At 66.0% G+C, this 56,769-nt stretch carries 49 protein-coding genes, 3 tRNA genes and 2 pseudogenes (1 of these 54 only partly in view); 25 read left to right on the top strand and 29 right to left on the bottom strand.

Features of this window, described 5'->3' with window-relative positions; all coding sequences use genetic code 11:
- Nucleotides 1-387: the end of a sialidase gene (locus E6J58_08375; GenBank protein ID TMB38856.1), read on the top strand. It extends 2,688 nt beyond the left edge of the window; only the last 387 of its 3,075 coding nucleotides appear in the window; the start codon falls outside the window, past its left edge; it ends in the stop codon at nt 385-387.
- The gene (locus E6J58_08370) at nt 296-1,462 is read left to right on the top strand and encodes a DUF3592 domain-containing protein (GenBank protein TMB38843.1); all 1,167 of its coding nucleotides are present in this window, start codon (nt 296-298) and stop codon (nt 1,460-1,462) included. Before E6J58_08375 ends, E6J58_08370 begins: the two co-directional genes overlap by 92 nt.
- A gap of 21 nt (nt 1,463-1,483) precedes the next feature.
- Here the strand turns inward: E6J58_08370 and E6J58_08365 are convergent, their stop codons facing one another.
- Nucleotides 1,484-2,146: an HAD family hydrolase gene (locus E6J58_08365; GenBank protein TMB38842.1), complete on the bottom strand. Its 663-nt coding sequence runs from the start codon at nt 2,144-2,146 to the stop codon at nt 1,484-1,486.
- Nucleotides 2,147-2,180: 34 nt separating this feature from the next.
- On the opposite strand from E6J58_08365, the gene E6J58_08360 reads away from it, so the two are divergent.
- From E6J58_08360 to E6J58_08345, 4 genes are read left to right on the top strand one after another with little or no spacing between them, the layout of a single operon-like run.
- Nucleotides 2,181-2,732 (top strand): hypothetical protein, encoded by a 552-nt coding sequence (locus E6J58_08360; GenBank protein TMB38841.1) that lies wholly within the window; start codon nt 2,181-2,183, stop codon nt 2,730-2,732.
- 60 nt (nt 2,733-2,792) lie between these two features.
- Nucleotides 2,793-3,740: a MarR family transcriptional regulator gene (locus tag E6J58_08355; protein TMB38840.1), complete on the top strand. Its 948-nt coding sequence runs from the start codon at nt 2,793-2,795 to the stop codon at nt 3,738-3,740.
- A 24-nt stretch (nt 3,741-3,764) separates the two neighbouring features.
- Nucleotides 3,765-4,127, top strand: a complete 363-nt coding sequence (locus E6J58_08350; protein TMB38839.1) for a GFA family protein — start codon at nt 3,765-3,767, stop codon at nt 4,125-4,127.
- 26 nt (nt 4,128-4,153) lie between these two features.
- Nucleotides 4,154-4,573, top strand: coding sequence for a hypothetical protein (locus tag E6J58_08345; protein TMB38838.1), 420 nt, complete (start codon nt 4,154-4,156; stop codon nt 4,571-4,573).
- Between the two features lie 7 nt (nt 4,574-4,580).
- On the opposite strand, the gene E6J58_08340 is transcribed toward E6J58_08345, so the two are convergent.
- The gene (locus E6J58_08340) at nt 4,581-5,225 is read right to left on the bottom strand and encodes a hypothetical protein (GenBank protein TMB38837.1); all 645 of its coding nucleotides are present in this window, start codon (nt 5,223-5,225) and stop codon (nt 4,581-4,583) included.
- Between the two features lie 102 nt (nt 5,226-5,327).
- On the opposite strand from E6J58_08340, the gene E6J58_08335 reads away from it, so the two are divergent.
- The 6 genes and pseudogenes from E6J58_08335 to E6J58_08310 all read left to right on the top strand — a co-directional run bounded on the left by E6J58_08335 (nt 5,328) and on the right by E6J58_08310 (nt 12,516).
- Nucleotides 5,328-7,970, top strand: a complete 2,643-nt coding sequence (locus E6J58_08335; protein ID TMB38836.1) for a fumarate reductase/succinate dehydrogenase flavoprotein subunit — start codon at nt 5,328-5,330, stop codon at nt 7,968-7,970.
- Nucleotides 7,967-8,704 (top strand): succinate dehydrogenase/fumarate reductase iron-sulfur subunit, encoded by a 738-nt coding sequence (locus E6J58_08330; protein ID TMB38835.1) that lies wholly within the window; start codon nt 7,967-7,969, stop codon nt 8,702-8,704. The genes E6J58_08335 and E6J58_08330 overlap by 4 nt, the downstream gene beginning before the upstream one ends.
- Nucleotides 8,705-8,719: 15 nt before the next feature.
- Complete coding sequence (locus E6J58_08325) at nt 8,720-9,235, top strand: hypothetical protein (GenBank protein TMB38834.1); 516 nt, start codon at nt 8,720-8,722, stop codon at nt 9,233-9,235.
- A 73-nt stretch (nt 9,236-9,308) separates the two neighbouring features.
- Nucleotides 9,309-10,841: pseudogene (locus E6J58_08320) on the top strand (Re/Si-specific NAD(P)(+) transhydrogenase subunit alpha).
- Between the two features lie 10 nt (nt 10,842-10,851).
- Complete coding sequence (locus E6J58_08315; GenBank protein ID TMB38833.1) at nt 10,852-11,139, top strand: NAD(P) transhydrogenase subunit alpha; 288 nt, start codon at nt 10,852-10,854, stop codon at nt 11,137-11,139.
- Entirely contained in the window at nt 11,140-12,516 is a 1,377-nt protein-coding gene (locus E6J58_08310; GenBank protein TMB38832.1) for an NAD(P)(+) transhydrogenase (Re/Si-specific) subunit beta, read from the top strand.
- A 10-nt stretch (nt 12,517-12,526) separates the two neighbouring features.
- Here E6J58_08310 and E6J58_08305 read toward each other — a convergent pair whose 3' ends face one another.
- The 3 genes from E6J58_08305 to E6J58_08295 are packed head-to-tail and all read right to left on the bottom strand — an operon-like array spanning nt 12,527 to nt 15,455.
- The gene (locus tag E6J58_08305) at nt 12,527-13,114 is read right to left on the bottom strand and encodes a hypothetical protein (GenBank protein ID TMB38831.1); all 588 of its coding nucleotides are present in this window, start codon (nt 13,112-13,114) and stop codon (nt 12,527-12,529) included.
- A 7-nt stretch (nt 13,115-13,121) separates the two neighbouring features.
- Entirely contained in the window at nt 13,122-14,516 is a 1,395-nt protein-coding gene (locus E6J58_08300; protein TMB38830.1) for an aspartate aminotransferase family protein, read from the bottom strand.
- Nucleotides 14,517-14,573: 57 nt separating this feature from the next.
- The gene (locus E6J58_08295) at nt 14,574-15,455 is read right to left on the bottom strand and encodes a sigma-70 family RNA polymerase sigma factor (GenBank protein ID TMB38829.1); all 882 of its coding nucleotides are present in this window, start codon (nt 15,453-15,455) and stop codon (nt 14,574-14,576) included.
- Between the two features lie 72 nt (nt 15,456-15,527).
- Here E6J58_08295 and E6J58_08290 point away from each other — a divergent pair, with 72 nt between their 5' ends.
- On the top strand, nt 15,528-15,986 hold the full coding sequence (locus tag E6J58_08290; protein ID TMB38828.1) for a carboxymuconolactone decarboxylase family protein: 459 nt from the start codon (nt 15,528-15,530) through the stop codon (nt 15,984-15,986).
- Between the two features lie 24 nt (nt 15,987-16,010).
- On the opposite strand, the gene E6J58_08285 is transcribed toward E6J58_08290, so the two are convergent.
- The gene (locus tag E6J58_08285) at nt 16,011-19,058 is read right to left on the bottom strand and encodes a hypothetical protein (protein ID TMB38827.1); all 3,048 of its coding nucleotides are present in this window, start codon (nt 19,056-19,058) and stop codon (nt 16,011-16,013) included.
- Between the two features lie 187 nt (nt 19,059-19,245).
- Here E6J58_08285 and E6J58_08280 point away from each other — a divergent pair, with 187 nt between their 5' ends.
- The 3 genes from E6J58_08280 (at nt 19,246) to E6J58_08270 (ending at nt 20,948) form a co-directional block, all read left to right on the top strand.
- Nucleotides 19,246-19,644 carry a hypothetical protein gene (locus tag E6J58_08280; GenBank protein ID TMB38826.1) on the top strand — a complete coding sequence of 133 codons (399 nt, stop codon included), beginning with the start codon at nt 19,246-19,248 and terminating at the stop codon, nt 19,642-19,644.
- Between the two features lie 51 nt (nt 19,645-19,695).
- Nucleotides 19,696-20,154: a DUF2214 family protein gene (locus E6J58_08275; protein TMB38825.1), complete on the top strand. Its 459-nt coding sequence runs from the start codon at nt 19,696-19,698 to the stop codon at nt 20,152-20,154.
- 125 nt (nt 20,155-20,279) lie between these two features.
- A complete protein-coding gene (locus E6J58_08270; GenBank protein ID TMB38855.1) occupies nt 20,280-20,948 on the top strand; it encodes an amidinotransferase in 669 nt (222 codons plus the stop codon).
- Between the two features lie 208 nt (nt 20,949-21,156).
- On the opposite strand, the gene E6J58_08265 is transcribed toward E6J58_08270, so the two are convergent.
- The gene (locus tag E6J58_08265) at nt 21,157-21,540 is read right to left on the bottom strand and encodes a hypothetical protein (GenBank protein TMB38824.1); all 384 of its coding nucleotides are present in this window, start codon (nt 21,538-21,540) and stop codon (nt 21,157-21,159) included.
- Between the two features lie 175 nt (nt 21,541-21,715).
- Between E6J58_08265 and E6J58_08260 the strand changes: the two genes are divergently transcribed.
- Both E6J58_08260 and E6J58_08255 read left to right on the top strand, forming a co-directional pair.
- Complete coding sequence (locus tag E6J58_08260; protein TMB38823.1) at nt 21,716-22,489, top strand: ABC transporter ATP-binding protein; 774 nt, start codon at nt 21,716-21,718, stop codon at nt 22,487-22,489.
- Nucleotides 22,486-23,292, top strand: a complete 807-nt coding sequence (locus E6J58_08255) for an ABC transporter permease (protein ID TMB38822.1) — start codon at nt 22,486-22,488, stop codon at nt 23,290-23,292. The genes E6J58_08260 and E6J58_08255 overlap by 4 nt, the downstream gene beginning before the upstream one ends.
- On the opposite strand, the gene E6J58_08250 is transcribed toward E6J58_08255, so the two are convergent.
- On the bottom strand, nt 23,261-24,655 hold the full coding sequence (locus E6J58_08250) for a DUF2029 domain-containing protein (protein ID TMB38821.1): 1,395 nt from the start codon (nt 24,653-24,655) through the stop codon (nt 23,261-23,263). The two genes, E6J58_08255 and E6J58_08250, sit on opposite strands and share 32 nt — an antisense overlap.
- A 143-nt stretch (nt 24,656-24,798) precedes the next feature.
- Between E6J58_08250 and E6J58_08245 the strand changes: the two genes are divergently transcribed.
- Nucleotides 24,799-25,569 carry a hypothetical protein gene (locus tag E6J58_08245; GenBank protein ID TMB38820.1) on the top strand — a complete coding sequence of 257 codons (771 nt, stop codon included), beginning with the start codon at nt 24,799-24,801 and terminating at the stop codon, nt 25,567-25,569.
- A gap of 2 nt (nt 25,570-25,571) precedes the next feature.
- Here E6J58_08245 and E6J58_08240 read toward each other — a convergent pair whose 3' ends face one another.
- The 3 genes from E6J58_08240 to E6J58_08230 all read right to left on the bottom strand — a co-directional run bounded on the left by E6J58_08240 (nt 25,572) and on the right by E6J58_08230 (nt 30,203).
- Entirely contained in the window at nt 25,572-27,101 is a 1,530-nt protein-coding gene (locus E6J58_08240; GenBank protein ID TMB38819.1) for a glycosyltransferase family 39 protein, read from the bottom strand.
- A gap of 190 nt (nt 27,102-27,291) precedes the next feature.
- Nucleotides 27,292-28,521 (bottom strand): hypothetical protein, encoded by a 1,230-nt coding sequence (locus E6J58_08235; protein TMB38818.1) that lies wholly within the window; start codon nt 28,519-28,521, stop codon nt 27,292-27,294.
- 683 nt (nt 28,522-29,204) lie between these two features.
- Nucleotides 29,205-30,203: an NADP-dependent oxidoreductase gene (locus E6J58_08230; GenBank protein ID TMB38817.1), complete on the bottom strand. Its 999-nt coding sequence runs from the start codon at nt 30,201-30,203 to the stop codon at nt 29,205-29,207.
- Nucleotides 30,204-30,464: 261 nt separating this feature from the next.
- Here E6J58_08230 and E6J58_08225 point away from each other — a divergent pair, with 261 nt between their 5' ends.
- Nucleotides 30,465-31,355 carry an MBL fold metallo-hydrolase gene (locus E6J58_08225; protein TMB38816.1) on the top strand — a complete coding sequence of 297 codons (891 nt, stop codon included), beginning with the start codon at nt 30,465-30,467 and terminating at the stop codon, nt 31,353-31,355.
- A 36-nt stretch (nt 31,356-31,391) separates the two neighbouring features.
- Nucleotides 31,392-31,724, top strand: coding sequence for a hypothetical protein (locus E6J58_08220; GenBank protein ID TMB38815.1), 333 nt, complete (start codon nt 31,392-31,394; stop codon nt 31,722-31,724).
- Nucleotides 31,725-31,755: 31 nt separating this feature from the next.
- On the opposite strand, the gene E6J58_08215 is transcribed toward E6J58_08220, so the two are convergent.
- From E6J58_08215 to E6J58_08205, 3 genes are all read right to left on the bottom strand, one after another.
- Complete coding sequence (locus tag E6J58_08215) at nt 31,756-32,025, bottom strand: hypothetical protein (GenBank protein TMB38814.1); 270 nt, start codon at nt 32,023-32,025, stop codon at nt 31,756-31,758.
- Nucleotides 32,026-32,482: 457 nt separating this feature from the next.
- Nucleotides 32,483-32,559 (bottom strand) — tRNA-Asp (locus E6J58_08210).
- 6 nt (nt 32,560-32,565) lie between these two features.
- Nucleotides 32,566-32,637, bottom strand: a tRNA-Val gene (locus E6J58_08205).
- 41 nt (nt 32,638-32,678) lie between these two features.
- Between E6J58_08205 and E6J58_08200 the strand changes: the two genes are divergently transcribed.
- Nucleotides 32,679-33,476 (top strand): hypothetical protein, encoded by a 798-nt coding sequence (locus tag E6J58_08200; protein TMB38813.1) that lies wholly within the window; start codon nt 32,679-32,681, stop codon nt 33,474-33,476.
- Here the strand turns inward: E6J58_08200 and E6J58_08195 are convergent.
- Nucleotides 33,467-33,868 carry a GFA family protein gene (locus E6J58_08195; protein ID TMB38812.1) on the bottom strand — a complete coding sequence of 134 codons (402 nt, stop codon included), beginning with the start codon at nt 33,866-33,868 and terminating at the stop codon, nt 33,467-33,469. The genes E6J58_08200 and E6J58_08195 overlap by 10 nt on opposite strands.
- 57 nt (nt 33,869-33,925) lie before the next feature.
- Here E6J58_08195 and E6J58_08190 point away from each other — a divergent pair, with 57 nt between their 5' ends.
- From E6J58_08190 to E6J58_08180, 3 genes are read left to right on the top strand one after another with little or no spacing between them, the layout of a single operon-like run.
- Nucleotides 33,926-34,732: a Na+-transporting NADH:ubiquinone oxidoreductase, subunit NqrB gene (locus E6J58_08190; protein TMB38811.1), complete on the top strand. Its 807-nt coding sequence runs from the start codon at nt 33,926-33,928 to the stop codon at nt 34,730-34,732.
- Nucleotides 34,696-36,012, top strand: a complete 1,317-nt coding sequence (locus E6J58_08185) for a DUF2330 domain-containing protein (GenBank protein TMB38810.1) — start codon at nt 34,696-34,698, stop codon at nt 36,010-36,012. The genes E6J58_08190 and E6J58_08185 overlap by 37 nt, the downstream gene beginning before the upstream one ends.
- Nucleotides 36,013-36,026: 14 nt before the next feature.
- Nucleotides 36,027-36,743, top strand: coding sequence for an NAD-dependent epimerase/dehydratase family protein (locus E6J58_08180; GenBank protein ID TMB38809.1), 717 nt, complete (start codon nt 36,027-36,029; stop codon nt 36,741-36,743).
- On the opposite strand, the gene E6J58_08175 is transcribed toward E6J58_08180, so the two are convergent.
- The 14 genes and pseudogenes from E6J58_08175 to E6J58_08110 all read right to left on the bottom strand — a co-directional run bounded on the left by E6J58_08175 (nt 36,709) and on the right by E6J58_08110 (nt 56,744).
- Nucleotides 36,709-37,242: a DUF892 family protein gene (locus tag E6J58_08175; protein TMB38808.1), complete on the bottom strand. Its 534-nt coding sequence runs from the start codon at nt 37,240-37,242 to the stop codon at nt 36,709-36,711. The two genes, E6J58_08180 and E6J58_08175, sit on opposite strands and share 35 nt — an antisense overlap.
- An 89-nt stretch (nt 37,243-37,331) precedes the next feature.
- Nucleotides 37,332-39,764: an endopeptidase La gene (locus E6J58_08170; GenBank protein TMB38807.1), complete on the bottom strand. Its 2,433-nt coding sequence runs from the start codon at nt 39,762-39,764 to the stop codon at nt 37,332-37,334.
- Between the two features lie 140 nt (nt 39,765-39,904).
- A pseudogene (gene clpX, locus E6J58_08165) lies at nt 39,905-41,136 on the bottom strand (ATP-dependent Clp protease ATP-binding subunit ClpX).
- 29 nt (nt 41,137-41,165) lie between these two features.
- Nucleotides 41,166-41,771, bottom strand: a complete 606-nt coding sequence (clpP, locus tag E6J58_08160) for an ATP-dependent Clp endopeptidase proteolytic subunit ClpP (protein ID TMB38806.1) — start codon at nt 41,769-41,771, stop codon at nt 41,166-41,168.
- Nucleotides 41,772-41,785: 14 nt separating this feature from the next.
- Nucleotides 41,786-43,144 (bottom strand): trigger factor, encoded by a 1,359-nt coding sequence (gene tig / locus E6J58_08155; protein TMB38805.1) that lies wholly within the window; start codon nt 43,142-43,144, stop codon nt 41,786-41,788.
- Nucleotides 43,103-43,187 (bottom strand) — tRNA-Leu (locus E6J58_08150). Before E6J58_08150 ends, tig begins: the two co-directional genes overlap by 42 nt.
- 107 nt (nt 43,188-43,294) lie before the next feature.
- The gene (locus E6J58_08145; protein ID TMB38804.1) at nt 43,295-43,834 is read right to left on the bottom strand and encodes a hypothetical protein; all 540 of its coding nucleotides are present in this window, start codon (nt 43,832-43,834) and stop codon (nt 43,295-43,297) included.
- 20 nt (nt 43,835-43,854) lie between these two features.
- A complete protein-coding gene (locus E6J58_08140; protein TMB38803.1) occupies nt 43,855-45,381 on the bottom strand; it encodes a prepilin-type N-terminal cleavage/methylation domain-containing protein in 1,527 nt (508 codons plus the stop codon).
- Complete coding sequence (locus E6J58_08135) at nt 45,021-45,674, bottom strand: type II secretion system protein (protein ID TMB38802.1); 654 nt, start codon at nt 45,672-45,674, stop codon at nt 45,021-45,023. Before E6J58_08135 ends, E6J58_08140 begins: the two co-directional genes overlap by 361 nt.
- On the bottom strand, nt 45,664-46,890 hold the full coding sequence (locus tag E6J58_08130; GenBank protein ID TMB38801.1) for a hypothetical protein: 1,227 nt from the start codon (nt 46,888-46,890) through the stop codon (nt 45,664-45,666). Before E6J58_08130 ends, E6J58_08135 begins: the two co-directional genes overlap by 11 nt.
- A gap of 16 nt (nt 46,891-46,906) precedes the next feature.
- Complete coding sequence (locus E6J58_08125; protein TMB38800.1) at nt 46,907-50,263, bottom strand: hypothetical protein; 3,357 nt, start codon at nt 50,261-50,263, stop codon at nt 46,907-46,909.
- Nucleotides 50,264-50,535: 272 nt separating this feature from the next.
- Nucleotides 50,536-52,722, bottom strand: a complete 2,187-nt coding sequence (locus E6J58_08120) for a hypothetical protein (GenBank protein TMB38799.1) — start codon at nt 52,720-52,722, stop codon at nt 50,536-50,538.
- A gap of 915 nt (nt 52,723-53,637) precedes the next feature.
- Nucleotides 53,638-53,895, bottom strand: a complete 258-nt coding sequence (locus E6J58_08115; protein TMB38798.1) for a hypothetical protein — start codon at nt 53,893-53,895, stop codon at nt 53,638-53,640.
- Between the two features lie 1,727 nt (nt 53,896-55,622).
- A complete protein-coding gene (locus E6J58_08110) occupies nt 55,623-56,744 on the bottom strand; it encodes a sigma-54-dependent Fis family transcriptional regulator (GenBank protein TMB38797.1) in 1,122 nt (373 codons plus the stop codon).
- Nucleotides 56,745-56,769 lie beyond the last annotated feature (25 nt).

The raw sequence follows: 56,769 nt of genomic DNA, 5'->3' as shown, positions 1-56,769 counted from the left end.
ACGGCGGAACGGACGGGGAAGCTGGCGAAGGGTGACCCCCTGGTGCCGCGGCTTGCGGCCGTGCGTGAGAAGCTCGAAGAGGTGAGGAGGAAGATCGTCACCACCAAGGAGGGCGGGGCGATCACCGGCGAAGAGCGCATCCGCGAGCACACCGATTATCTGTACGGAGCGCTGCTGCGGTACGAAGGGAAGCCGGCGGAGTACCAGGAGGCGCGCATCGGCGCTTTGCGGCGGGAGCTGGACGACGTCCAACGCGACTTCGATCAGCTCGCGGCGACGGAGGTGAAGGCGCTGGATGCCGCTCTGCAGGAGCGCAGCCTGGCTCCGATCCCCACGACGGCGGCGGTGGAGACGCCGCGCCCGACGACTGCGGCGCGGGAGCAGTAAACGCGAGCTCCGATTTCTGGCTCGATCGGCCCTCGTGGCGGACAATGTCTCTCACCGCGACCGCGGGAGCGACATGGAGATCCTCTTTTTACTTGTCGGGCTGCTTTTCATCGCCTTCGGGTTGCTCGTCCTTGCCGCTGAAGTCCGCACACGGCGTGGCGCCTGCGAGGTGCGTGGCGAAGTGGTCGGATTTTCGACGGCGGAGGGTGGCGCGTCTGCTGCCAGGTATTTCCACGCGGTGGCGCAATACGTGGGGCTCGACGGCGCCACCCGGTACCTCGAAGGCTCCGTCGGCTCTTCGTCGCCGCTCGACTCCGTCGGCGACGCCGTCACCGTGCTCGCTCAGCCAGACGATCCGGAAAAGGCCGTCATCAAGTCGCCGCTCTCATACATTCTCGGAGCCGTCGTCGTTCTCATGGGGCTCGCGTCGTGCGTCATCTTCTTCGCCATCTTCCGGATCAGCACCTTCTCCGTTGCCGGAGCGGTGGTGGTCGTGAGCTGTGGCGCCTGGAAGCTCCACGGCGCGATCCGCGACAAGCCCCTGTCCCTCGCGGCCTGGAGGGATTACAAGGCCAGGCTCCTTCGCGCACGCATCTTTACGGACGCGACCAAGGGACAAATCCCGTGGGCGGACCCAGCCGCCTTGCGGACCGCCGTGGCGAACCAGAAAGCGGCGAACCGCTTTGCGATTCCATTTTTTCTTCTCTCCGGCGTGGGCCTGGTCCTTCTCGGGAGTCACCTCCGCAAGCAGACCGAGTCTTTCCTCGAGCGAGCCGTACCGGCCGCCGGCGTCGTGGTCGACATGGTCGCAAACGACTCGGGCGATACCACCACCTATGCGCCCATCGTGGCGTTCGAGGACCACGGGCGAACGTACAGGTTCAAGGATTCCGTCGCTTCCAATCCGCCGTCCCATCGAATGGGCGAGGCCGTTCGCGTGCTCTACGATCCCGGTCGTCCCGCGGATGCGCGCATCGATCGCGGTCGGTGGAACAAGGTCATCCCGATCCTGGTTGCCATCTCTGGCGGCCTGTTTTGCGCGCTGGGGATCTGGCTCGTCTGCCGGCGCTCCTGACGCGATTCCCGGAGTGGTGCATCAGGGCAGAACGCCGAGCTCATCCAGGCTGGCATCGAGCTCGGCGGCGTCGCGATAGACGCGGTAGGCGCCGGCCGCCAGCAGCTCGTCGGCGCCGTACCCGCCCGTCAGCAGACCCACGCTGAACATCCGCCCACGCCGTGCGGCGAGCAGATCCCAGACCGCGTCTCCGACGACGTAGCACTCCTCGGCCGGCACCGACAGCCGCTTCGCCGCCATCACGAACAGATCCGGTTCCGGCTTGGCCCGCGCGACGTCACCGCGGTCGACGACGACGGTCGTCTGCGGAACGGACAACGCTTCGAGGGATGCGTCGATCTCGGGATGGCGGCCAGAGGTCGCGATCGCGTGCGGAACGCCCACCTCGCGCAGCCGTTGCAGCAGTTGGGCGGCCCCGGGAAGCGGCCGCCGCGTCTGCGCGAGGGAGCGGAAGATCTCGCCATGGCGCGCCTGCAGCCGCTCCGCTTGCGCCGCCGAGAGCGGCCGGCCCACTTCGCGCGAGACGGCGCGCGTGAACAGGCCACCGCTCATTCCGATGCGCCGGTGGATCTTCCACCCGTCGATGGTCATCCCCGCTTCTTCCAGCGCCTGCTGCCAGGCGACCACGTGCGGATAGACCGTATCGACCAGGGTGCCGTCGAGATCGAAGATGAGTGCCCGCATGGCGCGGAGGCTACGATAGTTCCTAGGTTAGGGCATGCCGAACACAGCCTACGACCAGTTCAAGGAGCATGAGGGCAAGCGCTATACCGGCATGAAGATCGGCCGCGGTCACAAATGGAAGTACGAGGCCGGGGACTGGGCGGAGAAAAAGGTCACGCCCGACAAGTGGGAGTTCCAGTATTCGGTCGTCAAGCGGCGGAAGGGACGGGCGCCGGAAGGCTCGGGTGCGCCCCTCGGCACGGCTTACAACTGGTACATCCTCGCGCACCAGGTGGTCACCAAGCTCGACGCCAACAGCTATACGACCGAGATGGCGGGCATGAAGTACAAGCTTGCGCACAAGCGCGCCGACAAGACGACCTGGAGCGCGAGCGACCGCGCGCAGCGGAAGCGGTTGGTCCAGATCCTCCGCGAGATGATCGGCGAGCTCGAGCAACAGTCCGCGGAACCTGCTGCCCCGCAAAAACCGCAGCCAGTGAAGGCGAAATTGCCGCGCAAGGCCTCGCGTCATCGGGTCCGGCCCGCACGGCGACATCGGCGCGCAACGAGGCCTCTCGTCCGCCGTTCGGCGACGGCGTCGCGATAAGCTATTCTCCGGCAACCATCTGGTTGACAGAGTCAACTGATTGGCTCCACACTCCGGGCCATGGTCCGGCAGCTCCAGTCCAGTGCTCTCGACGATTGCGTGCAAGCCGTTCGTCGGTTCAACCGCTTCTACACGCGCAAGATTGGCGTCCTCCAGGAAGGCCTGCTGGAAAGCTCGCTCTCGCTCACCGAGGCGCGCGTGCTCTACGAACTCGCGCACCGCACAGATGCGACCGCCACCGACCTGCGCGGTGAGCTCGGTCTCGACGCCGGCTACGTGAGCCGGATCCTGCAGAGCTTCCAGAAGCGGGGCTGGATCCAGCGCAAGCCGTCGAAAGAGGACGGCCGCCGCCATCTGCTCTCCTTGACCCGCTCGGGTCGCACAGCGTTCGAGCCGCTGGATGCGCGGTCGAACGACGAGGTGCGCCGCCTGGTCGGCGCCATCGCCCCCTCCGACGCGACGCGGCTGCTCCAGGCCATGCGGACGATCGAGGGCGTGCTCGAGCCAAAGTCCAAGTCGCCTTCGCCGTACCTCCTGCGGACGCATCGCCCTGGCGACATGGGCTGGGTCGTATACCGTCATGGCGTCCTCTATTCGGAGGAATGGGGATACGACGAGCGCTTCGAAGCGCTGGTGGCGCAGATCGTCGGAGAGTTCGTGCAGCGATTCGATCTGGCCCGTGAGCGCTGCTGGATCGCCGAGAAAGACGGCGAGCGTGTTGGCTCCGTGTTCCTGGTGCGGAGCTCGAAGCGCATCGCCAAGCTGCGGCTGCTGCTGGTCGAGCCGCAGGCGCGCGGCCTGGGGATCGGAAAGCGCCTCGTCGACGAATGCATCCGTTTTGCGCGCCAATGCCGGTACGACAAGCTGGCGCTCTGGACGCAGAGCGAGCTGAAAGCGGCGCGCCGTATCTATGAGCAGGCCGGGTTCCATCTGGCGGGAACCGAGCGGCACCAGAGTTGGAGCCGCGACGACCTGGTCGCGGAAACGTGGGAGCTGAAGCTCGGTTGAGTCCCTGCGGGGTATAAGGAGCTCATGGTTACGGGAAGCTGTCACTGCGGAGGGACGAAGGTCGAAGTCAGCGTGGCGCCGTCGTCCGTCACGTCCTGCAACTGCACGTTCTGTTCGAAACGAGGGGCGCTCTGGGCGTACTACGACCTGGACCAGGTGAGACTCGTCGCGGACGAGCACAGGGCCAGGTACCAACGCCCCGGTCGTCCGGTCGCTCACCATCACTGCGCAGTGTGCGGGTGCAGCACATGGAGCGATTCCCCGGTCTGGGTCGACGGCAAGCCGCACCCGACGCAGCGGCGCCTGCTGGTCAACGCGCGATTGTTCGATGATTTCGATCTTGCGGCCGTACCGGTGCGGCATATCGACGGCCGTACCGGCTGGTGAGTTAGACTGGGGTCGAGGTATCCCGCATGTGCAGGTCCCACGCTCATGTCCGTCTGGCGTTCTTCGCGGTGCTCCTGGTCGCCTGCAAGACCGGAAGCCCGAACACGGCGATCGGCGCCGCCGTCACGACCGCCGCCGGGCTCAGCGCATCCGTAGCCAATCGCGCGGCAGGTGGGTGCTATGCAATCTGCACCGCCGGGACCGTCTGCAATACGAGGACCGGCCTCTGTGACCGTGAGGCGTGCGACGGAAGGTGCGGAGCCGGTGAGGTCTGCGAGGAAACCTTCAATGGAAGCAAGTGCGTCGCAGGCACGACGGGGGTCGTGACGAAGGCCGACCGTAGCGGAGTCGTCATTCCCGTCGCGCCGATCGTGCAAGCGCCGGACTCCAATCACGCCTCGCCTACCATCGTACCGGCGGCGGAGCAGCGCGATCCACCGAAGTGAGCGTGCGCTACAGCATCCAGCCGAGGCGCAGGTGGAGCGAAGGCAGGGGGTAGGTTGCGCCCAGATCCGCGAGGTTGTCCACCCGGTTCCGGACGTCCGCAGTGGCGCCGGGCGGCACCGTCACCGTGCGATCGGAGATGAGCTTCAACTGGATGCCGAGATCGAAGCCGATGACGAAGCCGGGATCGAACCGCCACATCCACCCCACACGCGGGGTCGCGTACCACGTCGTGAGGTCCACGGTTGCCGTCTGCGGCCCGAAGGCGGTGTTCTCGGTCACTGCACCCTTGAGCGCTTGATGCCCGAACGATGAACCGACGAAAAATCTGCCGCGGAACAGGAACACCCGCAGATCCAGATCGAACGCGTTGAATTGGTCGAGTCGGGCATCGGTGGACCCGCCCTTCGCGCCGGCCAGCTCGAGCAGCGGATTGGCGATGAACGCTGGAAAGTCGCTGTATCCAATCCCGACGGCGAAGAGATCGACGATGCGCACCAAGACTTCGGCGTCGATCGGTCTCGGCAGGCTGACGACTCCGAGCATCGCCGCGACGTGCACCGGACCCGAATCCTTCTCGTCGCGTCGATCCTGGGCGCTCGCGGAGAGGGGGAGACAGATGAGCAGCGCGGCCACTGCGACTCGATCGGGCATTGCGCCCTCAAAACATGCTCGTCGAGCGCGCGCGTCCGGCCTCGACTTCTGGTTGTTCGGGTGTTGACGCAGTTCGGTAAGCCTGGCCTTCCGGGATCCGGTATGCTCGGCGCACACTCGGAGATTGCGCATGGCGCCAGGGGAAGCGCTCACCCAGATCGGCTTCGGCCGCACCGCAAGGCGCGACCGGTGGTGGACGTCGCCGCTGCTCACCTTCCTCGGGCTCGGCTCGTTCGTCGTCTACACCACCTGGGCGGCGCTCCAGGGCAAGCACTACGCCTACGGCAACTACCTCTCGCCGTTCTATTCGCCGGTCCTGTTCGGCGACGCTCCCCACGCCTGGTTCGGACCCCAGCCGGGGTGGTGGCCAGGGTGGCTGCTCTTCACCCCCGCAATCCTCATTCTCTGGGCGCCCGGCGGGTTCCGACTCACCTGCTACTACTACCGCGGCGCGTACTACAAAGCGTTCTGGGCCGACCCGCCCTCGTGCGCGGTGAGCGAGCCCCGCGCGCGCTACCGCGGCGAGGCCTCATTGCCGCTCGTCCTGCAGAACGCGCACCGCTACTTCCTCTACCTGGCGTTGCCATTCCTGCTCATTCTCGCGCACGACGTCTGGAAGGCGATGTGGTTCGAGGGCCCGTCGGGACAACGCTTCGGAATCGGCCTTGGCACGCTGGTCCTCGCCGCCAACGTCGTTCTCCTCGGCGGGTACTCTCTCGGCTGCCACTCCCTGCGCCACGTGGTGGGCGGAGGTCTCGACCGGCTTTCCGGCTCGCCAGCGCGGCGCACCGCGTACGACTGCGTGAGCTGCCTCAACCGGGGGCACATGTCCTGGGCCTGGGCCAGCCTCTTCGGCGTGGCGCTCGCCGATCTCTATGTGCGGCTTTGCTCGATGGGGGTCCTCAGAGACTGGAGGATCCTCTGAGCGCGCAGGTACAGACCCACGAGCACGACGTTCTCGTGATCGGCGCGGGGGGCGCCGGCCTGCGAGCGGCCATCGAGGCTTCGGCCGCAAAGGTATCCGTCGGGCTGGTCTGCAAGTCGCTGCTCGGGAAGGCGCACACCGTGATGGCCGAGGGCGGCATCGCGGCGGCCCTCGCCAACGTCGACGAACGCGACAGCTGGAAGGTCCACTTCGCCGACACCATGCGCGGCGGGCAGTACGTCAACAACTGGCGCATCGCCGAGCTGCACGCCAAGGAATCTCACGACCGCGTGCGCGAGCCCGAGGCCTGGGGAGCGCTCTTCGATCGGACAAAGGACGGCCGCATCCTGCAGCGCAACTTCGGCGGACATCGCTATCCGCGGCTGGCTCACGTGGGCGATCGGACCGGCCTGGAGATGATTCGTACCTTGCAGGACCACGGCATCCACCAGGGGATCGACGTGCACATGGAGTGCACGGTCGTCACTCTGCTGCAGGACGGCGACCGCGTCTGCGGCGCCTTCGGGTATGACCGCGAGCGCGGCCTGCTCCACGTCTTTCGCGCCGGCGCCGTCGTTCTCGCCACCGGCGGAATCGGCAAGGCCTACAAGATCACCAGCAACAGCTGGGAATACACCGGCGATGGCCACGCGCTCGCGTACGATGCCGGCGCGGAGCTGATGGACATGGAATTCGTCCAGTTCCATCCCACCGGCATGGTCTGGCCGCCCAGCGTGCAGGGGATCCTGGTCACCGAGGGAGTGCGCGGCGAAGGCGGGGTTCTGCTGAACAAGGAGGGCCGCCGCTTCCTCTTCGACGACATCCCCGAGAACTACAGTAGCCAGACCGCCGCCGACGAGGACGAGGGCTGGCGGTACACGCAGGGCGACAAGAGCGCGCGAAGGCCCCCGGAGCTGCTCACACGCGATCACGTCGCCCGCTGCATCGTGCGCGAGATCCGCGAGGGTCGCGGGAGCCCGCACGGCGGCGTGTTTCTCGACATCAGCTGGATCAAGCGCCGGGTGCAGAACGCCGAGCAGGTGATCAAGAAGAAGCTGCCCAGCATGTACCACCAGTTCATGAAGCTGGCGGACATCGACATCACCAAGGAAGCGATGGAGGTGGGTCCGACCACGCACTACATCATGGGCGGAGTGCGCGTCGACGCCGAGACGCAGGCGTCCACCGTTCCGGGACTCTTCGCAGCTGGAGAATGCGCCGCCGGCCTGCACGGCGCGAATCGGCTGGGAGGAAACTCGCTCTCCGATCTGCTGGTCTTTGGTGAGCGCGCCGGAGCTCATGCGGCACGCTTCGCGAAGGATCATCGCACGGCGCGCATCGATCAGGCGCAGGTCGACGAGGCGGCGCGCCGCACCCTGGCGCCCTTCGAGCGCGAGGTGGTCGGCGACGGTGTGGGACCGTACCGCATCCAGCACGAGCTCCAGGAGATGATGCAGGAGCTGGTCGGTATCGTGCGCCGCGAGGAAGAGATGAGGCGGGCGTTGGAAGAGCTGGCAAAGCTGCGCGAGCGCGCCTCCCGCGTCCGCGTCGACGGAAACCGCGCCTACAATCCGGGCTGGCACACCGCGCTCGACTTGAGCGCGCTCCTCACCGTCTCCGAGGCCGTGGCTCGCTCGGCGCTGGAGCGGCGCGAGAGCCGCGGCGCTCACTTCCGCGACGACCTGCCCAAGCCCGATTCGGCTTTCGGCAAGCTAAACGTCGTGGTGAAGAAAGGTAGCGGCGGGGAAATGCGCGTCGAGAGAAGGCCAATTCCCGAAATGCCAGCGGAGCTGAAGCAGATCATCGAGCAGATGAAATGAAGGCCACCTTCTCCATCTGGCGCGGCGATGCGCAGGGCGGTGCCTTCCGCGACTACGCCACCGAAGTTTCCGAGGGCATGGTGGTACTCGACGCGGTCCACCGCATCCAGGCGGAGCAGGCCAACGATCTGGCGGTGCGCTGGAACTGCAAGGCGGGCAAGTGCGGCTCGTGCTCGGCGGAGATCGACGGACTTCCCCGCTTGATGTGCATGACGCGGCTCAGCGATCTGCCTCTCGAGCGAACGATCTCGATCGCGCCGATGAAGACGTTTCCGAAGATCAGGGACCTGGTCACCGACGTCTCGTGGAACTTCGACGTCAAGAAGCGGATCAAGAAGTTCAAGCCCCGGCCGCCCGACGCGCCCGACGGCACCTGGCGCATGGCCCAGGCCGATATCGAGCGTGTGCAGGAGTTCCGCAAGTGCATCGAGTGCTTCCTCTGCCAGGACGTCTGCCACGTGCTCCGCGAGCACCAGCTGAACCAACGGTTCATCGGGCCGCGCTTCTTCGCCTACGTGGCGGCGCTGGAGATGCACCCGCTCGACACCGAGGACCGCGTCGCGGAGTTGAAGGAAGCGGAGGGGATCGGGCTCTGCAACATCACCAAATGCTGTACCCGGGTCTGTCCGGAAGACATCAACATCACCGACAATGCCATCATCCCCCTCAAGGAGCGGGTCGTGGATCGGATGTACGATCCGCTCGTCAGGCTCTTCCGGCTCTTCCGCACCTGAGAAAAGGAGCGCGCCATGTTCGAGCTCAAGCCAATCAGCACAGCGGCAATTCCCCGGGCGGTTGCCAAGGCGGAGCGATACCGCCTGCTCAACGAGCCGCAGGAGGCGGAGAGCATCTGCCGCGACGTCCTGCGCGTGGACGAGGACAACCAGGAAGTCCTCACCATGCTGCTCCTCGCCCTGACCGACCAGTTCGGCAAAGGCATCGCCGGCGGCATCGAGCAGGCGAGCAAGGTGCTGGCGAAGCTGCGCGGGGAGTACGAGCGCGCTTACTACGCGGGGGTGATCCGCGAGAGGTGGGGCAAGGCGCAGTTGCGTTCCGGCGCCCACCACGGCCTGGCTTCCGGCTTCTTCACCGAGGCGATGCATTGGTACGAGAAGGCGATGGCCTCGAGCCCTGCTGGAAACGACGATGCCATCCTGCGCTGGAACGCCTGCGTCCGCTTCCTCGAGCAGAATCCGCAGCTAGGGATCGATACCGCGGAGGCTGCAGGCGAATCGGGTTTCCCGGACGGCGCCCCGGCGCGGTAACCGCCGGGGGGTAGCCGCTGCCGCGCCGGACGCGGCTTTGCGGCTATGGCTTTGGGTTGTACACTCTTGTGCCATGGCGAGCATCGAGCGCCACGTGACCCGCGAAGTTCTGGGTCTCGATGCCAGGGCCGCTTGCCGCGAGGCGGCGAAGCTGATGGCGCAAAAGCGCATCGGCGCCGTCGCGGTGTTGCAGGGCGGCAAGCCCGTCGGGCTCGTGAGCGAGCGCGACCTCGTCTACAGCGTGCTCGCGGAAGGCGGCCACTGCGACGGCTCCATCGCCGATGCGATGCGGCGCGATCTCCCCTCGGTCTCGCTCAGCACCTCGGAGAGCGAGTGCGCCGATCTGATGCGCGTCCACTTCACCCGGCACCTGCTCGTCGTCGACAAAGGCGAGATGGTGGGGATCATCTCCATGCGCGACGTCATCCAGCTGATGCTCGACGAGAAGCAGTGGCTGGTCGACGAGCTGCAGATCTACATCTCCGGCCGGTAATGGCCCATGAAAGTGGCAGTCCTCAAGGAGATCGTCGCCGGGGAGAAGCGGACTGCAGCGGTCCCGGCGACGGTCGAGAAGATGGTCGCCGCCGGGATCGAAGTAAAGATCCAGGCCGGAGCGGGTCTGTCTTCTGGTTTCTCCGACGGAGACTATCGGGCCGCGGGCGCCGCCATCTCGCCTGACGCGGACGGAGTGGACGTCGTCCTCAAGGTCCAGCGCCCTGTCGAGCAGGAGCTGGAGGGCATTCCCGAGCGCGCCGCACTGATCGCCTATACGCTGCAGTCCCGTGGGGATGCGGGGTACGTCGAGAAGCTGAAGCGGCGGCACATCAGCGCGCTTTCGCTCGATCTGTTGCCGCGGATCGCGCGGGCCCAGAACATGGATGTCCTCAGCTCGATGGCGAACATCGCCGGCTACAAGAGCGTGCTACTGGCGGCCAATGCGCTGGGGAAGTTCTTCCCCATGCTCATGACCGCCGCGGGGACCGTGCTGCCGGCGCGGGTCTTCGTCCTCGGCGCCGGAGTCGCAGGGCTGCAGGCGGTGGCTACTGCCCGGCGCCTGGGCGCCGTGGTGAGTGCCTTCGACATCCGCCCCACCGTCAAGGAGCAGGTCGAAAGCCTGGGCGCGCGATTCGTCGGCGCGGATCTCGACCAGCACGCCGAGGACGCGAAAGGCTACGCAAAGGAAGTCAGCGCCGATACCGCCCGCAAGGAAAAGGAGCTCCTGCTCGAGGAAATGAAGGCGACCGATGCCTGCATCACCACCGCGCTGGTCCCGGGCAAGCGCGCTCCCGTCCTGGTGACGGCACAGATGGTGGAAGCGATGCGGCCCGGGTCGGTCATCGTTGACGTTGCGGCCGAGCAGGGCGGCAACTGCGAGCTGACCGAGGCAGGGAAAGAGATCGTCCATCAGGGCGTGACCATCATCGGACCGATCAACATTCCCAGCGCGATGGCCTTCCAGGCATCTCAGCTCTACTCGCGCAACGTCCTCAATTTCCTCATGCACCTCTACGACAAGAAGGCGGGAAGGATGTCGCTCGATCCCGCCGACGAGATCGTCAAGTCCTGTCTCATCGCGCACGCCGGGGAGGTACTGCTGCCGGCGTAGGGGGGATTCCATGATCGACCTGGGGTTGATCGGCGACCTGTACGTCTTCGTGCTGGCCGGGTTCCTCGGCTACCAAGTCATCTCGCGGGTGTCGCCTCTGCTGCACACGCCGCTGATGTCGGCCACCAACGCGATCTCCGGGATCTCGCTGGTCGGATCGCTGGTCGTCGCCGGAGCCGGGTACAACGAGGTCAGCACGTTGCTCGGCTTCGTCGCCGTCACGGCATCCACCATCAACGTGGTGGGCGGATTCCTCATCACCGACCGGATTCTGAAGATGTTCCGCGCCGGCAAGTAGATGCAGCGCAACCTGCTCCAGCTCTTCTATCTGCTCTCCGCGATCCTCTTCGTGATGGGATTGCGCGGGCTGAGCCATCCGAAAACGGCGCGCCGCGGGATGTTCCTCGCCGAGTTCGGGATGCTGCTCGCCATCGTCGGAACCCTGCTTCACCACGAAATCATCGGCTACAAGTGGATCGCCGCCGGACTGGTGCTGGGAACGCTGATCGGCGTGCCGATGGCGATCTGGATCCCGATGACCGCCGTCCCCCAGCGCACGGCGCTTTCGCACTCCTTCGGGGCGCTGGCTGCTTCGTTGATCGGCATCTCCGAGTACTACCGGCACGGGGCGGCGCTGGGCACGGTGCGGGTCGGCGTGATCGGCGTGGAGGTGATGCTGGGTTCCTTGACGTTCACCGGTAGCTTGATGGCGGCGGGGAAACTGCAGGGGCTCATCCGCGGATACCCGATCACCTACAAGGGACAGAATTTCTTCAATCTCTCCATCCTGGCGGCGATGCTGGCCCTCATCGTCGCCCTGATGTTCATCCCGGCGTCGACGACCGCTTTCTATTCCCTGGTCGGGCTCGCCTTCTTCTTCGGCGTGATGCTGATCCTGCCCATCGGCGCCGCCGACATGCCGGTGGTGATCGCCCTCCTCAACTCCTACGCCGGGCTCACCGACGCCGCGATGGGATTCATGCTCGACAACAAGATCCAGATCATCACCGGGTCGCTGGACGGATCGTCCGGATTCATCCTCTCCATCCTGATGTGCCGGGCGATGAACCGGTCCATCACCAACGTCCTGTTCGGCGCCTTTGGCAAGGTCGTGGAGCAGCCAGCCGGCGCGCTCGAAGCAAAGAAGCCCATCCGCCAGTGCTCGATCGAGGAAGCGGCGGAAATCCTCGGCACGGCGCGAACGGCCGTCTTCGTCCCGGGATACGGCATGGCGGTCTCACAGGCCCAGCACAGGGTGCGCGAGGTGGCCGACGTGCTGAAGAACAAGGGCGTCACGGTCCGCTACGGCATCCACGCCGTCGCGGGCCGCATGCCAGGCCACATGAACGTGCTGCTCGCCGAGGCCAACGTGCCCTACGACGAGCTCTACGACATGGACCAGATCAATTCGCAATTTCCGGAGACCGACGTCGTGGTCGTCGTCGGCGCCAACGACGTCGTCAACCCCGCCGCCAAGCGGCTGCGCGGCAGTCCCATCTACGGGATGCCCATCCTGGAGGTCGAGAAGGCGAGGGTGGTCATCGTCTGCAAGCGTAGCCTGGCGGCGGGGTTCGCGGGGATCGACAACGAGCTCTACTACGGCGACAAGACGCTGATGCTCTTCGGCGACGCGAAGGAGACGATGGTCAAGCTGACCGCGGCGCTGAAGGAGTAGCACGTCACCCTCAACTCTGGTTCCCCGACCGCCCAAGCTTCGACCAGTCGATGCGCCAGGCCTTGCCCATGGGGATCCAGACCAGGGGCCGGCGGCTCTCCGGCGGTGTCGCCAGCGCGAGATGGTACAGGTCGTCGACCCGGGCGTGGAAACCGCGCGTATGCGGCGTGTCGGGAAAGCCCAATCCCTCCCGATCGAGGTGGTGGCAGAACTCGTGCAGCAGCGTGTGCAGGAGCCCGCGGTAGGATGTCACCTTGCCGAGCACGGCGGTGCGCATCCAGATCCGGATCCGTTTCTCCTCGAAGTCGTAATCGCCGAACAGCTCGGAGTGTCCGCCTTCCCAGACGCTCCGTGGCCTCGCCCCGAGAACGCGCAAAGTCGGCCGGCTGACCCCGTAGGTCCGAGCGAGCAGTTCAAGGACGGATTCGCCCTCGCCCTTGACGCCCCGTGCGTCGCCGGTGCCGACCGCTTTCGCGAAGAGCGCGGTGCATGTCTGCAGTTCCCTCGCGTCCGGGAGCGGCCCGAGCCTCGTGAGCGCGTCGCTCTCGTCGAATTGCTGACGCGCCCTGCGGCTTCGTGGAGGCCGGTCCGTGATCACGCCGCGGTCAAGCCCGATGGGCCGCCAGGATCGCCGCCGCCGATCGCTCGACGTCCTCCCGCGCCGTGCTCCAGTTGCACACCGAGATGCGCATCAGCGTCCGCCCGTGCCAGACCGTGCCCGAGAGCCAGCACGTGCCGTCGCTCTGCACGCGCGAGATGACCTGCCGGGTCCAGCCGTCGCCTTCCTCGACGGAGGAGCCGGGGTGCTCGAAGCGTACGAGAACTTGATTGAGCACCACTTCGTTCACCACGGTCACTCCAGGCGCCGCGGAGAGACGCTCGGCGAAGAGGCGGGCGTGCTCGCAGCAGCGCTCGACGAGAGCAGCGATGCCGGCGCGGCCGAGGGAGCGGAGCGCTGCATAGACGGTGAACCCTCGTGCCCGGCGGGAGAACTCCGGCGTCCATTCGTAGTTGTCGCGATCGGTGCTCGACCGCTGCAGATAGGCCGCGGTCCGCGCCATGGCTGCGCGGTGGGCGGCCGTGTCGCGCACGAAGGCGAGGCCGCTGTCGTACGGCACGTTCAGCCACTTGTGCGCGTCCGTGGCCCACGAGTCGGCCGCCGACACGCCCTCGAGCAGGTGGCGGAAGCGCGCGCTCGCCGCTGCCCAGAGGCCGAAAGCGCCGTCGACGTGCACCCAGGCGTTGCCGTGTGCGCGCGCCAGCCGCGTGATGTCGCGAAGCGGATCGAAGGAGCCGGTGTTCACGTTGCCTGCCTGGGCGCACACGATGACGGGAGCGCCCTCGGCACTTCGGAGCGCATCGCGCAGGGCGTCGGGCAGCATGCGGCCCTGACCGTCGCTCTTCAGTTCGGCGACGCTGGCATCGCCCAGGCCGAGGAGTCGCAGCGCGCCGTGGACGGTGACGTGCGCTTCGTCCCCGGCCAGGACAACGATGCGCGGCGCGCCGTTGAGTCCCTCCGCGGCGACGTCCCATCCGGAGCGCGCCAGCACCGCCTGCCGCGCGGCCGCGAGGCAAGTCGTGTTGGCCATCTGCCCACCCGTGACGAAGCCCATGCCCGTCCCCTCGGGCAAGCTGAACAATTCACGCAGCCAACCGAGCACCGTCTCCTCGACGACGGCCGCCGCAGGCGACAGCACGAAGAGGCCGGCGTTCTGGTCCCACGCGCTCGTCAGCCACTCGGCGGCCAGCGCCGCCGGCACGCTGCCGCCGATGACGAAGCCGAAGAAGCGGGGACCACCGGTGGCAACGATGCCCGGGTCGGCGTTGCGCGCCAGTGCCTCGACCACGCGCGCGGCCGGCTCGCCCTGATCGGGCAGCGGGCCAGCCAGCGCGGCACGCATCGCCGCCGCATCCGCAGAGGCGCCGACGGGCCGCTCCGGGAGCCCCTGCAGATAGCGAACTGCGGCGGCGTAAGCGGCATCCAGAGCTGAGCGATCCATTGTCCGCCCCTTTCAAGTTCGCACTGTTGTAAGCGGCCCGATGCCGGCGCGCCGCCATCACTCGAGGACCGCCAGGTCGAGCTCGCGGAAGCGCTCGGGATCGCCCACCACCTCGATCCGCGCAATCTTCCCGTTTGCGAACGTGAAACGGAGCACCCGGAACAGCCGTCCGCGCGGAGCGAGGACGACTCCCACCGCGCCGTTCACGAGCACCGGCCGTGTGAACCGCGCACCGCGAGCGAAGTTGACCGCGCCCCTCGCCCAGTTCCGCGCACCGCGGACTTCCCTCGGCCCGCCTGGAGCAACGGCGGCCGCGTCCGCCCGGACCACGAGGTCCGGGTCGAGCACCGCGAGAAGCGCGTCGAAATCGCCGCCCCGCAGAGCGGCGAGGAAGGCGTCCACGACTTCCCGCTGACGCGCGAGATCGGCGTCGGAAACCGCCGGTCCGCCCTGCACGCGGCGGCGAGCGCGGCTCGCAAGCTGCCTCGCCGCGGCCGGCGAGCGTCCGACGATGGGAGCGATCTCTTCGAAAGGGACTGCGAACATGTCGTGCATCACGAAGGCGAGACGCTCAGCAGGATTCAGCCTGTCGAGCACCACGAGCAGCGCGAGTCCCACCGAGTCGGCGAGGAGCGCTTCCTGCTCGGGATCGATCGGACCCTCGCGACCGACGGTCGGCTCGGGCGACTGCGGACCAACAGGATCCTCGGGCCGCGCCTTGCGAGAGCGCAGCATGTCGAGGCACACCCGCGCCACCACCGTCGTCAGCCATCCCTTGAGGTTCTCAACCTCGCTCGTGTCGGAACGGCTGAGGCGGAGCCAGGCCTCCTGGACGGCATCGTCGGCCTCGCTCAACGAGCCGAGCATCCGGTACGCCACCGCCCGCAGATGCGGCCGGCTTTCCTCGAACGGTCTTCCCAGAGTGTCGCGTTCGTCCACGTCACATCCTTTGCCCCTCATCCGTCATGGCATTGACGGATGCAACCCAACCGATGTGACAAGGAGACAGTGATGCAAGCACGGATGAAGAACCCGGCGATGATCGTTCCCAACGCGATGCAGGCTCTCCACGCCCTCGGAGCGTCTGCGGAAAAGGGCGGCGTGCCGTCGCGGACGCTCGGCCTCGTCCAACTGCGAGCGAGCCAGATCAATGGCTGCAGCCTCTGCGTCGACATGCACCCCCGTATGCTCAAGCAGGCCGGCGAAACGGACGAGCGCCTCTTCGCGCTGGCTGCATGGCGGGACGCGCCCTACTTCAGCGACGCCGAACGCGCCGCGCTCGCTCTCACCGAGGCCATCACCCGGCTCAGTGACCGGGCAGACCCCGTCCCCGACGAGATCTGGAAGGAGGCGACCCGGCACTACGACGAGCGGGCGCTGGCGGGGCTGATCCTCTCGATTGCCACCATCAACGTCTGGAACCGCCTCAACGTCAGCACCAGGCAGGTGGCGGGCTCGGGGCCGGGCTGAGCGCACGGCCGGCGCCGGGGAGGGTCAGCGGGCAGCTTGAGGCGAGTTCGACGGTGGCGTCTCGTATTGCGGCCGCGGAGGATCCCGTTCCACCTCCGACGCCGCCCGATGAGCCCAGACGAATTCGGGCTGTTCGGGGTTGCGGCACTCCAGAGCCACCCGGTACCAGGCCCGCGCGTTGCCCAGGTGGAATTTCCGGGCAGCGTGCACGCCAAAGTAGTACGGCGCCTCGCACGGCCGTGAACCCTCTGTCGCCGCGTCCGCGATCTCTTCTTCGCCGTCCTCGCCGAGCACGTACCGCGCGAGCTGCACTTCCCAGCTCTCGTACGCGCCGGGAAGCCCGAGGAACCGTGCAAGCCGTGCCTTCCACCGGGCCAGCGGATCGGAGAGGTCCTTCTGAAGCGCGTCGCGGCGCGCACTCCGCTCGCCGCGACGAACCATCGAGGCGGCACGCAGCAGCGTGAGGCGATCGGCAAAAGCCGGGTCCAGCGGCCTGTTGGGAAACAGCTCCCACAGGGCGTCGTCGAAGCCTCCGCCGTACGCTGCGGCGGCGAGCTCGTCGTCCACGAGGTTGGGCTGCGTGCGCAACCATGCCTCTGCCGCCGGCGCGCCTTTCGCCGCGCGCGACGCGCTCCATGCGCTGAGCAGGACGCCTGCGTTCTTCTCGGGGGGCACCTTCTGGCTGAGCAGCGCGGACACCTCGAAGGCCTGCGCGGCCGCTCCTGCTTTCGCCAGAGGAGGTACAAGCTCGACAATCGACTCTGGCCGGATTCCGGCCTGGAGCAGCGCTTCGATCGCGTGTTTCGCGTCGGCCGCGGGACGCCCGCGGAAGACGTCCGCGAATCGCGCGCCGAGCTCGCGGAAGTCCCTGCGCGTGAGGCCGGCGGGCGGATGCGCGAGGATGTCCGCGGCGCCGGCGTCGTTGTGGCTCCACCACCGCACCTCTGCGATTGTGACAGCGGTCTCGGCGTACGGATGACGGGCGAAATGAGCGAGCAGCAGGTTTTCCGCGTCTTCCTTCTTGCCCAGCTTGGCCAGCTGCACGCACGCAATGCGGTAGGCGCAAACCGCTTCGGTGGGAAGCGCGCGCTCGACCATGGCGAGGGCTTCTTCGTGCTTGCCCATTCCGTCGAGTTGATGGGCCGCTTCGCACCTCGCGCCTGCCACCCGGAACGAATCGTCGTCTCCGTACGCCCGCAACAGGTCGAGCGCTACGGAGAGGCCGGCGGGACCTGCCGGGTCGTGGATGGTCCGGATGCGCAGCTCACGTGTCTCCAGGTCCGCGGGTCGCTCGCGCGAGAGACGTGACAGGACGATCGACGCCCATCCGTTCCGTTCATCAACCAGCATCCGTGCCGCCTCGAGCCTCGCGGCGAACGGAAGTCTTTCGTCGAGGCCGAGCTCTTTGACCCGGAAGAGATCACCGCGCTGCTTCCAAAGAGCCGCTTCGTCGCCAAGGTACTTGCCGGGCGCGTCGTCGACGATGCTCGCAGCCAGGCGCCCGAACCGATCGAGATCGCGCGCATGGATTCGAAGTACCTCCGCCCAGACGAGGCGGCTGAGCGGTCGGGAATCGAAATGGCGCAACGCCACCCGAACCGCCTCGATCATCCGTGGATCCGGCGGTTCCGACTGCCTCGCCAGAGCGTCGAGCAGGTCCGCGGCGGCGCGCGCGCCGGGCAGTTTCGAGCTGGCCAGCGTCCCGTACGCCTCGTCGAGGCTCCCTCGATCGGCGGCGATCCTCGCCTTCAGCCAGCGATTCAAGGGCCCCGCCGCAGGGAGGGGCCAGGTGCCGAGCTCGTCCGCGAGGCCCGAGGCATCGTTGCGTAGAACGTAGCCGGAACGGGCCAAGCCGAGCAGCGCCGATCCAGTAGCCGCTGCGTACCAGGCGCTCGTATCCGCTGCACGCCACAGTGGGCCCGCATACGTCGTATCTGCCTGTTGGAGATCCGTCGCAAGCCGCGCCCGCAGATCTTCGTTGTTGCCGAGCGTCTGCAACGCCGAGTTCCGCGCCGTCATCAACGCCCTCAGTGGTTCGACATCCGTCGGAGCTGTCGGGCGCACGTTTTCCAGCTCAGCCAACGCGAGCGCCGGCAGCGCGTCGCTCGCGGCGGCCACGACCTGGAGATCGGTGTCGATCAGGAACTGGCCGACGGCGGGAATGGAGACGTGTTCATTGTCCCGCGCGGCGCCGATGAAGCGCAGCAAAGCCTTCTCGTCCGCGTCCTGCATCAGCCAGCGAAAGAAGAGATGGCGATCGCCTGCATTGGCATCTTTGCGTCGCGCTGCCTCGGCAAGCTTGCGCCGATCGGGCGCGAGGAATGCATGGAGCGCCGGCTCCTCCTCGGCGGGAGCGAGAGCGCGCGCCGCGCCGAAATATCCGAGTGCGAGCGCGAGGACGGCCCGCTGGCCGCGACCGTCGGCTCCCGCGGCCGCGTCGGCCGCGCTGAGCGCGATGGCGTGGGCGTCGAGGCGATCGTCCGCGTCGAATGCTCGCGGCAGCTGAAGCATGAGGGCGGCCGTGGCAGACGCAGCGTCGTGGAGAACGGTCGCCCCGTGGTCGCCTTTGGACCATCGGGTCTGCGCATCACGGATGGCCGCGAAGGCTTCCTTGTGCCCGCGCACCGCCCGAATTCGCGGAGCCTTGCCGGTGACCTTCTGGGCCGCGACCCACTCTTTGGCAAGCGGAGCGAGAGCGTTCATCAACTCGGGAAAATCCGGCAGCTCGCCAATGCGTCCGAATTCCCGTCCTCCGCGAGAGAGGATCCAGCCGCCGTTCGCAAAACTTGCCGCGACGTCCGCGTCCGCCAGCTCGCGCGCCGCGAGCAGGAACCTGCGGTCGGGTTCCAACCGCAGCACTTCGTCGAGAGCAAGGCGACGCTCCAGTGGGTGCGGAGGCAGGGGCTGCGTCTTGAGACCCAGCTTCCCTGCGGCATCGTTCTCCGCGGCGCTTTGCTCGCGGTTCCATTGGTCGTCCCTCAGCTTTCGCTCGCGCCAACGCCAGGCATTGACACCCACCGTCGCGCTGGCGGCGAGGAGGAAGAGGGCGATGAAGATCGCGATGCGTTTCATGAGGGCGTCCTCCACGGTAACGCAAGCTGATTGGTCGTCGAAACAAGTGCCGCGCGCACGAAGTGTGACCAGCACCGCGCAGGACGCACCCGTGTTGCGCGCGAGCGCGCTACGGCATCTAATGAGCGTGAAATTGGCCCCCTGTTTGCCAGCGCAGTACTAGTTGGTCGTCCGCCGGGAGATGGCCATGAGCGACGAGAGCTGGGAAGAGCAGTTCAGGCAGTTTCTACGAAAGACGGGCGAAGACTTCCGCCGCACCGGCGAGGACATCAAGGCCGAGGCGCAGAAGCTGCTCGACGCCGCGATGGATCCGGAACGGCAGCAGCGGGTTCGGAATCGCCTGAACGAGCTCAGTCTCTGGGCCCGAAAGACCGCGCAGGGTGTGGCGGGAGCGGTGGAGGACGCCACCAGCAAGGCTCAGACGGCGTTCCAGCGCGCCACCGACAAGGTGGCCGAGGCGCCTGGAGAAGGTCCTGCTGCGGCAAGCGCAGCGCACAAGCCCGCGGCGACCGCCAAGAAGGCGCGCAGAGCAAAGAGCAAAGCCGCCAAGCCAAGGCGAAAGATCGGCGGGAAGCGCAAGCGGTAGACGGCGACGTTGCCATCGGTTGCGCGGCCTGGTTAGGGTGCGCCGGTGGTCATGGCACTGGTCCTCTCGGCCTTGCACGTGCTCGCCTTGGGAATCGGGCTCGGCTCCGTCTTCATGCGCGGCCGGTTTCTGCGCGCGCTCCGAGCCGGTCCTGACCCGCGTGCGCTCGACGGTTTGTTCGCCGCCGATACGCTTTGGGGCGTCGCCGCTGCGCTCTGGCTCCTCACAGGGCTCGCTCGCGCGTTCGGACACGTAGAGAAAGCGCCCGAATTCTACCTGCGCAACGGTTTCTTCTGGATCAAGATGGCGCTCTTCGTGTCCGTCGTCGCGCTCGAGATCTGGCCGATGGTCACGTTCATCCGCTGGCGGAGCGCGCGGCGGGGGAGCCGGCCACTGCCCGGCTTCGATCGCCTCTCCCGTCTGGTTTTCGTGGATGACGTAGAAAGCGCGCTCGTGGTCCTGATCCCCTTCGCCGCCGCGGCGATGGCGCGAGGCCTCTGGCTCTTCTGAGGCCGTATTCCCCGGAGCTGCGCTATTCTCCGCGCGTGCTGACGCGCGCAATTCTGAGGCGGCCCGGGCCGGACTTCGCGGCTGGCCTCACCACCGCTGGGCTTGGCAAGCCGGATCCGTCGCATATGCTCGCCCAGCACGCCGCGTATGCGGATGCGCTGCGCGCGCTGGGTCTCGAGATCGAGGTGCTCGATCCGCTCCCAGGTTTTCCCGACGCGTACTTCGTCGAGGACGTCGCGGTGGTGGTGCCGGAGCTCGCCGTCGTCGCGCGCCCCGGAGCACCGTCGCGGCGGGGAGAGGCGGACGCCATCGTTCCGGTGCTCGCCCGCTACCGCGAGCTCGCGCGACTCGAATACCCGGCGACGCTCGACGGCGGTGACGTGCTCATCGCCGGCCGTACCGTCTTCATCGGCCTCTCCGCGCGCACGAATGAAGCCGGTGCCGAGCAGCTCGCGGGGCTGCTCGAACCGCATGGCTATCGCTCGCAGACGGTGCCCGTGGCGGCCGGCCTGCATCTCAAGTCCAGCGTGAGCTGGCTCGGCGGCGAGACTCTGCTGGTCAGCAAGCGGTTCGCAGACCACCCGGAACTGCGCGCATTCCGCCACATCGTCGTGGACGAGAGCGAGGAACCGGCGTGCAACTCGCTGCTGATGAACGGCACGCTGCTGACGCCTGCCGGGTTCCCCAAGACGCGGCGCCAGCTCGACGAGTCGGGGTTGCCGGTCGTCGAGCTGGATCTCACCGAGCCGCGCAGGATGGACGGCGGCCTCACCTGCATGTCGCTCCGACTCTGAGCGCATGGCTGAACGACGCGAATCGAGCGCAATCCAAGGCTGGTTTGACGACTGGCGAAAGCTCGCAATCTCCGGCTACGCGAGTCTCAGAGGCGTTCCTTCTCGCCCTTGCGGCACTCAACGCGAATCGCCTTCGTCAATTGACGTTGCTGGTTCAACTCGCCTGGGGCGAGTTGGCACGCTCAGTTGCGTATCGTGTCACCGGATCTCACGCCACGTCCTCCGCCGAACGTGCGTCGCGCTCCAGCGGGTGCCGTTCGTAGCCGTACGCGAGCCAGAGGAGCACGTACAGCGGCATGAACAGCGGTCCCAGGATCAGGTTCTGCACGACGTGCCGGCGCTCGTGGACCGCGAGTCTCAGCGCGTCGGCCTCAGACGCGAACAGGATGCAGCAGCCGAGCGTCACTCCGCACCAGCCGCTTCCGTGTGCCCACCGGCGCTCGAAGCCCGAGCCAGGCACGACCAGCCATTCCCACGCGCCATCGCGCCACCGATCAGGCCGCATCTGGCGCAAGGCCCACATCGGCAGCAGGAACAGCGCCAGGCACGCGACAGTCGTCGGCGCCGCCCACAGGTAACCCAGGCGTTTCATTGGTTTCCCGCCAGCATCCTAGTCCGGCTGCTGCTATTCGTATCTCGGAAATGGCGTTGACGGAGTACGCGTGAGCGCATGGGGGCATGCGGAAGTTGCGCCAACACGAGCTGCTCCCCCGGCGAGCCCCCCGGCTTGCGGGTGCCGGCGCCCGCAGCCATGATGCGCGCCCACCATGCTGCCAGATCCGAACACCGCGTCGCCGGCCGTCGCCGCGATCGGGCTCGCCAAGCACTACGGCGCGGCGCGGGCGGTGGATGACATTTCGTTCACCGTCGGTCGCGGCCGTGTCACCGCGCTCCTGGGCGGTAACGGCGCAGGCAAGACCACGACGATGTGCATGCTTCTTGGCCTGCTTCTGCCGACGGCGGGCAGCATTCGCGTGCTCGGCGAGGACATGACCCGGCATCGCTACCGCGTCTTGCCGCGGTTGAACTTCTCAGCGCCTTACGTCGATCTGCCGCACCGCTTGACGGTCGAAGAGAATCTTCGCATCTATGCCGGCCTCTACGGCATCCGCCACCCCGGCGAGCGAATGCAAGCGCTCGCGGCCGATCTCGATCTGATCGATTTGCTGCGCCGCGCTGTTGGCAGCCTGTCCACGGGGCAGAAGACGCGCGTGGCGCTGGCCAAGGCGCTGATCAATCAGCCCGAGTTGCTACTTCTGGACGAGCCGACGGCGAGCCTGGATCCGGAGACCGGCGATTTCGTTCGTGGATACCTGGCCGATTACCGGACGCGGCGGAACGCGACCATCCTGCTCGCGTCGCACAACATGGGCGAGGTCGAGCGCCTTTGCGACGAGGTGCTGATGATGAAAGCCGGCCGCATCGTCGATCGCGGCGCCCCGAAGGCACTGCTAGCGCGCTACGGTCGGGATACCCTCGAGGAAGTATTCCTCGCCATCGCCCGAGGCTCCGCCGTGGAGGTATCGGAAGCGCTCGCATGATCGCCGTGCTCGTCTCCTGTGGCCGGATCTGGACTCTGGCGCTGCGCCACATCTATCTCTTGCGTGGTTCGTGGCCGCGTGTCCTGGAGCTCGTCTACTGGCCCGCGGTGCAGATCGTGCTCTGGGGCTTCATTTCGGTCTTCCTGCGCGGTCAATCGAGCTTCGTGGCGCATGCCTTCGGCGTGCTCCTGGCGGGCGTGATGCTGTGGGACCTGATGTTCCGAGGCCAGCTTGGCGTCTCGATTTCGTTCTTCGAGGAGATGTGGTCGCGCAACCTGGGCAACTTGTTCGTCAGCCCGCTCCGGCCGTGGGAGATGATCGCCGCGTTGCTCACCATGTCGGTGGTTCGAACGCTGATTGCCATGGTTCCCGCCAGCATTCTCGCCATCCTGTTCTTCCACTTTTCGATCTACTCGCTCGGCTGGCCGCTGCTCGCCTTCTTCGTCAACCTGCTCGTCTTCGGCTGGGCCATTGGCCTCGCCGTTTCCGGCCTGGTGATGCGCGTCGGCCTCGGCGCGGAGGGCTTTGCCTGGGCGGCGATCTTCGCCATCGCACCGGTCAGCGCGGTGTACTACCCGGTGTCAATCTTGCCCGACTGGTTGCAAGCGATCGCCTGGATCCTGCCGCCCGCCTATGTGTTTGAAGGCATGCGCGCCGCCATCCTCGAGCACCGCTTCCGCTCCGATCTGTTGCTCTGCGCAATGGCGCTCAACGTCGTCTACTTCGGCGCCGGCAGCCTCGCCTTCCTGCTCTTCTTCCGCTCCGCCCGCATCACCGGCAAGCTGCTGCAGATCGGGGAGTAGTCGGTGATACCAAATCATCGGGGCACCGAAATCGTTGAATCCAGTTGCTGAGAAGTGCGGTCCAGGTCGCGAGCAGGAGCCCATTGCGAATGGTGAGGACGAGCAGCCCAGAAAATTCAAGGTGGGCGATGAACGGATAGCAAGCCGGATATTCGATCCGGGTTACGCCAAGTGCGAGCAAGTAGAGCAAGCGGGCTATCGAGCTGCTGGCGAAGAGAAAGACGGGAAGGCCCCAAACAAGGTATTGAGGCGAAAGAACCGGCGAGGCGATCCAGATCCCGGCCATCGCGGTCGCGACCCCATCGAAGATCAGCGCCTGAGAGGGTCGCCCGACGGGGTGGTGCGTGCGCGTGGCCCACCAGGAAAGCAGAGCGCCCAGCAATGCCATCGCCGGCACAAGCAAGCGGCACATCGATGCGATCCAGGGCGCCGATGCGGCGACCAGATCCCTCGCCCCGAACTGTCGGGCGGTTTCGAGCGGCGATCCGGTGATTACCTCGATCCAGGCGAGCACTGTTGCTCCGACTGATTCGACCTGAAGCCCCCGAGCGGACTGCAATTCCAGAGCGTGGAGGAATCCACTCCAGGTCACCAGCGCCGGCAGCACACAGGAAAGAAGCACTGTGGCGACGAACGTCGCGAGCGAATCGAGGACCTTGCGATAGCCGCGCTGTGCAACCAGGGGCGCCACAAACGCCGGAAAGAGGAGCGCCGGATAGACCTTCATGGCCGCTCCCACCCCGAGGAGCACACCTGCCAGAACCCAGCGATCGGTCACTGCAGCCAAGAGAGCCGCCGCCACGATGGCCGCAGCAAAGACGTCGAGACGCGTCTCCAGCGTCACTCCAACCAGGAACAGCGCGCCTGCCGAGATCCAGAGATAGTGGCGATCGGAATGCCGGAAGTCAGTTGCGAGATGAGTCCGGACGGCCCAGCCGGCAAACGCAATCATGAGCGCCGCAAGTCCGGCCAGCGTGCCGAAGGCGTATGGATAGAGAACCGGATGGGTCGTGATCAGGGCTGGCAAGACGATGGGAATGACCGCCAGGGGTGGATACTGGAAGACGAGATCCCGATAGGGGAGCAAGCGTCCGCGTTCTGAAGAGTGGAAGGGGAGCAGGGGGATGGTGGTGTCGCTCTCGGCAAGGAGAAACTCGAGGTCCGCCGGCTTCCCCAACATCAAGTTGGCCCAGGACAGATAGAGGTACTCGTCTCCGTCGCGAACGTGGTGGACGCGCAGAGCGGCGCTCGGATCGGCAAGCGAGGCCCCAATGGGGTCTTGCAAGAATCTTTGGTAGAGACGCTGCCGCTCTTCAGTGGAAAACTGTGCACGGTGGTAGCCGACGTGAAAGAAGGCGACCACCAGGATGTGCGGCCAGAACCGAAGGACCGCTCTCCACGACAGTTTTCGTCGCGCATCCACTCCGTCGAGCGTGGACCCGTCCCGACCACAGCGTCAACCTTGCCGCGTTGACAGGTTCCAGGACCGTCGATAGCGTTCCCGCCATGCGTGCCGCCGCGGTTGCCGGGAAGCCGGGCGACGAAGTGATCTCGCCGCGCGAGGCGGCCATCCGCGAAGCGATCGACGCGCTCGACTTCGAATCCGTCGCCGCGCGATTCCGCGACGATGGCGAATTCGTTTTTCTCGAGAGCTTCCTGGCGCCGCTGCTGCTGGACGAGATGGTGGAAGAGTGCCGGCGGCTCTATCCGCAGATCCATCGCGCGTACGTCCCGTTCGTGCGCAAGGCCGGCACCGTCGGCCACGGCGCGATCGCCCGGCACGCGCCCGCGCTTTACGCGCTGTACCGGTCGCCGGCCTTCCTCGATTTCGCCCGACGCCTCTCCGGAGCGCAGGTCGTGCTCAAGAGTGGCTCGGACGCTCACGCGGCGGCGCTCTACGTCTACCAGCGGCCCGGCGATCACGTCGGGTTTCACTATGATGATTGCGGTTGCGAGGACACCGCGTCGTACACGGCATCTCTCGGCTTGATCAACGACACGGAAAGCAAGGTCCACTTCCAGCTCTTCCGCAACGATCGGCAGCGCAAGATGCGCGAGCTCTACATCTCGATGAAACCAGGTTCGCTCGTCTTCTTCTGCGGTTCCCGCGCGTACCATCGCGTGACGCCACTTGGCCGCGGCGAGGAGCGCGCCGTCTTCTCGTTCGCGCACGTGCGCGAGGGGAAGCGGCTCACCGGGTTCTGGCGTTTCTACGAGAACATCAAGGATGCCGTGCTGTACTTCGGGCCCAAGGCCCTCGTTCAGAAGAACTACTGACGTCAATCGAACCGCCTCAAGTCCGCCCAGAGCCCGCTCAAGGCCCGTTTCCGGTGCCGGCAGACGTACGCCACGCGGGGAAAGTCGAATCGGTTGTCGTGGTCTGAAACGCCGCGGATGGTGCCCACCTCCGTCACCTCGTCGAACAAAGCGGACAACAGCGCAGGCGAGTATCCCAGCGCGAGAACGGCTTGCGGTTCTACGCCTGCGGTCCAGTAGAAGAAGTCGTTGCCTCCGGAAATCGCTCGCGGAAGACCGTGCGCGGCGCCGAGCAAATCGACCGCGGAGGCTGTCCCGTAGCTCTCGGTGAGGATCGCGGCGCCGGGTGTCGCCGCGAGGCCTGCTCGCCGATAGGCATCCGCGATCTGTGCGACGTGGTTATTCCAGTCCGCGAATTGAATCAGCTCAGGGTTCAGCCGAACCAGCTGGAGTCGCTCCTGGAGGGCTGCTGGCAGGAGCGGGAGCGTGCCCGCGAGAGTCGCGGCGGCGGAGACGAGCCAGCCAGCGAGCAGCGCTCGCGCGGTCCTTGCGGAGAGACTGGAGAGCCATCGCGCGCAAGCGATCGAACCGGCGGCGATCGCGAGCGGTGCCGCCGACGCCACGTAGTACGGCTTCCCGTGCAGTGCGAGCACCGCTACGAGAACGGTGACGAACCAGACGGCGGCGGCGCGTTGTCCAGCAGACGCTCCGCGGCGCAGGCCGGACACGACGCCGATGGCCGCTACAGCAAGCCCTACAGGGTGAAGCAGCCTCGCCTGGTCGAGGAGGATCGCGGCCGTCGGCGTGCGCCGGCGCACCGCTGCGTTGCTGTCGGCGATGAATTCGAGCAGAGGCCAGCCGTGACGCTGTTGCCAGATCGCAGTCGGCACCAGAAACAGGAGGGCGATGGCGGCGCCGATCCAGGGTCCCGCAGTCCGCAACTGCGAACGCAACTGCGTCGCAAGCATCGCAGCGACCAATCCGGCGGCGCATATCAATACGGTCGCCTTCGTGAGGAACCCCAAGCCGATGATGCCGCCGAGCAACTCCCAGCGTCGCGGCGCGGTGAGCCAGCCCGCTGATCGGAGATCGAAGAAGCCGAGGAAGATCCATCCCGTCAGCGCCCAGCAGAGCTGGTCGGGTGCGTTCGTCCCGTGCACGCCGGCCGAGAAGAAAAAGATGGGGCCGGTGGCGACGGCGAGTGCCGCGAGGACCTGCGCGCCGCGCCCGCCGCTTAGCCGCCGCGCGCATGCCCCGGTGAGCACCACCACTGCCATGCCGAACAAGGTGTCGGGGATGCGCTGGGCAAACGGTGAGAGACCGCCGATGAGATCCGCCGCCCGCGCCAGCAATACGGTCGGCGTTGCGTGGTTCACTCCGGGCCCGCCCAGCTGGCGACCCGAGACGATGAGGTAGAGCTCGTCCCGGTGGAACCCGTACAGATGAATGGTCAGCAGATGTGCGGCGAGCGCCAGGAGCGCGATTGCCGCGACCGCCAACCGGTCGTCGCGCAGCGCGGCTTCGATCCGGACTCTCAACGAGGATGCGGACATCGGCAATCCCGATACCGAGAATAGCAGCGCTGTGGCTACCCCGTGGCGGCTTCCGAAAGCGGAAGGTTCAGCAAGGCGAACGACACCGCTGAAATGGCCTCGGTGACGGTCTCGGCGCGGAGTGCAAACGGGCTGCAAACCGGTCGCCAAGATATTCCTAAGCTTCCAAGCCTCGAAACGGTGCCGTGGGCTAGATCGTGACGAAGCACTCCGTCAAGTTTCCGATGCTCTTCAGGCCGTCGCGCGGCGGGGCGGGCGGGCCAGTAAGGGCGCCATTGGCGGCGGCGTTGTTGGTGCCTGGGGTGGAAGTGTCGAACTGATGGTTCACGGAGCTCAGCGTCGACAGGCCGAAGACGACTTCAAGAAATTTCAGCACCGAGCTGTGTTCGTACACGGTCGGCTCTATGTGAGCCGGTTTCGCATGAGGAGAGATCACCCATGTCGGTACACGGATGCCCGCGCCGTACGCGTCAAGGACTGGCGGCGCTACGTGATCGAAGTACCCGCCAGCTTCGTCGTACGTCAGGATGTAAGCTGAGCTGGACCAAATCGAGGAGCTCATCAATGCCGTGATGAGGCTTTGCTGGATGGCCTCGCCATGCTGAATGTCGAACCCTGGATGCTCGCTGATGTCGAGCGTGGGCGTGATGAAGGCAACTTGGGGGAAGGTGTCCGCATTCAGATCGTCATAGTAGTCACTTTCAGAGAAGCCGATGACGCGCTTGTCTTTGCTCCATTCCGTGAACAGTTCAAAGGCATTGAGCGAGATGAAATTCTTACGGTGCCCAAGGTTATAGTTCTTCCAACTGATGCCGAACTCGTCCAACAGGTTGAGGATGATCGGGTAATCGAGGCTCCCTTCAGCGATGTTGTTGGTCGTGTTACCGCCCGACGTGCCGCCGCAAAGGTACAGGTGGTTCGGATAGGTTGGGCCGAGCAACGAGCCGAAGTAGTTTCCGCAGATGGTGAAGTCCTTGAAGAGGTTGTAGTAGTACGGCAGGTCCGCCGCGGTGCCGTCGGCGGTATAGAAGCCGTCCATCTCGCCGTTGTCCCACTCATCGTGAACGGCGGCCCAGGTGTGCGCGGGGTCGGGGGTATTCAGCGTCGTGAGATGTGCCGGTAATACCTTTCCGCCGCTGCCATCGGGCTGCGAGTAGTTCTGTGGCACGCCGAAGCGCCCGGCAAACGATGCGTATCCGTAGTAATGGTCGAAGGACCGGTTCTCCTGGATTGCAATGACGACGTGCCTGATCAAACTGCTCCCGGTCCCGCGCAGCGGGGTCGAGCGTTCCGCTGCCTTCACGACGTTGGCGAGCAACGGCCGGGCCAGGCTGGCTATGCCCACGCTGCCGAGCTGCTTGAGCAAGTGCCGCCTGGACATGACCGTGTTAAACGGCCGACCCATGATTTTGGAAGTCATTTGGTTACTCGCGGGTTCAACGTGGCGTCGCAGAGCCCAATCGGGTCAACAGCCTTGGCCGACGCAGGCGACTTCGTCGCTGTCGACGGCGGCGTGCCTACTGATCGTGAGGCACCTGCTAAGGGCAATGCGGCGGAACGCAGCACACTCCGCTGACGCAAGACACATCGCCCGATGCGTCGCAGCAGACTTTGCCGCATTTGAACGTGCCGGCCGGGCATTTGCCGTGCGCGACAGATGCTTTCTGGACGCTCATCGACGCATTTGCGCCGCTCGCCGCATCCTGCGGATCGGGATCTCCACCGCAGCCCAACGTCATTGCCACCGCAACGAGCAACGGCTTGATCCATCGCTCCATACGTCCTCCTGCACCAGTGTGGAGACTCGTTCCCCGATCAAGAGGTCTCCTCGGCGCGAGATTTGTCGCAGCGGCTTCGTCAACCGCAGGCAGATTGAGTCGAGACGCGACAACTCCTTGTCCGCTGACACAACTGGTTGGACGAACGCGATGTCCTGCACCAGGCCGCGGCCGACGTGCGCCTACGACCCCATGGCTCCGGCTTGCCGCGCCGGAGCGTCGGTACATCTGGGTGACAGTTCGTCACTCGAGAACCCGGAGGCCCAAGATTCCTCTCGAATTCAAGGGGGAATGCCGGGTCTTGGAATGGCGGGGTGTACGGGAGCTAGTCCGCGACGCGAATGACCACTTTTCCGACGGCAAGGCCCGATTCCACGTAGGAGACGGCCTCGGCCGCGGCTTCCAGCGGAAAGGTGCGGTCCAGAATCGGTTTGATGACGCCATGGTTCACCAGCGCGCCGATCTTTTCCAGCTGCTCACCGCTCGCGCGCATGAACAGGTACTCGAAGCGCGCGCCCTTTTTTCTGGCCAGGTGATCGACCTTGCGGTTGAGGAACCCGAGGATCCAGACGAGCGGCAGGCTGAGGCCCCAGGCGCGCGCGAACTTGCCGTCGGGCCGGCCGCCGATCGTGACCACCACGCCACCCGATTTGACCGACTCGAACGAGCGGAGCAGCGTCTCGCCCGCCTGCGTGTCGAAGACCACGTCCTGATCTTTCGCCACCTCTTCGAAGCGGGTGGTCTTGTAGTCGATGGCCACATCCGCGCCGAGCGACTTCAGCAACGCATGGTTCTTGGCGCTGGCGGTGGTCGCGACCTGCGCGCCGAGGTGTTTGGCCAGCTGGATGGCGAACGTGCCGACGCCTCCCGAGCCGGCGTGGATCAAAATCTTTTGGCCCGCCTGCAACTGCGCAAGATCCATCAGCGCCTGCCAGGCGGTGAGCCCCACCAGGGGCAGCGACGCGGTCTGCACGTAGTCGAGGCGCGCGGGCTTTTTCGCCGCGGCGCTCTCGCGTACCAAGGCATACTCGGCGATGGCACCGATGCGATCTTTGTCGAGGCGTGCATAGATCGCGTCGCCGACCCTGAACTTGGTGACGGCGGGGCCGACCGCTTCCACGTCGCCGGCGAGATCGTTACCGAGGATCAGCGGAAACGAGTAGGGGATCAGCACCTTCACGCCGCCGTCGCGGATCTTGTAGTCGAGGGGATTGACGCTGGCGGCGCGCACGCGCACGAGCAGATCGCTCGGGCCCGGCTCGGGCCGCGGCAGCTCCAGCGTTTCCATCGGCGCCCGATAACGACGAATGGCCAGTGCTTTCATCAGCCCCCCGCTCAGTTCCCATGTCCAAGCGGTCTCTCTTCAGAATTTAGATGATGACGAGCATCTAAACTGGAGGATGCCCGGAGCGTCATCGCGATTCGCGCTCAGCGGGCTCGGTTCAGACGTTTCGATGCAAGGAGCCACACCTTGCCCAGGGTTGCAGTGGAACCGGATGGCATTCTGCCGTGCTGGACAACCGGCGCAATCTGCGGTTCATTCCTACCGCAGCTTGGTCCAGGCTGACCTCATTCGGGGGTGCGCATGTCCTCGCTCCTCGTCAGTTTCTCGGTCCTGTGCCTGCTGGCAATGGTCTCCGTGCGCGAGGCCCGGGCCGAAGGATCGCGGGTGACCATCCTCTACGATGGCTTCGGCCGCAACGCCGCCTTCGTCAGGGACTGGGGCTTCAGCGCGCTGGTCGAATACGCCGGCAAGCGCATCCTCTTCGATACCGGAAACAATGCGGCCGTCTTCGCGGCCAACGTCAAAGCGGCGAAGGTCGATCTCGGCAAGCTCGACTTCGCCGTCATCTCGCATCGGCATCTCGACCATACCGCCGGCCTCGAGCACCTGCTGAAAGTCAACCCCGAGGTGACGATCTACGCGCCGAAGGAAGTGTTTGGGATCTTCGGCAGCGCGCTTCCCAGCAGCTTTTATCGCAAGGACGAGTCGCTCACCGAGCACGAGCGCTACTTCGGCGGGCGCCCGCCGGAGCCGCTGAAATTCGGCAGCGCCTGGCCCGGCGCGAAGTTCGTTCCCGTCGACGGCAATCTCGAGGTCGCACCGGGAGTGCACTTGATTTCGCTGGTCTCGGAAACGCCGGGGACCAAAGAGCTGCGCGAGCTGTCGCTGGCGTTGAAGACGACGAAGGGAATCGTGCTGGTGGCGGGCTGCTCACACCCGGGCATCGAGAAGATCGTCGAGGCCGCCGCTCGAATCGACCCGCGCGTTCATCTGGTCCTGGGCGGGTTCCACATGCCCGCCGCGCCGGACGATCAGATCTCCAAGGTGGCGACGGCGCTCCACGATACCTGGCACGTCGAGCGGCTCGCGCCGGGCCATTGCACGGGCGAGCCCACGTTCGCGCATTTCAAGAAGGTCTGGGGCGCGAATTATGGGTATGCGGGCGTCGGAAGCGTGATTGAGTTGCCTTAGAAGAGCCTCCTTTCGGTTGCAGATCGGGAGTGCCAGATGGCTGATCCGATCTCGGGCAGGCAGCAAGTGCGACTGAGCTATCGTCAGGCTTCCGAGATCGCGTGGTCGATCTCTTGGCCCACCGGGGTCTTGTACTTCGGCTCGCAGTTGGTGCTCAGGCTGATCGCCAATTCCGCGTCACCGCGAGTCAGCGCTGAGATGTTCGAGGCACTCAGTGACTTTCTTCGACTTCTCCTACTCGGATTCTTCCCGATGATCGTGCGACGGGCACTGAACCTTCGCTACAAGGCGGGATTCCGCATCGAGATAGTCCGCGAAAAGGCCGATCCTGCCGCTTCTGGCACCTCGTTCGATGCGGGTTTGAGTTGAGTGACGCGCCGCCAGGCTCGACACCGCCGAGCTACGCGCCCGTAGGCTCGATCACGGGCTGGACGAGGACGAACGCGATGCCATGCTCGATGATCGCGTCGCCGTAGCGGCAGCGCTCGACCACCCACTCCAACACCGCCCGATCCGGCACGTCCACCGGCGACTCGCCGCAGACCGCCGCCTTGTCCTCAGTGTCCTCATCGCCCCAGAACAAGCCGGTCGTAATCACGGCGCGAGCGATCTGCGCGGGCTCATACTCCGGGTCGGCGGATTGGCGCGAGGACGGCTGGCCCAAGCTCATGAAGCGCGAACCCAGCGCTGACGACCTGATCATCCCGTCGCGCGAGGGAAATCACCGCAGCGTCAACCACATGCTCAAGAAGTTTCGTAAGGACTGCGGCAAGCTCCGGATGCCTCAGCGCCGCCAGCACGATGCCCGGCGCACGTTTGTGTCACTTGCACGGGCGGGCGGCGCGAATCCTGATGCGCTCAAGGTGTTCACATATGGCTCCTCGCAGGCGATCATCGACGCCTACACGACGTTTCCTTGGACGACCCTTTGCGACCCAATGCTCTGCGTGCGCCTGCCGATTGCTACCCTGGTCGAGCCCGAGCCGCCGAGTGGCGGTGGACTGGCCCACGTGGCCCGGCAGGACACGATACGTGAGGCTTGCTACGCCCTTGCTACGGCTCTGACGGCGGTAGGCCCGAAAGATGAGAAAGGCCCGCAACCGGCGCTGATTGCGAGCCTCGGAGACTGGCGGGGTGTACGGGACTCGAACCCGTGGCCTCCGGCGTGACAGGCCGGCGTTATAACCAGCTTAACTAACACCCCACAGAGTGGGCGGGACAGGTTTCGAACCTGCGACCCTCGGTGTGTAAGACCGATGCTCTACCGCTGAGCTACCCGCCCAGGCGGTAGCGAGCGGGGGCGGGTTCTACGGGAGCAGGCCGGTGAAGTCAAGCCTGTCGCGAGGCGAGCGGCCGCCTGCAGGCGACGCCGTGGTGACGACGGCGCCGAGCGGCGATCCCGCCGAGGCGCGGGAGCTCGCACAGCGGTTCGGACTGCGGGCGGAACCGCGTGCGGGAAGGACGCTCGACCAGCTCCTCCAAGGCGGAAACCCCGTGCTTGTCCTCGCCGCCCGCCGCGCCGATCTGTACGAGCGCGGCCGCGTGTACCGGGCGACCGTCGGGATGGCGTTCCTCCGCGTCCTCCGTGCGCGCAAGGGCGAAACGGACCCGTTGGTCGCGCACGCCGCGCTCGCGCCAGGCGATTCGGTCCTCGACGCGACCCTGGGCCTCGGGGGCGATGCTCTCGTCGCGGCGCATGCCACCGGCTCGAGAGTCATCGCCCTCGAAGCGGACCCCGTCATCGCAGCTTTCACCCAGGCTGCGCTGCGCCGCCTTCCGAAGCACGGCCGCGATCCCGGCCGCCTCGTCCACGTCGTCCGCGCCGACCATCGCGCTTGGCTCCGGGACCGACCCGCGAGAAGCTTCGACGTCGTCCTCCTCGATCCGATGTTCCGCCGTGCGGGCGAGTCGGGTCCGCTCTTCGATCTCCTCCGCGCCCACGCCGAGCACGCGCCGCTCGACGCCGAAACGCTCCGTCAGGCGCAGCGCGTCGCCCGCCGGGGAGTCCTGGTCAAGGACGCCGCCCGGGGAAAGGAGCTCCAGCGACTCGGCCTCACGCCCCGCCCCCACCGCCGCTCCGCCGCCATCGCCTTCGCCTGGGCACCCGCCGATCAGAGGTGACGAGTCTCCGCGGGCACGCGCTCCCAGTGGTTGTTCTTTCCGTCCTCGTACTGGATGGGCGCCTCCGTGAGCTCAGCGGGCGCCGCATCATCCAGACAGGAGAGGCTCACTCCGTAGAACTCACCCATCTCCGGCGTGTTCCCCCGCCCGAAGGTCTTCACGCCGCAGCGGCTGCAGAAGAAGTGATGGATGACCCCGCGCCCGAACGAGTACTCCGAGAGCGCTTCCTTCCCCTGCAGCACCCGGAATGCGCCGGCCTTGGCGATCGCCTTCCAGAACCGCTGTTTGAAGCAGATCGAGCAGTTGCACCGGCTCGTGCCTTTGGCCAGATCGAGCTCGCACTCGAAGCGGACGGTGCCGCAATGGCAGCTGCCCTTGTAGGTTCGCGTCATCCCGCCCTCATACGCGCATCTTAGATCCCGGGCGAAGCCTGTGCGTTCCGCAGTGTCATGCGCCTGCCCAAGGACCCGCGGTGGCTGCAGATCGCCTTTCTCTGCAGCTTCCTGCTCCTCGGTTTGACCGCGCGCGACTTCCCCATCTGGCACGCGCCGCTACTGTTCGCCGCGTGCCTCGGGACCCAACTCGCCTGCGAGCGACTCCTCAATCTTCCTCACGCCGGCCTGCTCTCGCCAATCATCACCAGCTTCGGCCTCACGCTGCTGCTCCGCGCCGGCTCCTGGTGGGTGCCGCCGCTGGCCGGCGTTCTTGCCATCGGCAGCAAGTACGCGCTGCGCATCCGTGGCCGACACTTCTTCAATCCGGCAAACTTCGGCCTTTGCTGTCTGATGCTGCTGACGCCGCGCGCCTGGTGCTCGCCGACGCAGTGGGGCGAGAGCGGCCTGTTCTTGCTCTGGATCCTCGCTCTCGGTCTCGCCGTTGCCCATCGCGCCTTCCGCGCCGACGTGAGCCTCGCCTTTCTCGCGAGCTGGATCCTGCTGCGCGCCGCCCGCATCCAGTACCTCGGCCAGCGCCCCGAGGTCCTGCTGCACCAGCTCGCTTCCGGCAGCCTGCTGCTCTTCACCTTCTTCATGATCTCCGACCCGAAGACCACGCCGCGGTCGCGGTCGGCGCGCCTGGCGTTCGCCGCCATCGTTGCGGCCGTCGCCTTCATGCTCTCGCTGCGCTCCATCCAGAACCCCATCGTCTGGGCGCTCTTCCTCTGCGCTCCGCTCACGCCGCTCCTCGACGCGCTCACCGAAACCAAACAGGAGAAACCCGCATGCGCACCGCAGCCTGCGCTCTTGCCGTCGCCCTGACCGCCGCCGCTCCCGCCCACGCCTTCTGCGGCTTCTTCGTAGGCAAGGCGGACAGCCAGCTCTTCAACAAGTCCTCCCAGGTCGCCATCGTCCGCGACGGCAACCGCACCGTCATCACCATGGGCAACGACTTCAAGGGCGAAATGGACGAGTTTGCCCTCGTCGTTCCGGTGCCGTCCGTCCTCACCCGCGAACAGATCCACGTCGGCGAGCGACGGCTGCTCGAGCGCCTCGACGCTTACTCCGCGCCGCGGCTGGTCGAGTACACCGATGGGGATCCGTGCATGATCGCGCGCCGGTCCGTCTGGCCCATGGCAGTGGCGCCCGCGACGAAGATGCGCGACGTCGCTGCCGGGACCGCGAACGTCCTCGGAGTCACCGTGGAAGCCGCGTACACCGTGGGCGAGTACGACATCGTCCTGCTCTCCGCCACGCAATCGCAGGGGCTGGAGATCTGGCTGCGCCAGAGCGGCTACCGCATCCCCGCCCCGGCCGCGGCGGCGCTTGCGCCGTACGTCCGGCAGCAGATGAAGTTCTTCGTCGCGCGCGTCAACCTCAAGGAGCAGCGCAAGAGCGGCTACCAGGAGCTGCGCCCGATCCAGATCGCCTTCGAGTCGCCGAAGTTCATGCTCCCCATCCGCCTCGGGATGGCGAACGCCGACGGCCCGCAGGACTTGATCGTCTACGCTCTCACCCGCGACGGTCGCGTGGAATCGAGCAACTACCAGACGGTGAAGATCCCCAGCGACGTCGAGGTTCCAGAGTTCGTGCAGAAGGAGTTCGGCGAATTCTACAAGGAAACCTTCGCGAAGAGCTGGCGCGAGCACGGACGCCGGGCTGTCGCCACCGAGTACGTCTGGAACATGGGGTTCTGCGATCCCTGCGCGGCGCCACCGCTCTCCACGGACGAGCTGCGGCAGCTCGGGGTGTTCTGGGTCCCGGATGATATTTCGCGCACTGCTCCCGGCGGTGTGCCCGTGACGCTGACCCGGCTCCATCTCCGCTACGACGCGGAGCATTTTCCCGAAGACCTGATGTTCCAGGAGACCGGCTATCAGCAGAACTTCCAGGGCCGCTACGTCATCCGGCATCCCTGGCGCGGCAACGGCTCCTGCTCCGGAGCGAGCGCCTATCGCGAGCAGCTCGTCGAGCGCCGCCGCAAGGAGGCCGAGACGCTGGCGTCGCTCACCGGCTGGGAGATGTCCCGCATCCACCAGCGGATGGGCGAAGACGCGCCAAGCCAGGAGGAGATGCCCTGGTGGAGGAAGCTCTGGCGCTGATGTAGGTTCCCTCCGTGAAGACGGTGTTCGTCGCCGGCGCCACGGGCGCGGTAGGCAGCGTGCTGGTCCCCTACCTGCGCGAGTCGCACTTCGCGGTCATCCCACACGTCCGCCCGAAGACCGCGGAGCATCATCCGCTGGGGAAGGACCACCGCGCGCTGATCGCGGATCTCTCCGATACAGCGCGGCTCGACGAGCAGATGGCGAGAGCGCACTCCGTGGTCTGCCTGGTGGGAACGACGCGGAGGAGATTCGCCGCCGGAGATACGTACGAGAGCTCCGACTACCGGCCGGTGGTCCAGCTCCTCGAGTCCGCCCGACGCGCGCCGCTCCCCGAGCCGCGCCACTTCGTCCTCGTCTCTTCGCTCGGCGCGAAACCCGGCTCCGGCTACCTCGGCTGGAAGTTCAAGGCGGAAGAGGCGGTGCGCGGGAGCGGCCTGCCGCACACCATCCTGCGGCCGTCCTTCCTGGACACGCGCGGCTCGCCCTCTCACCCGAGCCATGGCGCGCAGCGCAAACCTCCGCCGCTCGTCGCCGCGGCCTTCCAGTTCCTCGGAAAACTGTCACCGCTGCGCGGCGTCTCCGACGATCTGCGGCCGCTACCCGTGGACGTCCTCTGCCTCGCGATCGCGCGCATCGTCCGCGAGCGTGCCCCGTTTGGAACCCTCAAGGGCCGCCAGCTCTGGGAGCTCGGACTCAATCCGCCGGCGCGGATGGCGGCGGAACGCTGACGTCCCTCTTGGTCAGCTCGAGCAGCGTCCGGCGCACGAAGAGCAGGTGCTTCTCCTCCTCGTGGAGCCTCTTCTTGAACTGCTTCTTCGCCTCGGAGTCGCCGAACTCGTCCGCGATCTGCACGAGCAGGTCCCACCCCGCGTTGTCCGCCAGCTCGGCAGTGAGCAGCGCGTGGAAATCGTGCAGGATGCTGTCGTCGCGCCGCATGACGCGCTCGACGCCTTCCGACTCCGCCTGCACCAGCACCGAACGCTCCGTCGGCGCGTGCGCGTCGCCGCCGAGGGCGCGGATCTGCCCCTCGAGCCACTCCTCGTGCTCTTTCTCTTCTTCGCGGTGTTCCTTCACGTCGCCGAGGAAGGCCTTCAGCGTCCGATCCTCGGTCGCGCGGAGGCGCCCCAGCAGCGTGTCGTAGAGCTTCACCCCGGAGCGCTCGAATGCAAGCCGCTCGTTGAGCAGGTCGATCACCTTCGTGGCGTTCTTTGCGGCCAGCTTTTCCATGCCACCGAGCTTGCGCACGGGGCACGAATCAGGCTGCGCCGGACGCCCGTAGATCGGCCGGGCGAGCCCCAGCCTGTCCAGCCGGGTGATCAGACGGCAGTCTGAGGCGTATTTCCTGGCGCCTCGATCTTCGCCGGTTCCATCGGCCGGAAGAACGCATCCGGGTTCTCCAGGACCAGCGCGTGCCGGAGCACTTCGTCGACGTGCTCGACGGGGATGATGGTCAGCTCGCGGCGGATCTTCATCGGGATCTCGCGGATGTCCTTCTCGTTGTCCTTCGGAATCAGGATGACCTTCGTCCCACCCCGATGCGCCGCCAGCGCCTTTTCTTTAAGGCCGCCGATGGGCAGCACGCGCCCGCGCAGCGTGATCTCGCCGGTCATCGCCACTTCCTTGCGCACCGGAATGCGCGTCAACGCCGACACCATGGCGGTGGCCATGGTCACGCCGGCGCTGGGCCCGTCCTTGGGCACCGCGCCTTCGGCGACGTGGATGTGCAGGTCGACGTTTTCGGCGAACTTCTTGTCGAGGCCGAACCGCTCCGCCCTCGAACGGACGTAGCTCATCGCCGCCTGCGCGCTCTCCTGCATGACGTCGCCGAGCTTGCCGGTCAGGATCAGCTTGCCCTTGCCGGGGACCACTGTCGCTTCGGTCTGCAACAGCTCGCCGCCGACTTCCGTCCAGGCAAGCCCGGTGACCAGCCCGATCTCGTCGCGCTCCTCGGTCTTGCCGTAACGGAAGCGGGGCGGCCCGAGCAGCTTGTGCACGCGCTTGGAGGTGACGAGGATCTTCTCGTCCTTGTTTCCGTTCGCCAGCACGTCCTTGGCGATCTTCCGGCAGAGCGTCGCCACCTCGCGCTCCAGCCCCCGGACTCCGCTCTCCTTGGTGTAGCGGTGGATCAGTTCCATCAGCGCCTTCCGGCTGAACTTGATGCCGATCTTCTCCAGACCGTTCTGCTCGCGCTGCTTGGCGACCAGGTACTTGCGCGCGATGGAGAGTTTTTCCAGATCGGTGTAGCCGGCGATGCGGATGATCTCCAGGGGATCCTGCAGCGGCGCCGGAATGCCGTGCAGCGTATTGGCGGTGCAGTTGAACAGCACCTTGGAGAGGACGTAATCGAGGTCGAGATAGTGGTCGTTGAAGGTGTGGTTCTGCTCCGGATCGAGCACCTCGAGGAGCGCCGAGGAGGGATCGCCGCGGAAGTCGGTGCTCATCTTGTCGACCTCGTCGAGCAGGAACACCGGATTGCCACTGCCCGCTTTCTTCAGCGACTGGATGATCTTGCCGGGAAGCGCGCCGATGTAGGTGCGCCGGTGGCCGCGGATCTCCGCCTCGTCGCGCACGCCGCCCAGCGAGATGCGCACGAACTTGCGCCCCAGCGACCGGGCGATGCTCTTGCCCAGCGAGGTCTTGCCGACGCCCGGGGGGCCGACGAAGCAAAGGATGGGGCCCTTCATCTTCTCCACCATCGCCTGCACGGCCAGGTACTCGAGGATGCGCTCCTTGGGCTTCTTCAGGCCGTAGTGGTCGTCGTTGAGGATCTTCTCCGCCTCGTTGATGTCGAGCTTGTCCTTCGAGTACTCGTACCAGGGCAGGGTGAGGATCCAGTCGATGTAGTTCCGCACCACGGTGGCTTCCGCGCTCATCGGCGACATCATCTTGAGCTTGCGGAGCTCCTTCTTGACCTTGGCGACGGCCTCCTTCGACATCTTCTTGGTCTTGATCTTCTCCTCGAGCTCCTGCAGCTCCGACTTGAACTCGTCGCGCTCACCCAGTTCCTTCTGGATGGCCTGCATCTGCTCGTTGAGGTAGTACTCCTTCTGCGTCTTCTCCATCTGCTTCTTGACGCGGGTGCGGATCTTCTTCTCGACCTGCAGGATCTCGATCTCTCCCTGCATGAGCTCGTAGAGCTTCTCCAGCCGGCGCGCGGCGGACTGCTCCTCGAGGATGGCCTGCTTGTCGTTCAGCTTGAGCGAGAGGTGCGCGACGATGGTGTCCGCGAGGCGGGCCGGGTCGTCGATGGTGGCCACCGACATCAGCATCTCCGGCGGGATGCGCTTGTTCAGCTTGACGTAGGCCTCGAAGGTGGCGTGCACCGAGCGGACCAGCGCTTCCACCTCGACGTTGCGCTCGCTGACCTCGTCCACCTCTTCCGCTTCGACCAGGAAGAACTTGTCGTGTGTAGCGTACTTGCGGATCCGCGCGCGCTTCTTGCCCTCCACCAGCACCTTTACGGTGCCGTCGGGCAGGCGCAAGAGCTGCAGGATGGTGCCGAGCGTGCCGATCTCGAAGATGTCGTCCGGCGCCGGCTCGTTGGTCTTCGCCTTCTTCTGCGCGGCGAGGAGGATGTCCTTCTCGTGCGCCATCGCTTCTTCGAGCGCGGCGATCGACTTCTCGCGCCCGACGAAGAGCGGCACCACCATGTGCGGGAACACGATGATGTCGCGCAGGGGGAGGAGCGGCACGGTGCGGACCCCGGTCTTGCCCTTGGGATCCTTCCTGTCGTCGTTGCGGAAGAACATTGAGATCGTGCCCTCCGGAAGTCGGCTGCGCCGTCCGCGAAGCGTACCGCTTCAGTCCGGTGAAGTCATTCAAACTCTCGCACTCTTTCAACGGGTGCGCGGGGGTCCGGAATTCCCGCCGCGCGCGCAGGTAGGTGCGCCTATGCCGTCTCGGCCTGCTTCTCGTACACGATGAGAGGCGCTTCCTTCTTCAGGATGCAGTCCTCGTTGAGGACGATCTCGCGGATGTTCTTGTGCGAGGGCACTTCGTACATCACGTTCAGCATCGCGTTCTCGAGGATGGCCCTCAGCCCGCGCGCGCCGCTCTTGTGGCGGATGGCCTCCTTGGCCACGGCCCGCAGCGCTCCGTCGGTGAACTTGAGCTGCACGCCGTCCATCTCCAGCAGCTTGCGGTACTGCTTGGCCAAGGCATTGCGGGGCTTGGTGAGGATGTCGACCAGGGCCGCCTCATCCAGCTCCTCGAGCGTCGCAACCACCGGCAGGCGCCCGATGAACTCGGGGATCATGCCGAACTTGAGGAGATCCTCGGGCTTGTTGCGCTCCTTCTTGGACTTCACGTCGGAGCCGAAGCCCAGGCTCTTTCCCTCGGTCCGCTGGGCGACGATGTTCTCCAGCCCGCCGAAGGCGCCGCCGCAGATGAAGAGGATGTTCGAGGTATCGACCTGGAGGAACTCCTGCTGCGGGTGCTTGCGGCCGCCCTTGGGCGGCACGTTCGCCACAGTGCCCTCGATGATCTTGAGCAGCGCCTGCTGCACGCCCTCGCCGCTCACGTCGCGCGTGATCGATGGGTTCTCGCTCTTGCGCGCGATCTTGTCGATCTCGTCGATGTAGACGATCCCCTTCTGCGCCCGCTCGATGTCATGGTCGGCGGCCTGCAGGAGGTTGACAGGTTGACGATGATGTTCTCCACGTCCTCGCCCACGTATCCCGCTTCGGTGAGGCAGGTGGCGTCGGAGATGGTGAACGGGACGTTGAGGATGCGCGCCAGCGTCTGCGCGAGGAGCGTCTTGCCGGAGCCGGTGGGGCCGAGCAGAAGGATGTTCGACTTCTGCAGCTCGACGTCGTCCATCGAGACCTTGCTCTCGATGCGCTTGTAGTGGTTGTGGACGGCGACGGAGAGGATCTTCTTCGCCCGCTCCTGGCCCACCACGTACTCGTCGAGGATGTTCTTGATCTCCGAAGGCCGGGGGATGCGCAGCTTCTGGTCGCGCGCTTCCTCCTTGTCGATCTCCTCCGCGATGATGTCGTTGCAGAGGCCGATGCACTCGTCGCAGATGTAGACAGTAGGGCCGGCAATGAGCTTCTTCACCTCCTTCTGCGACTTTCCGCAGAAGGAGCAGCACAGCGTGTGGTTCTCCCGCTTGTCGACCACTCAACCTCCCCGGCCCACTGAATTTAACCTTACTTCAGCCCGCCGGCCGGTTTCTTGATGACGACCTCGTCAATCAGCCCGTACTCCTTGGCTTCTCCTGCCCCCATGAAGTAGTCGCGATCGGTATCTTTTTCGATCCGATCGAGCGGCTGCCCGGTGTGCTTCTGCATGATTTCGTTCAGTTTCGCCTTCAGCCGCAGGATCTCCTTCGCATGCAGCTCGATGTCGCTCGCCTGTCCGCCGAAGCCGCCGGAGGGCTGGTGGATCATGATCCGCGAGTGCGGCAGCGAGTAGCGCTTTCCTCTCGCCCCCGCCGCCAGCAGCAGCGCGCCCATCGACGCCGCCTGGCCCATGCAGATGGTCGACACCTGACACTTCACGTACTGCATGGTGTCGTAGATCGCGAGACCCGATGTCACCGACCCGCCGGGGCTGTTGATGTAGAGGTTGATGTCCTTGTCCGGATCTTCCGACTCGAGGAACAGCATCTGCGCAACGATGATGTTCGCCACGTCGTCGTCCACCGGCGTCCCGAGGAAGACGATGCGGTCCTTGAGCAGCCGGCTGTACAGGTCGTACGCCCGCTCGCCTCGGTGCGTCTGCTCGATCACGGTTGGGTAGGGGATCATTGCCATTTGCGCGTGCTCCTCTAGGCGGCGGTGAAGTTGGCCTTCGACAGCAGGAAAGCAAGCGCCTTGTCCTGCCGGAGGCGAGCTTTCAGGCTGTCGAGCGAGTCCTGCCGGCGGAAGGCGGCACGGATCTTCTCGGCCGGCTGCTTCAGGTCCAGGGCCAGCTTGTCGAAATGCCTCGCCAGGTCTTCCTCCGTGGCGTCGATCTTTTCCTTCTCGGCGATGGCTTCGAGCAGCAGATAACCTTTCACTTCCAGGAGCGCACGCTGGCGGAGCTCGTCGCGCATCCTGTCGAGGTTGAGCCCGAGCTGGCGCGGGTCGATGCCGCGGCGCATGAAGCCCTCCAGCATCCCCTGCAGCATCGCGTCGACGTTCCGCTCGACCAAAGCCGGAGGCGCCTCGATGGGGTTCTTCGCCACCAGAGCGCTGAGGACGGCCTCGCGCTGGTCGCCTTCGGCGCGGTCTTTCTTCTGCTGCTCCATCTCGCCGCGGATCTTCGCACGAAGATCGGACAGCGTCTTCTGTTCGCCTCCCAGATCCTGCACGAAGGCGTCATCGAGCGCCGGCACCTCGCGCTTCTTCAAGCCCTTCACCGCGACCTTGAACCGCCCGTCCTTGCCCCTCAGCTCCTCGACGGCGTACTCGGCGGGGAACGAGACACCCAGCTCCCGGGTCTCGCCCACGCGCGCCCCGAGCAGACCCTCGGCCTTGTTCTCGAGCAGGGATCCGGGCGCGACCTCCAGCAGCACCCCTTCGCGCTTGGCCCCGCGCAGCGGCGCACCGTCAACCGACCCTTCGTAGTCCGCGGAGATGAAGTCTCCGGCTTCCGCCACGTCGCGGCCTTCCACCGGAACGAACATGGCCTGATTCGAGCGGATCTCTTCGATGCGCTCCTCGACCTGCGCGTCGGTGACCACCGCCTCGATCTTCGGAATGCTCAGGCCTTCGTAGTCCTTGGGCTCCACCCGCGGCCGCACCTCGACGGTGGCGGTGTACTTGAAGGGCTGTCCCGGCTCGACGGAGCCATTCTCCACCCTCGGCGGAGCGACGGGATCGAGCTGGTGCTCGGCGAGCGCCTCGTGGATCGAGCCGGTGACGAGCTTCTGCGCCACGTCCTTCTTCACGTCGTCGCCGAAATACCGCTCGACCAGGCGCCGGGGCACGTGGCCTTGCCGGTAGCCCTTCAGCTTGACCGTGCGCGAGACGGAGGTGAAGGCGTGGTCCAGCGCGTCCTTGACGCGGTCCGGGGTGACCTCCACCGAAACCTTCTTCACCACCGGACTGAGATCTTCGACCCTCGACTGGACCACGGATGCCGCTCCTTGCGCGAACAGAGATGGTGCGAGAGGCGGGAATCGAACCCGCACGGGTTGCCCCACAGGCTTCTAAGGCCTGCGCGTCTGCCAGTTCCGCCACCCTCGCAAGGACATCCTGGCAGACCGCGGGTCATAGCGCCCGTGCCTGGCAGCGTCAACGGCGATGCCCACCTCGTGCGCGGATGTCCGAGGAAGTGCGAGAGAAGGTTGGGATCAGCGAAAGCCGACGGCCGTGCTGCAGTTGCTGACGCCCTGGGTGCCGCCGCTGAACTGCGAGGCGCAGGAGCGGCCGGCGGGGTTGAGCTCGAGCGGGGACGTCAGCTCCGCCTGCAGCGCCGCGCGGCCAGGCGGTGGCGACTGCTCCAGGCAGAACGCTCCGACGAAGATGCTCAGGTTGTTGTCGACGGCGGGATTGTTGACCGCCGGCGGCAACTCGTCGACGTCGTCCTTGGCGTAGGTGAAGCAGTCATACCCGGTGCCGGCAGGGAGCTGCATCATCAGCTCCGGATGGTCCGCCTTCACCTGCGCGACCGTCCGCGCGGAGACGAAGTAGGCGAGGTGCGTGTTCCAGGCCGCGTAGTTCTGGGCGTAATAACCGCGCCCGAACTGCAGCGTCGACTCGGCGAGCTCCTGCACGGTGAGGTTGTGGACCAGCTTGCCCGTCCGGGAGCGATCGTTCTTCGACCACGACATCGACACCGCGACCAGCACGGTCAGCAGGACCACGACGCCGAGCACGATCAGCAGAGTCATTCCGCGTTCGCTTCGCGCTTTCACAGGCGGACCCCTTGGAGATTTCGCGGCACCACTCCGACAGTGAACGCCCGCCGCGGGTAGGCGTCGGCGGTATTGGCCGACGGCGACACGCCCTCGAACCCGGGCGTGGTGTAGTTATTGATGCTCTTCGAGGCCGGGTCCACGTCCGGATTCGCCGTCCGGGCCACCACCTGCAGCCGCACCTCGCGAACGGTGGCCGGAACGGTCAGGTCGCAGACGCCAATGGTGTTCAGCATCGTGAACTGCGTCGGATCGTCGGTACCGGCCGCATCGACGACGTAGCGGACCTGCAGGCTCTCGATCGCGCCGCCGCCCATGTCCGCGCCGACGGGCGAGTTGCCCGAGAGGTCGTTCGTCTCGTCGAGGAACGGCGTGTCGCCGTTCGCGCAGGCGGCGCCCAGGGCCGTTCCCGTCAGGACGGGATAGCTCCGCCGCAGCTGCGGTGTGTCGGCGGCGGTCGGCTGCCAGAGGTACCAGTGGACCACCCGCGCGCGCTTCAGGTTCGCGCCGGGCACGAAGCCGAATGGCGCCTTCGGACTCGGCGAGTACGCGTTGCTTGCCTGCTCGGCGTAGGTGAGCTGCTGCGTCGGCGGCGTGTTCTGGAGTCCGCCCAGCGCGGTCGGGGTCAGGTACACCGCGTCGCGGAAATCTCCCACCACCAGCGGGTTCAGCGTCTTCAGCAGCCCGTTGCTGCAATCGACGGTGGCGCCGGTGGCGTCGGAACAGACGATCGTCAGCGGCGCGTTCTGCGATGCCGCCACCACCACCCCCTGCATCCCGGTCGCATCCGCGGGGATGCCGACCGTGCTCGAATCGCTGGTGACGATGAACAGCGAGTTGGAAGTGATCGTCTGGCCGCCGGGTGCGGTGACGGTCGTGGCGGGCCCGGTCCAGATCACGGGGATGCGCCGGGCCGCCCCACCCCCGGTAGCGATACCCACCTGGCCGCTGGCGGCGCCGCCTCCCGCCGCACGGATGTCCGCCGCGAGGCCTTCCAGACCGAGCCGGCCACCCGTCTGCGCGTCGCCGACCACGCGTACCCGCGTCGAGCTGTTGTTCATTCCCACGACCATGGAAAGGGCGATGGCAGAGATGAGCGCGAACAGGGCCGAGGAGACGGTGATCTCGATCAGCGTGAACCCGGATGCCGGCGGAGCGCGTTTCATTGGGCGATGTCCTCTCGCATCAAGACATAGGAGTTCTGCCAGGGGACGCCGCCCTGGACGACGCGGACCCACACTCGGAGCATGAACGTCGTCACCCCGGCGTTCGTCACGTCCAGCGGCTCGATGTGCACCTCGCGGCACATCACCGTGGAATCGTTGCGCACGGTGGCGCTGCCGCATCCAGCCGTGTCGGTCCCCGCGAACCAGGCGGCGGCGAACGAGGCGCGCTTGGAGAGCGTGTTGGTGCTGTCTACCCCGTTCCCAGCGCCTTCGGTCAGCAAGGGACCCGCCATCAGGTCGTCGCCAATCGCGCCTCCGCCGGCGGGCGGATTGCCGTCGATGACGTCGAGCATCCATCCGCCGGTGCCCGGATCCGCATTGGGATCGAAGGCGCCGCCGACCGCCATCGCCGTGCAGTTGATCGGCGTGGTGGTGGTCGCGGTGGGGACCTTGCTGCGCGTCCGGCTGGAGATGCGCTCGATGCGCGAGTGCGCGAACAGGGTCATGTCCGTGCGCCGGCGGGAGATGGAGTTCGCGCCGGAGGCCACGACCATCGAGCCCATCAGCCCGAGCGCCGCCACCGCAAGGATGGCCAACGAAGCCATCGTCTCGATGAGCGAGAAGCCTGCGTACTGCCGCCTAGTATTCATGGCCGCTGTTCCGGAAGAACCAGCCCAACAGGCCGGTGGGCGTCTGCCCGACGCCGTTGGGCGCCGCTGCGGTCAGCTTCAGCGTGCCGCTCGGCGACGACACGTTGATGGTCTGGTCCGTCACCGTGATGACCTTCGTCTGTCCGCTGTTGTTGGTCGCCACCAGCACGGCGCCGCCCGCGCCGCCGGCGGTGGTGGCGAGGGCAGTGCGCGACGACGCGAACGTCGACGTCATGTCCACGTTGTAGGTCGACCCTCCGAGGCTGCCGCGGCTGTCGATGTTCGTCACCGAGCCCGAGGTGGTGGCGAAGAACAGGTGATCGCCGGCCGCGGTGATCGACCCGTACAGGCGCTCGCCGCTCGTGACGTACTGCGGGTAGCCCGTGATCTCTTTCGCCAGTCCCTTGCTCGAGGCCACCGAGAATTGCGACGGGGGGCCGATCACGGCTGCCGAGGAGAGCCGGCCGGATGCGGCCAGGGGAACAAGGTGGACCGACCCGGTGACCGTGTACGAGAGTGAGCTGACTTTGTCGGTGCCGGCGGTGCCGTAGGCGAGCAGCGTCTGGCCGCCGTAGTTCGAAAGCCAGCTCGTGCTGGGCACCTGCGGGACGGTGAAGATGGTGCTCAGCGTAGTGATGGGCTGCGGGTAGTAGTTCGGGTCGTAGCCGTACGCGTTGCTCAAGGCGAAGTTGCAGGAACCCGCCGCGGTGCAGGAGGAGCCGATCTGGTTCCCGTACGAGGTCATGCTCAGACCGTCGGCGGCATCGAGCTCCCAGAGCGATCCCTCCAGGTCCCCTGCGTAGACGGTATCGATGAGGCTGGTGTTCGCCTTGCTAAACAGGGTCACGCCGGCCGGAGCCGTGTTGTCCAGACCGTCGGCCATGCCGGAAGCATCGGACGCCGGATCGTACGGATTGTTGAACTCCCAGAGCTTGGCGCCCGTGGCGATGTCGATGGCGAAGACGTACAGGCCATTGCCGCCCGGCTCGTTCGTGCCGACGAAAGCGGCGAACACGGGGGCGTTGTCGCGCCGGAGCATCGCCGCCTGGATCGACTGGCTCGCCCCGAGATGGACGTAGTTGAACTTGCCCGAGGTGGAGCGCCCCGCGTCGCTGAGCGGCGGGAGGTTGTAGTTGCTGGCCTTGCAGGTGGAGGCGCTCACGTCGGCGGCGCGGCAGTGGTTCTGCCACTGGAACGACTCCTGGCCTACGACCAAGGCCTTGCCGGTGTCGTCAGGTGGATTCGAAGCTGGACTGGATGTCCCAGAGCAGGGCCGGCGCCAGCGGGTTGGTCACGTCAAGCGCGAACAGCTCGCGGTTGTGGCCGCCCGCCGAGGCGACCAGCACCGTGTGCCATTCGCGGATCCCATCTCCGTCGAGATCCGCGAAGATGTCCAGCACCGCCGGCGACGAGTCCACCATCGCGTCGTTCGAGTACACGTAGGGCAGCTGGCCCGGCGGGATGAACGACCACAGCTCGGTCAGCGCCGCCGGAGGCGCGAAGCTGGCCCCGCCACCGCTGTCGTCCGTGTGGAACGTCGACTTCGCCGACGCGAACGGCAGATGCAGGCCGTTCACCGGGCCCGTATAACCGGCGTCGTTCGTATCCGGACCGGGAACGTAGAAAGCGTGGACCTGGCCGTCGAGTCCGCCCAGGTACGCGACGGTAGGCCGGCGTTTGCCGGACGGGGCATCCGTGATGTACGGGCTCGCCGCGATCACCGCGGCCTGCGAGTGGACGAATCCGCCCAGGTCGATCACGTTGTCCTGGCCTTTGGGGTTGCACTGCGAGGAAGTCGGGTTGAAGACGGCCGCGCCGCTGCCGTCGCTGCCGCCGACCGTGGCGTAGCAGAAGCCGCGGACGAGCTGCGTGAGCTGCTGGGTGACCTGCACCGCGCCGTTCTCGCTGGTGCTCAAGAGCTTGGTCTTGATCGCCGCCTGTTCCGAGGCGCCGTTGTCGGAGCCGAAGTCCGAGGCGGTGAGCACCAGGGTATTCGCCAGCGCTTCCTCGAGGTCGCAGACTCCGTTCGAGCCCGCCACCATCCCGGTGTACGGCCCTGGCTTGTTGAGCGAGGTGTTGGCGGCCACCGGTCCGACGTGCAGCTTGTCGACGCAGTTCACCAGCGGGCTCTGGATGCTGGTGTAGTCGAAGTCCACCGGCGTCCAGCCCGACTGCTTCGCGATGTTGCTGGTGCCGAGTGTGATCTGCCCGCCCAGGTAGGTGAAGACGTTCCGCGCGTTCGGCGCCCGCATGACCGAGTTATCGCTGGCGTTCCACTGCACGGCGTCGGAGAAGGCGTTGTTGCCGTCCTGCAAGCCGCTGGAGAGCGAGTGCGTCTTCAGCCAACCCTTGTGGTACGGGAAGAGAAACTGCGAGCCCGCCATCGGATCGAACTTCTTCACTGAATTCGACGTCGGGGCGGAGGTGACGCGGCCGTAGGTGGGGACGAACACCGAGTCGTTGTAGAGGGTCGGGCCGACGTATCCCGTTTCCACCGATTGGTAGACGATGCCGAGCTGCAGCAAGGTCCCGAGCACGAGGCGGTTTCCTGCCAGGTACTTGTCGTATGTGTGGCCCGCCAGGTAGACGATGTTCGCGAGGCCCGGGTTGGAGTTGTAGTTGCTGCGCGTGACCTCGTCGGAAATCATCATCGTGCGCGCGGTGGTTGGCGAGGTCAGCTTCGTCTTGTCGAGCGATTTGACGTTGTACGCGAGGTTCAAGGTGCCGGGCTTGTAGATGTTGCCGCTCGCCGGTACGTAGTTTGCAACCATGCCGAATTGCGAGTACCACTTGTGGTCGCCGATCTGCAGGAACCCGTCACCGGGGTTGGGGAAGTATTCGCAAGCCGCGCCGGACGTGGCCGTCGGGTCCGTGCAGTTCTGGAGGTAGCTTCCGATACTCGTTTGGTCGCTGGGGCTGCCGGCGATGTTTTTGGTGATGCCGTACTGAGGCGCGGTCGTGGAGCACGCGCCTGGGTTCGAACTGCTCTTGAGGCAAGTCTGGAACTGGATGGGGGGAACGCTCTGCGAAGCGGGGTAGTTGTCGACCCCCGTCTCGCCCTCATACGTTTCGATCGAGGCGCATTGCGCGAATAGACCCGTTTTTCCGTTCAGGAAGGTAGAAATGTTTTTCAACGCCGCCACGATGTCTGGCGGACCCGGCGGGCCGGTTGTGTTCGAAGTCGGGAGAGGGCCGCTGGGCGGAGTCGCGCCTGTGTCGGTATACGACAGCAACCCCTGGACTCTGTCTATGTACTGCTCGGCCCCCTTGGTACGACCGTAGATCTTGTACCAGTAGGCGTTGTTACCGTTATTGGTGAGGATGCTCCAGCTCAGGGCGATTCCCGAGGTCTTCGTCGTCGTGATCGACACTTCCGTCGACGCCAAAGTCTCGCCAAACAGCGAATTGGCCGCAGTGATACGATAATAGTACGTGCCAGCCGGCAGCCCCGGCGAGGCGCTCGTCGTCTTCAACGTGAGGCCTGTTGGCGGCGTCGGAAAACTCGCCGTTAGACCCGGCCCCCCAATGCCCCAGTGGGGGGTCCAGATCGCCTGATACAGCGGATTGCCGTTTGCGTCGGTTGCGAACATCAGGCCGTTGGTGAAGTCCTGGGTACTGAAGTAGTCGAAGATCAGCCCCTGCTGGCCGGTCGGGCAGAACTGTGTCTTCAACGACGGGATCGACGCGATCTGGCCGCCCGGTGGGCAGCCGAACGCGCCAGTGAATTTGAGACCCGCGTTGGTCATGTAGGGATCGAGGGTGCCGGTACTGACGGCACCGCCTTGGTCCTGCAATGCCACGCGCGGAGGGGGCGAGTTGAAGGTCAAGTTGTCGTCCGCGCTGAACGCCACCAGCGCGCGATGCACGTTCACATAGTGCCCAGGCGCGGTGCCGCCGAACCCGTTCGTCGCGCCGCTGCACGCGACCGGCGTTCTGTAGGCGGTGAAATCGACGTTATTGCCGTTCTTGTCCTGCACCACGAGCGAGCCGGAGAGAAGCTGCAGGAAGGTGTTCGCATCCGAGGCGGCGATGACGAACGGTCCACCGAGGTAACCGACCGAAGTGACCTTCGGGTTCGTCGTCTGCTGGATGGTCACCGATCCATAGTTCGGGTACACATTCGGGTCGGCAGTCGTGTTGATCGTCGTGATGTTCGTGTCATCAGCAGCTAGCCCGGTGCTGTTCTTCACCAGCTTCACGGGGACGCTCGCGTTGCTGGTCACGCGGAAGTCGCAGCCGTCGTTCCAGATCGCATCGTACCAGGGCGGCGGGTTCGACGTCGTGTAGCTGCCATAGACGGGCGGGTTCTGGATGTCCGTCGGGACGCAACGGTTCGGCGACGCCTTCGTGGACTTGTACGCCCAGTGAACGGTGATGCGGCTCTTGCCGATGGCGGCCAGTCCGTCGTTCGCGCGCAGCACGTTGTAGACGAGGCCGTACGCGGATGCGACGCCGCAATTGTCCTGGTAGCTCGACTGGGTTGGGATGATCACCGACCCGCCGGCGTACCCGATGGCGTGCGCGGCGTGCCCACACACCAGGATCAGTCCCGCCGCCATCGTTATCGAAACACGCTTGAACAGCTTCATTGCGGTCCCCCCGCAAAAGACTTGTGCCGCTGCTACAGCAAGCGGCAGGCCATCCGCGGCCGCCCTCAAGGGCTCGAAATCTAGCCACTTGCAATTTTGCACTCCCGCGGCAAGCTTCGCCGGCGTCGATAAAAAATTCCGAACGGGCATTTGTTGCAGGAGTACATGCGCCGACTCGCGGATACGTTGGCTCCGGTTTGAACACTATCGACGCGCCGATGCTGTTCTGAGCGGCAAGCCTTCCGCGATGCAGATCAGGCGAATAACGCTCGCTAGGGCGCGTCGAGACGCGCGACGAGCACGCGCAGAAGCAGATCGTCCGTTGCGCCGACTGCGGAGGAGTAGCGGGTCCAGAGATCCTGTGCCGCGATGCGATCGCCTGAGGCGAGCGAGCCCAGCATTCCCGCGACGACCAGGTAGCGCTGCGTGGGGCCCGTAAGGGCCGTCTCCAACTCGAGCAGACGCCGCGCCCCAGTCGCCATCCTGGCGCCATCGCGTCGCCCGGCAGCGCGGAAGAAAGAGAGCCACTCCTGCTGGCGCGGAGGAGGCTTACCCCCGCACGCGGATTCGAGGGAGCGCCACACCGCGTCCAGCTCCGGCGGCTTCAGGTCGGACAAGAGTAGCTGCGCGACGGGGATGAAGTCCGTCAGCGGCAGCGGCGGGCCCGAGCAGGACCGCAGCCATTGCGACAGCCGCTGCGCCTGCTCGTGCAGCTCGGGCCACGCCACCACCTTCGTCGTCACTTCCTGCCGCTGCACGAGCATGTCGCGCAGCCAGGTCGCTTCCCACGCGCGGCGGCTGCCGTCGAAGTACGGCGCGAAGGTCACCGAAGTCGCCTCGCCAGAGCGCTTCACGCCAGACAGCATCTCCAGGACGGGGAAGTAGGCGCTGGAAAACACTGTCAGCGGCAGCGCGCTCACGCCCAGAAAGCGCGTCCGCGCGGCGTTCTGGTCGAGCACGGGAAAATAGTCCGAGTTCACGGGGATCGGAACCGCGCGGCTCAACCCTTGCCACGACTTGCGATCGCCGACCCGGCGCACCTCGAGATCCTGCACTCCGTTCACGCCGATTCGCGCCAGCGCTGCCTCGAGCAGCGGATTCTTCAGCACTTCCGCGTCGGGCGCACCGAACCTGCGTCCGTTGCTTGCCGCGATGAGCAAGTCGAAGTCGCCGCTTGCGTACACGACGTAATCCGCGAAGTTCGCTTCGATGGCCCGCAGCACCGAGACGACCAGCGGCACGTCAATTTCGTACAGCTGGATCCACTGCACGAGGATGCCGTCGTCGGCCAGATGCCGGCGCACGAGTCGGTAGAACTCATTCGAGAACAGTCCCGCTACGCCGCTCACCCACGGGTTCGATGGCTCCGACAGGATCGCGTCGTACTTCTGCGTCTGCGTCGCGAAGAACGTCTTCGCGTCATCGATGACGATGCGCGAGCGCCGGTCCGAGTAGGCCAGCTCGTTCCAGGGGCGGAAGTGCTCGGCGCCGCGCACCATCTCCGGCTCGATCTCGATCGTGTCGACGCGCTCGAGACGCGGATTCGTCAGCAACAGGTGCGTCGTGATGCCGGAGCCGAATCCGATGCAGGCGATACGCCGCGCGTCCGGGTGAAGCGCCATGGGCACCGCCGCAAGCAGCGCCATCGTCGGCTCGTCACCCGAAGGCCGCTGCCGCGGATCCGTGCTGATCGCCGCGTCGATCTTGCCGTTGGTGTGGATGGCCCGCCGGCCGTCCTCGTCGTTGTGCAGCACGCTGACCGTGGCCGTCTTTCCATCGCGATGGAACAGCACGCGGTTCGGCCCGGGCGGCAGCAGCGTTCCGGTCCGGTAGACGCCCGACGCCATCTTCAGCGCGTCCAGCTGCCCGAACAGCAGCGCAACGCCGATGGCGACTGCTCCCGCGGCGGTGAGCGCCCGCGGCACTCGCGTGCTCGTGAATGCCGCTGCCGCCATCCAGAGCAGCACCACGCCGAGCGCGATGTCGAGCGCGCCGCCGAGCGTCAGCAGCCCTTTCAGCCCGAGGAGCGGCAATCCAACGTGCACGGCGCAAAACACCCCGGCGATCGCGCCGACCGTATTCGCCGCGTACACGGCGCCGATGCTCGCCTCGCCGTGGCCGCGCTTCATCAAATGGAACGTGATGAGCGGCAGTGTCGTCCCGGCGCAGAACGTCGCCGGCAGCATGATCGCGACTGCGATCCCGTCGCTCCACAGGGTGAACAACGCATAGCCGTGCTCGTCGTGCGGCAAGTGCAGCACTACCCAGCGCATTACCGCGAACGTCTGCCCGTACAGAAACAGCGTGGCGAGCGCGAGTACCCCCATCGCGACCTGCAGATACGCGATCGTCCGCACCGGAGCGCCGAGCCGGTCGATGCGCCGCTGGATCCACAGCCCGCCCACCGCTCGAAGGCGTGCGTCGAGGACCCGAGCACGAGCGCCAGCATCCGGATCCATGCCACTTCATACATGAACGACGACGCCCCGGTGACGAACGCGGTGCCGAGGAAGAAGAAGAACGTCCGATCCCGCCGCTCCTGCTGCGGAACCACGGCGAGCGTCGGCTTCTCGTGCCCGCGGAAGAGCCACCACACAGCGCCCGCAATCGCGAAATTGATCAGCGCCGCCGTCCGGATCGTCCGCGGCAGCCCGACCGCCGCGATCAGCACGAATCCGCTGACCAGCACGCCCGCCGCCGCTCCCAGGCTGTTCGTGAAGTACAGCATCGCCAGTGACTGTCCCGGCCGCTGCGCGAAGACGCGCAGTAGGCCCGCGGTCATGAGCGGAAAGGTCATCCCCAGCAGCACGGACTGAGGCAGGATCAGCACCGCGGCCAGCGACCACTTGAACAACGTCACCGCTGCGGCGGAACCGGCGAGGCGCGGGAGCACGTGCTCGTACGCCAGGCTCGTCGCTCCGACGAACACGTGGTGGAACGCGAGGCCGAGCACGCCGATGGCCGCTTCCGTCGCCGCGTACGCGACGAGCAGATCGCGCCACCGCTCCGACCACCGGCTCGACAGCCACGAGCCGAGCGCCAGGCCGCCCATGAAGATCGCGAGCACCAGCGTCTGCGCATACGCCGCGTGCCCGAGGAACAACTTGAGGTAATGCGTCCAGATCGACTCGTAGATGAGCCCCGCGAATCCGGACGCCGCGAACAGCGCGAAGAGCATCCCGCGCGAGCGGTGCCACGCCGCCGCGGCCGGCTCGGGCGCATCCTGGCGCCGCTGCCGCGCCAGGCGATTAGCGGTGGCGGCGCGACGCGCGTTGCTCACATGTACAAGCCGCCGTTCACCCGCAGCACTTCGGCGTTGCCCTGCTCACCGACGACGCTGGTCAGGTTCACGATGCTGCCGCCGCGCTGCTTCATCATGGGACGCAGCGCCGCCTTGGACAGCGATGGAAGGTCGATGCGAGGTCCACGTAGAGCAAGCGCCGCAGGTCTTCCGCCTCGTAACGAAGGATGAGGCCATCGATGCTGATGCCGGCATCGTTCACCAGGAGTTGCAGCTCGTCCAATTTCTTGGCGACTCCTCCGCCGCCTTGGCGCGCGCACTGTGCCGGACCGCGACCCGGGATCTGCAACCCCGGCCGCACAGGGCTGATCGAGAGTTTGACTGGGAGCACGTTCGCGCCACGGCGGGCGTGTTCTTGTCGCGGCCAGCGGCAAGTCGGGGACGCTACGGACCTCGACGTAGAATGTCTGTTCGTCAATTTGGACGATCGCCGGGCATGGCAGGCGCCTGAGCGCCCTAGCGGTGGGCGCTCGTCCATCAAGCTATGGCGCCAACACCATGGTGCGGCCGGCGGATTGCTCCCCGCGATCGCGCTGCCAAACCTACCGGCGCTGTTCAGACCTCGATCGCCAAGAAAGGGAGCCTGACATGAGCGTTCAGCCCCAAAACTCGTTGCTGAGGACGCGGACCATGTGTGCCGCGTTCTTGGTGTTCGCTGCCACCGCCACCATCCCCCGAGTCGCTGCTGCGACGACCCTGCCCTGGTGCCATACTCCGCCTGGCAACCAGGCGAATGCGCATGTGATAAACATCCCCGAGGCGGCCTGGCCGGCGCACATAGCCCATGGTGACTTTGTCGGCGCTTCCTGCGCGTGCGCAGCTACTGCGGGGGCAAGCTGTGGCGCGAATCAAGCCCCCTGCTGCGCCGGTTTGAAGTGCGTTGCCGATATAACCGGAGCTTTTAGCTGCCAGGAGGGCACGGCATCGAACCCCCTGCCGCCCGGGAATTCCTGCACTGACAGCACTCAGTGTGATGCGCTGAACCCGTGCACCTCCGTTGGGAGCAACGATAGCGTCTGCGGCGGATGAACGACTGAGGCAACAGTTTCGCCGGGCCGCCGGAGAAAGCACATCCGACAGCCCGGCGCGGTAACGCTCGCTGCAGCAGGGAATTCCCGGGGGGAAATTCGGATTTTTCCGATCGCGCGCTGTGCGCGCGCGCCAGGTCAGGAAGTTCACTCGCCCCGCCCGCTCGTCTTGAGAAAGCGAGCGCGTAAGTAAGGTAATGACGCCAGGCCGGCCGCGTTCCGATCAGGTACTGCTTTCCTTTCGCGAGGCCAGCGGCAAGCGGAGACGACGCGGACCTCGACCACCAATGTGTCGCTCGTCATTTGAATGAACGATCGCCGGCATGGCAAGGCTCGCGCCTGCGCGTCCAGCGATGGGCGCTCGTCGATCAAACTATGGCGCCAACACCATGGCGTGGCCGGCAGATTGCTTCCCGCGATCGCGCTGTCAAACCTACCGACGCTGTTCAGACCTCGATCGCCAAGAAAGGGACCCTGACATGAGCGTTCAGCCCCGACACTCGTTGCTGAGGACGCGGACGATGTGTGCCGCGTTCTTGGTGTTCGCTGCAATCGCCCTCATCCCCCAAGTCGCCGCTGCTACAAACACGACCATCTGCCACACTCCGCCTGGCAACGAGGCGAATGCGCATCTGATAACTGTGAGCGAGAACGCCGTTCCGGCGCACCTGAGCCATGGTGACTTCGTCGCCACGTCCTGCGCGTGCTCAGCTACTGCGGGTACAAGCTGTGGCGCGAACCAAGCCCCGTGCTGCGCCGGTTTAAAGTGCGTTGCCGATGTAACCGGAGCTTTTAGCTGCCAGGAGGGCACGTCATCGAACACCCTGCCGCCCGGGAGTGCGTGCACTAGCAGCACTCAGTGCGATCCGCTCTACCCGTGCAACTTCTATGGGCCGGGCGATGGTGTCTGCGGCGGATGAACACCGTCCGTTGCCGCTAGCCCTGTTCCCCTGAGGAAGCTCGAAAACGACGCAGGTGAGGGTTGCGGCCGCTGGAACCTCCGTGCATACGAGCGCGCCCGTGGTTCGAATCAACCCGGGCGCGCTGAATTCCGGAACGGCGCCGCGTCGATACCGTACTCCTTCATTTTGAGATACAGGGTTTTGTAGTCGGTTCGCAGGAGCCTGGCTGCCTCGCTCTTGTTTCCGCCGGTGACTTGGAGCACCCGGCGGATCGCCTGCTGCTCGGCATCGGCGGCAGCCGCGCCGGCGATCTCCTTCAGCGAGTTGACGGTTTCCGCCGGTCCACGGCATCCCGTCGCCGAGAGCGCGGGCAGCGGTTCGACTGGCATGACCGCGAGGTGCTCCGGCTCGATTACATCCGACGCGAGGAGCATCGCCCGGCGGATGACATTCCTGAGCTCCCGAACGTTCCCGGGCCAGTGGTATCGCAGAAGGACCTGGGCCGCGGCTTCTGAGATTTTGCGGCACGATCGGCCGAGTTCCAGACCGGCTTCGGGAAGAAACTCGTTCGCCAAGTGCAGGATGTCGTCCCGCTCACGGAGAGGCGGCAGCGTGATCCCGAATTCGTTGAGGCGATAGTAAACGTCTTGGCGGAATCGCCCCGCCCGTACCTCTCGCTCGAGCGACACATTCGAGGCGGCGATGATCCGCGCGGAAACGCGAATCGGCTCCTTGCTGCCGAGCGGCTGCACCTCTCGCTCCTCGAGAGCACGCAGGAGCTTGGCCTGCGTGGGAAGGGGAACGTTGGCGATCTCATCGAGGAACAGGGTACCGCCGTGCGCGCGCTGGAAGTACCCTTCCTTTCGCTGATGCGCTCCCGTGAACGCGCCCTGCTCATACCCGAAGAGCTCGGATTCGATGAGCGTATCGAGGATCGCGCCGCAATCGACCGCCACAAACGGTTTCTCGCGCCGGGAGCTCAGGTAATGGATTGCCCGAGCGACGAGTTCCTTTCCTGTGCCCGTCTCACCTTCGACGAGGACCGTGAGCGGAGAGTCGGCCACCTGGCGGATCTGCTGGACAATCTTCTCCATCTGCGCGCCGGGGCCGATGAACGGTAACGGGCTCTCGATGACCTCGTTCGTCTGCCGCAGCTCACGCGTGCGTTCCTCGACGATGACCTCGAGCTCGTTGACATGCCGCTCGAGAGCCAGCTGCTGCTGCTTGACCCGGCGGCTCACCTCGCGCATCTCGATGGCTCGGCGCAAAACCGCG

The organism is Deltaproteobacteria bacterium, from assembly GCA_005879535.1.
GTDB lineage: Bacteria > Myxococcota > Myxococcia > Myxococcales > 40CM-4-68-19 > 40CM-4-68-19.
Note: the sequence above shows the minus strand (reverse complement) of the source record. Positions and strands in the feature narration are given on the sequence as shown.

Excerpts from the sequence above, each read along its gene's own strand:
- E6J58_08265 (TMB38824.1), bottom strand. The coding sequence starts at position 21,540 with ATGAAACGCCTGGGTTACCTGTGGGCGGCGCCGACGACTGTCGCGTGC.
- clpP (TMB38806.1), bottom strand. The coding sequence starts at position 41,771 with ATGGCAATGATCCCCTACCCAACCGTGATCGAGCAGACGCACCGAGGC.
- E6J58_08290 (TMB38828.1), top strand. The coding sequence starts at position 15,528 with ATGCAAGCACGGATGAAGAACCCGGCGATGATCGTTCCCAACGCGATG.
- E6J58_08335 (TMB38836.1), top strand. The coding sequence starts at position 5,328 with ATGCTCGGCGCACACTCGGAGATTGCGCATGGCGCCAGGGGAAGCGCT.
- E6J58_08365 (TMB38842.1), bottom strand. The coding sequence starts at position 2,146 with ATGCGGGCACTCATCTTCGATCTCGACGGCACCCTGGTCGATACGGTC.
- E6J58_08215 (TMB38814.1), bottom strand. The coding sequence starts at position 32,025 with ATGAGCTTGGGCCAGCCGTCCTCGCGCCAATCCGCCGACCCGGAGTAT.
- E6J58_08330 (TMB38835.1), top strand. The coding sequence starts at position 7,967 with ATGAAGGCCACCTTCTCCATCTGGCGCGGCGATGCGCAGGGCGGTGCC.
- E6J58_08140 (TMB38803.1), bottom strand. The coding sequence starts at position 45,381 with ATGGATGCTCGACGTCATCGACGGCAATCCGCCCGCCGGCGGAGGCGC.
- E6J58_08355 (TMB38840.1), top strand. The coding sequence starts at position 2,793 with ATGGTCCGGCAGCTCCAGTCCAGTGCTCTCGACGATTGCGTGCAAGCC.
- E6J58_08185 (TMB38810.1), top strand. The coding sequence starts at position 34,696 with ATGCGCACCGCAGCCTGCGCTCTTGCCGTCGCCCTGACCGCCGCCGCT.
- E6J58_08120 (TMB38799.1), bottom strand. The coding sequence starts at position 52,722 with ATGGATCCGGATGCTGGCGCTCGTGCTCGGGTCCTCGACGCACGCCTT.
- E6J58_08145 (TMB38804.1), bottom strand. The coding sequence starts at position 43,834 with ATGACTCTGCTGATCGTGCTCGGCGTCGTGGTCCTGCTGACCGTGCTG.
- E6J58_08360 (TMB38841.1), top strand. The coding sequence starts at position 2,181 with ATGCCGAACACAGCCTACGACCAGTTCAAGGAGCATGAGGGCAAGCGC.
- E6J58_08220 (TMB38815.1), top strand. The coding sequence starts at position 31,392 with ATGGCTGATCCGATCTCGGGCAGGCAGCAAGTGCGACTGAGCTATCGT.
- E6J58_08235 (TMB38818.1), bottom strand. The coding sequence starts at position 28,521 with ATGACTTCCAAAATCATGGGTCGGCCGTTTAACACGGTCATGTCCAGG.
- E6J58_08170 (TMB38807.1), bottom strand. The coding sequence starts at position 39,764 with ATGTTCTTCCGCAACGACGACAGGAAGGATCCCAAGGGCAAGACCGGG.
- E6J58_08255 (TMB38822.1), top strand. The coding sequence starts at position 22,486 with ATGATCGCCGTGCTCGTCTCCTGTGGCCGGATCTGGACTCTGGCGCTG.
- E6J58_08175 (TMB38808.1), bottom strand. The coding sequence starts at position 37,242 with ATGGAAAAGCTGGCCGCAAAGAACGCCACGAAGGTGATCGACCTGCTC.
- E6J58_08260 (TMB38823.1), top strand. The coding sequence starts at position 21,716 with ATGCTGCCAGATCCGAACACCGCGTCGCCGGCCGTCGCCGCGATCGGG.
- E6J58_08340 (TMB38837.1), bottom strand. The coding sequence starts at position 5,225 with ATGCCCGATCGAGTCGCAGTGGCCGCGCTGCTCATCTGTCTCCCCCTC.
- E6J58_08245 (TMB38820.1), top strand. The coding sequence starts at position 24,799 with ATGCGTGCCGCCGCGGTTGCCGGGAAGCCGGGCGACGAAGTGATCTCG.
- E6J58_08110 (TMB38797.1), bottom strand. The coding sequence starts at position 56,744 with ATGCGCGAGGTGAGCCGCCGGGTCAAGCAGCAGCAGCTGGCTCTCGAG.
- E6J58_08125 (TMB38800.1), bottom strand. The coding sequence starts at position 50,263 with ATGAAGCTGTTCAAGCGTGTTTCGATAACGATGGCGGCGGGACTGATC.
- E6J58_08315 (TMB38833.1), top strand. The coding sequence starts at position 10,852 with ATGATCGACCTGGGGTTGATCGGCGACCTGTACGTCTTCGTGCTGGCC.
- E6J58_08325 (TMB38834.1), top strand. The coding sequence starts at position 8,720 with ATGTTCGAGCTCAAGCCAATCAGCACAGCGGCAATTCCCCGGGCGGTT.
- E6J58_08225 (TMB38816.1), top strand. The coding sequence starts at position 30,465 with ATGTCCTCGCTCCTCGTCAGTTTCTCGGTCCTGTGCCTGCTGGCAATG.
- E6J58_08135 (TMB38802.1), bottom strand. The coding sequence starts at position 45,674 with ATGAATACTAGGCGGCAGTACGCAGGCTTCTCGCTCATCGAGACGATG.
- E6J58_08240 (TMB38819.1), bottom strand. The coding sequence starts at position 27,101 with ATGTCCGCATCCTCGTTGAGAGTCCGGATCGAAGCCGCGCTGCGCGAC.
- E6J58_08310 (TMB38832.1), top strand. The coding sequence starts at position 11,140 with ATGCAGCGCAACCTGCTCCAGCTCTTCTATCTGCTCTCCGCGATCCTC.
- E6J58_08195 (TMB38812.1), bottom strand. The coding sequence starts at position 33,868 with ATGACGCGAACCTACAAGGGCAGCTGCCATTGCGGCACCGTCCGCTTC.
- E6J58_08350 (TMB38839.1), top strand. The coding sequence starts at position 3,765 with ATGGTTACGGGAAGCTGTCACTGCGGAGGGACGAAGGTCGAAGTCAGC.
- E6J58_08275 (TMB38825.1), top strand. The coding sequence starts at position 19,696 with ATGGCACTGGTCCTCTCGGCCTTGCACGTGCTCGCCTTGGGAATCGGG.
- E6J58_08285 (TMB38827.1), bottom strand. The coding sequence starts at position 19,058 with ATGAAACGCATCGCGATCTTCATCGCCCTCTTCCTCCTCGCCGCCAGC.
- E6J58_08370 (TMB38843.1), top strand. The coding sequence starts at position 296 with ATGCCGCTCTGCAGGAGCGCAGCCTGGCTCCGATCCCCACGACGGCGG.
- E6J58_08270 (TMB38855.1), top strand. The coding sequence starts at position 20,280 with ATGCTCGCCCAGCACGCCGCGTATGCGGATGCGCTGCGCGCGCTGGGT.
- E6J58_08300 (TMB38830.1), bottom strand. The coding sequence starts at position 14,516 with ATGGATCGCTCAGCTCTGGATGCCGCTTACGCCGCCGCAGTTCGCTAT.
- E6J58_08280 (TMB38826.1), top strand. The coding sequence starts at position 19,246 with ATGAGCGACGAGAGCTGGGAAGAGCAGTTCAGGCAGTTTCTACGAAAG.
- E6J58_08190 (TMB38811.1), top strand. The coding sequence starts at position 33,926 with ATGCGCCTGCCCAAGGACCCGCGGTGGCTGCAGATCGCCTTTCTCTGC.
- E6J58_08230 (TMB38817.1), bottom strand. The coding sequence starts at position 30,203 with ATGAAAGCACTGGCCATTCGTCGTTATCGGGCGCCGATGGAAACGCTG.
- E6J58_08345 (TMB38838.1), top strand. The coding sequence starts at position 4,154 with ATGTGCAGGTCCCACGCTCATGTCCGTCTGGCGTTCTTCGCGGTGCTC.